The organism is Streptomyces sp. CNZ301, assembly GCF_004217425.1.
The window spans coordinates 2,063,455-2,121,125 of sequence record NZ_SHLG01000001.1; the positions used below are offsets into that span (position 1 = coordinate 2,063,455).

The 57,671-nt window shown below is 71.3% G+C and carries 47 protein-coding genes and 2 tRNA genes (2 of these 49 only partly in view); 27 read left to right on the top strand and 22 right to left on the bottom strand.

Features of this window, described 5'->3' with window-relative positions:
• From EV375_RS08890 to EV375_RS08900, 3 genes are all read right to left on the bottom strand, one after another.
• Positions 1–403, bottom strand: the 5' portion of a protein-coding gene (locus EV375_RS08890; RefSeq protein ID WP_130298972.1) for a cupin domain-containing protein. 341 nt of this gene lie to the left of the window's left edge; the window shows 403 of its 744 coding nt (coding positions 1–403); the start codon lies at positions 401–403; the stop codon falls past the left edge of the window.
• 124 nt (positions 404–527) lie between these two features.
• Positions 528–1,478, bottom strand: coding sequence for a DUF6807 domain-containing protein (locus EV375_RS08895; RefSeq protein WP_130298973.1), 951 nt, complete (start codon positions 1,476–1,478; stop codon positions 528–530).
• Positions 1,479–1,485: 7 nt separating this feature from the next.
• On the bottom strand, positions 1,486–2,673 hold the full coding sequence (locus EV375_RS08900; RefSeq protein WP_130298974.1) for a Gfo/Idh/MocA family protein: 1,188 nt from the start codon (positions 2,671–2,673) through the stop codon (positions 1,486–1,488).
• Between the two features lie 324 nt (positions 2,674–2,997).
• On the opposite strand from EV375_RS08900, the gene EV375_RS08905 reads away from it, so the two are divergent.
• Positions 2,998–4,167 carry a LacI family DNA-binding transcriptional regulator gene (locus EV375_RS08905; protein ID WP_130298975.1) on the top strand — a complete coding sequence of 390 codons (1,170 nt, stop codon included), beginning with the start codon at positions 2,998–3,000 and terminating at the stop codon, positions 4,165–4,167.
• Between the two features lie 98 nt (positions 4,168–4,265).
• On the top strand, positions 4,266–5,141 hold the full coding sequence (locus EV375_RS08910) for a sugar phosphate isomerase/epimerase family protein (protein ID WP_130298976.1): 876 nt from the start codon (positions 4,266–4,268) through the stop codon (positions 5,139–5,141).
• A 164-nt stretch (positions 5,142–5,305) separates the two neighbouring features.
• Here EV375_RS08910 and EV375_RS08915 read toward each other — a convergent pair whose 3' ends face one another.
• Complete coding sequence (locus tag EV375_RS08915; protein ID WP_130298977.1) at positions 5,306–6,715, bottom strand: S28 family serine protease; 1,410 nt, start codon at positions 6,713–6,715, stop codon at positions 5,306–5,308.
• A gap of 151 nt (positions 6,716–6,866) precedes the next feature.
• Here EV375_RS08915 and EV375_RS08920 point away from each other — a divergent pair, with 151 nt between their 5' ends.
• Complete coding sequence (locus tag EV375_RS08920) at positions 6,867–7,370, top strand: NUDIX domain-containing protein (RefSeq protein WP_130298978.1); 504 nt, start codon at positions 6,867–6,869, stop codon at positions 7,368–7,370.
• 214 nt (positions 7,371–7,584) lie between these two features.
• Here the strand turns inward: EV375_RS08920 and EV375_RS08925 are convergent, their stop codons facing one another.
• Entirely contained in the window at positions 7,585–11,520 is a 3,936-nt protein-coding gene (locus tag EV375_RS08925; protein WP_130301709.1) for an ABC transporter ATP-binding protein, read from the bottom strand.
• Positions 11,521–12,480: 960 nt separating this feature from the next.
• Here EV375_RS08925 and EV375_RS08930 point away from each other — a divergent pair.
• Complete coding sequence (locus EV375_RS08930) at positions 12,481–12,891, top strand: RidA family protein (RefSeq protein ID WP_130298979.1); 411 nt, start codon at positions 12,481–12,483, stop codon at positions 12,889–12,891.
• A 259-nt stretch (positions 12,892–13,150) separates the two neighbouring features.
• Here EV375_RS08930 and EV375_RS08935 read toward each other — a convergent pair whose 3' ends face one another.
• Together EV375_RS08935 and speB are read right to left on the bottom strand one after the other, a co-directional pair.
• Positions 13,151–14,692 carry an IS1182 family transposase gene (locus tag EV375_RS08935; RefSeq protein ID WP_130301611.1) on the bottom strand — a complete coding sequence of 514 codons (1,542 nt, stop codon included), beginning with the start codon at positions 14,690–14,692 and terminating at the stop codon, positions 13,151–13,153.
• Between the two features lie 106 nt (positions 14,693–14,798).
• The gene (speB, locus tag EV375_RS08940; RefSeq protein ID WP_486588371.1) at positions 14,799–15,827 is read right to left on the bottom strand and encodes an agmatinase; all 1,029 of its coding nucleotides are present in this window, start codon (positions 15,825–15,827) and stop codon (positions 14,799–14,801) included.
• A gap of 164 nt (positions 15,828–15,991) precedes the next feature.
• Here speB and EV375_RS08945 point away from each other — a divergent pair, with 164 nt between their 5' ends.
• The 3 genes from EV375_RS08945 to erm all read left to right on the top strand — a co-directional run bounded on the left by EV375_RS08945 (position 15,992) and on the right by erm (position 18,103).
• Entirely contained in the window at positions 15,992–16,795 is an 804-nt protein-coding gene (locus EV375_RS08945) for a phosphatase (protein WP_130298980.1), read from the top strand.
• Between the two features lie 63 nt (positions 16,796–16,858).
• Positions 16,859–17,020, top strand: coding sequence for a hypothetical protein (locus EV375_RS29075; protein WP_165434704.1), 162 nt, complete (start codon positions 16,859–16,861; stop codon positions 17,018–17,020).
• Between the two features lie 315 nt (positions 17,021–17,335).
• Positions 17,336–18,103 carry an ErmE/ErmH/ErmO/ErmR family 23S rRNA (adenine(2058)-N(6))-methyltransferase gene (gene erm, locus EV375_RS08950; protein ID WP_207228030.1) on the top strand — a complete coding sequence of 256 codons (768 nt, stop codon included), beginning with the start codon at positions 17,336–17,338 and terminating at the stop codon, positions 18,101–18,103.
• 88 nt (positions 18,104–18,191) lie between these two features.
• Here the strand turns inward: erm and tesB are convergent, their stop codons facing one another.
• The 3 genes from tesB to EV375_RS08965 form a co-directional block, all read right to left on the bottom strand.
• Entirely contained in the window at positions 18,192–19,082 is an 891-nt protein-coding gene (gene tesB / locus EV375_RS08955; protein WP_130298982.1) for an acyl-CoA thioesterase II, read from the bottom strand.
• Positions 19,083–19,191: 109 nt separating this feature from the next.
• Entirely contained in the window at positions 19,192–20,349 is a 1,158-nt protein-coding gene (locus EV375_RS08960; protein ID WP_130298983.1) for an acyl-CoA dehydrogenase family protein, read from the bottom strand.
• A gap of 142 nt (positions 20,350–20,491) precedes the next feature.
• Entirely contained in the window at positions 20,492–21,166 is a 675-nt protein-coding gene (locus EV375_RS08965; protein ID WP_130298984.1) for an SACE_7040 family transcriptional regulator, read from the bottom strand.
• A gap of 331 nt (positions 21,167–21,497) precedes the next feature.
• Between EV375_RS08965 and EV375_RS08970 the strand changes: the two genes are divergently transcribed.
• From EV375_RS08970 to EV375_RS08990, 5 genes are read left to right on the top strand one after another with little or no spacing between them, the layout of a single operon-like run.
• Complete coding sequence (locus tag EV375_RS08970) at positions 21,498–23,111, top strand: carboxyl transferase domain-containing protein (RefSeq protein WP_130301711.1); 1,614 nt, start codon at positions 21,498–21,500, stop codon at positions 23,109–23,111.
• A gap of 32 nt (positions 23,112–23,143) precedes the next feature.
• Positions 23,144–25,255: an ATP-binding protein gene (locus EV375_RS08975; protein WP_130301712.1), complete on the top strand. Its 2,112-nt coding sequence runs from the start codon at positions 23,144–23,146 to the stop codon at positions 25,253–25,255.
• Positions 25,256–25,269: 14 nt separating this feature from the next.
• The gene (locus EV375_RS08980; RefSeq protein ID WP_207228317.1) at positions 25,270–26,229 is read left to right on the top strand and encodes a hydroxymethylglutaryl-CoA lyase; all 960 of its coding nucleotides are present in this window, start codon (positions 25,270–25,272) and stop codon (positions 26,227–26,229) included.
• Between the two features lie 5 nt (positions 26,230–26,234).
• The gene (locus EV375_RS08985; protein WP_130298986.1) at positions 26,235–27,398 is read left to right on the top strand and encodes an acyl-CoA dehydrogenase family protein; all 1,164 of its coding nucleotides are present in this window, start codon (positions 26,235–26,237) and stop codon (positions 27,396–27,398) included.
• 7 nt (positions 27,399–27,405) lie between these two features.
• Positions 27,406–28,383 carry a DUF4429 domain-containing protein gene (locus EV375_RS08990; protein WP_130298987.1) on the top strand — a complete coding sequence of 326 codons (978 nt, stop codon included), beginning with the start codon at positions 27,406–27,408 and terminating at the stop codon, positions 28,381–28,383.
• A gap of 253 nt (positions 28,384–28,636) precedes the next feature.
• On the opposite strand, the gene EV375_RS08995 is transcribed toward EV375_RS08990, so the two are convergent.
• Positions 28,637–30,259 carry a beta-N-acetylhexosaminidase gene (locus EV375_RS08995; protein ID WP_130298988.1) on the bottom strand — a complete coding sequence of 541 codons (1,623 nt, stop codon included), beginning with the start codon at positions 30,257–30,259 and terminating at the stop codon, positions 28,637–28,639.
• A gap of 337 nt (positions 30,260–30,596) precedes the next feature.
• Between EV375_RS08995 and EV375_RS09000 the strand changes: the two genes are divergently transcribed.
• Both EV375_RS09000 and glmS read left to right on the top strand, forming a co-directional pair.
• A complete protein-coding gene (locus EV375_RS09000) occupies positions 30,597–30,875 on the top strand; it encodes a hypothetical protein (protein WP_028436244.1) in 279 nt (92 codons plus the stop codon).
• Between the two features lie 138 nt (positions 30,876–31,013).
• Positions 31,014–32,840 carry a glutamine--fructose-6-phosphate transaminase (isomerizing) gene (gene glmS, locus EV375_RS09005; RefSeq protein ID WP_130298989.1) on the top strand — a complete coding sequence of 609 codons (1,827 nt, stop codon included), beginning with the start codon at positions 31,014–31,016 and terminating at the stop codon, positions 32,838–32,840.
• 290 nt (positions 32,841–33,130) lie between these two features.
• Here the strand turns inward: glmS and EV375_RS09010 are convergent, their stop codons facing one another.
• Positions 33,131–33,652, bottom strand: coding sequence for a universal stress protein (locus EV375_RS09010; protein ID WP_055485117.1), 522 nt, complete (start codon positions 33,650–33,652; stop codon positions 33,131–33,133).
• A 342-nt stretch (positions 33,653–33,994) separates the two neighbouring features.
• Between EV375_RS09010 and EV375_RS09015 the strand changes: the two genes are divergently transcribed.
• From EV375_RS09015 to EV375_RS09030, 4 genes are all read left to right on the top strand, one after another.
• Positions 33,995–34,414, top strand: a complete 420-nt coding sequence (locus tag EV375_RS09015; RefSeq protein ID WP_207228032.1) for a hypothetical protein — start codon at positions 33,995–33,997, stop codon at positions 34,412–34,414.
• A 402-nt stretch (positions 34,415–34,816) separates the two neighbouring features.
• A complete protein-coding gene (locus EV375_RS09020; protein ID WP_130298990.1) occupies positions 34,817–36,160 on the top strand; it encodes a helix-turn-helix domain-containing protein in 1,344 nt (447 codons plus the stop codon).
• A 24-nt stretch (positions 36,161–36,184) separates the two neighbouring features.
• Positions 36,185–36,790, top strand: coding sequence for an oligoribonuclease (gene orn / locus EV375_RS09025; protein WP_130298991.1), 606 nt, complete (start codon positions 36,185–36,187; stop codon positions 36,788–36,790).
• 133 nt (positions 36,791–36,923) lie between these two features.
• A tRNA-His gene (locus EV375_RS09030) sits at positions 36,924–36,996 on the top strand.
• A gap of 334 nt (positions 36,997–37,330) precedes the next feature.
• Here EV375_RS09030 and EV375_RS09035 read toward each other — a convergent pair.
• Entirely contained in the window at positions 37,331–37,762 is a 432-nt protein-coding gene (locus tag EV375_RS09035) for an excalibur calcium-binding domain-containing protein (protein ID WP_130298992.1), read from the bottom strand.
• A gap of 543 nt (positions 37,763–38,305) precedes the next feature.
• Here EV375_RS09035 and EV375_RS29355 point away from each other — a divergent pair.
• Positions 38,306–39,094 (top strand): DUF6069 family protein, encoded by a 789-nt coding sequence (locus EV375_RS29355; RefSeq protein ID WP_207228034.1) that lies wholly within the window; start codon positions 38,306–38,308, stop codon positions 39,092–39,094.
• A gap of 118 nt (positions 39,095–39,212) precedes the next feature.
• Here EV375_RS29355 and EV375_RS09045 read toward each other — a convergent pair whose 3' ends face one another.
• From EV375_RS09045 to EV375_RS09065, 5 genes are all read right to left on the bottom strand, one after another.
• Positions 39,213–39,776 (bottom strand): M23 family metallopeptidase, encoded by a 564-nt coding sequence (locus EV375_RS09045; RefSeq protein ID WP_486588372.1) that lies wholly within the window; start codon positions 39,774–39,776, stop codon positions 39,213–39,215.
• Between the two features lie 316 nt (positions 39,777–40,092).
• Positions 40,093–41,295 (bottom strand): IS110 family RNA-guided transposase, encoded by a 1,203-nt coding sequence (locus EV375_RS09050; RefSeq protein WP_130298721.1) that lies wholly within the window; start codon positions 41,293–41,295, stop codon positions 40,093–40,095.
• Between the two features lie 329 nt (positions 41,296–41,624).
• A complete protein-coding gene (locus tag EV375_RS09055; RefSeq protein WP_130298994.1) occupies positions 41,625–42,680 on the bottom strand; it encodes a chitinase in 1,056 nt (351 codons plus the stop codon).
• A 494-nt stretch (positions 42,681–43,174) separates the two neighbouring features.
• Positions 43,175–44,653, bottom strand: coding sequence for a sensor histidine kinase (locus tag EV375_RS09060; protein WP_130298995.1), 1,479 nt, complete (start codon positions 44,651–44,653; stop codon positions 43,175–43,177).
• 16 nt (positions 44,654–44,669) lie between these two features.
• Positions 44,670–45,386 (bottom strand): response regulator transcription factor, encoded by a 717-nt coding sequence (locus tag EV375_RS09065; RefSeq protein ID WP_130298996.1) that lies wholly within the window; start codon positions 45,384–45,386, stop codon positions 44,670–44,672.
• Positions 45,387–45,445: 59 nt separating this feature from the next.
• Here EV375_RS09065 and EV375_RS09070 point away from each other — a divergent pair, with 59 nt between their 5' ends.
• On the top strand, positions 45,446–45,994 hold the full coding sequence (locus EV375_RS09070; RefSeq protein ID WP_130298997.1) for a hypothetical protein: 549 nt from the start codon (positions 45,446–45,448) through the stop codon (positions 45,992–45,994).
• Positions 45,995–46,138: 144 nt separating this feature from the next.
• Here the strand turns inward: EV375_RS09070 and EV375_RS09075 are convergent, their stop codons facing one another.
• Together EV375_RS09075 and EV375_RS09080 are read right to left on the bottom strand one after the other, a co-directional pair.
• Positions 46,139–47,128: a fused MFS/spermidine synthase gene (locus tag EV375_RS09075; RefSeq protein WP_130298998.1), complete on the bottom strand. Its 990-nt coding sequence runs from the start codon at positions 47,126–47,128 to the stop codon at positions 46,139–46,141.
• 48 nt (positions 47,129–47,176) lie between these two features.
• The gene (locus EV375_RS09080; RefSeq protein WP_130298999.1) at positions 47,177–47,563 is read right to left on the bottom strand and encodes a hypothetical protein; all 387 of its coding nucleotides are present in this window, start codon (positions 47,561–47,563) and stop codon (positions 47,177–47,179) included.
• A 179-nt stretch (positions 47,564–47,742) separates the two neighbouring features.
• On the opposite strand from EV375_RS09080, the gene EV375_RS09085 reads away from it, so the two are divergent.
• Positions 47,743–49,323 carry an NsdA family TPR-like regulatory protein gene (locus EV375_RS09085; protein ID WP_130299000.1) on the top strand — a complete coding sequence of 527 codons (1,581 nt, stop codon included), beginning with the start codon at positions 47,743–47,745 and terminating at the stop codon, positions 49,321–49,323.
• Between the two features lie 247 nt (positions 49,324–49,570).
• Here the strand turns inward: EV375_RS09085 and EV375_RS09090 are convergent, their stop codons facing one another.
• On the bottom strand, positions 49,571–50,167 hold the full coding sequence (locus tag EV375_RS09090; protein ID WP_130299001.1) for a histidine phosphatase family protein: 597 nt from the start codon (positions 50,165–50,167) through the stop codon (positions 49,571–49,573).
• A gap of 261 nt (positions 50,168–50,428) precedes the next feature.
• Here EV375_RS09090 and EV375_RS09095 point away from each other — a divergent pair, with 261 nt between their 5' ends.
• From EV375_RS09095 to EV375_RS09120, 6 genes are all read left to right on the top strand, one after another.
• Positions 50,429–51,718, top strand: coding sequence for a hypothetical protein (locus EV375_RS09095; protein ID WP_130299002.1), 1,290 nt, complete (start codon positions 50,429–50,431; stop codon positions 51,716–51,718).
• A 49-nt stretch (positions 51,719–51,767) separates the two neighbouring features.
• Positions 51,768–53,624, top strand: a complete 1,857-nt coding sequence (locus tag EV375_RS09100; protein WP_130299003.1) for a hypothetical protein — start codon at positions 51,768–51,770, stop codon at positions 53,622–53,624.
• A gap of 35 nt (positions 53,625–53,659) precedes the next feature.
• Positions 53,660–55,027, top strand: coding sequence for an AAA family ATPase (locus EV375_RS09105; protein ID WP_130301714.1), 1,368 nt, complete (start codon positions 53,660–53,662; stop codon positions 55,025–55,027).
• A 133-nt stretch (positions 55,028–55,160) separates the two neighbouring features.
• Entirely contained in the window at positions 55,161–55,523 is a 363-nt protein-coding gene (locus EV375_RS09110; RefSeq protein ID WP_130299004.1) for a hypothetical protein, read from the top strand.
• A 204-nt stretch (positions 55,524–55,727) separates the two neighbouring features.
• Positions 55,728–56,522, top strand: a complete 795-nt coding sequence (locus EV375_RS09115; protein ID WP_486588373.1) for a hypothetical protein — start codon at positions 55,728–55,730, stop codon at positions 56,520–56,522.
• Positions 56,513–56,586, top strand: a tRNA-Lys gene (locus EV375_RS09120). Before EV375_RS09115 ends, EV375_RS09120 begins: the two co-directional genes overlap by 10 nt.
• A gap of 439 nt (positions 56,587–57,025) precedes the next feature.
• Here EV375_RS09120 and EV375_RS09125 read toward each other — a convergent pair.
• Positions 57,026–57,671, bottom strand: partial view of a M6 family metalloprotease domain-containing protein gene (locus tag EV375_RS09125; RefSeq protein WP_130299005.1) — the 3' portion only. 575 nt of this gene lie beyond the right edge of the window; 646 of the gene's 1,221 nt are visible here — the last part of the coding sequence; the start codon falls outside the window, past its right edge; the stop codon is at positions 57,026–57,028.

The following is a 57,671-nucleotide window of genomic DNA, read 5'->3' on the forward strand; positions in this document are numbered from 1 at the left end:
CCCGGTCGGCCTCGGGGCCCTCCTTCGCGGGCAGCGCGGCCGCGGCGGCGTACGCCTCGGGATCGGCCAGCACGTCCTGCGGAAAGGTGAACACCGCGTCCCCCGACTCCGGCAGGCCGCTGTTCTGCATCAGCACGGTCACCCGCAGCCCGTCGCCGTTGACCATCCGGTGCACGGTTCCGGGCGTGAACCAGGCGATCACACCGGGCTCCAGCGGGGTCTCGGTGAAGCCGTCCTCGGGCGTGAGCGTCTGTACGGCGCCCTCTCCCCCGGTGACGACGTACGCCTCCGTGCAGGCGAGGTGGATGTGGGGGCTGCCGCCGCACACCCCGTCCGCGGCCTCCCAGTCGTAGGCGGTGATGTGCGACAGGCCGATCCCGCCGGGCAGCGGCGCGTCCAGCACGTTCTGTCTCCTTCAACTCGGCGTTCAGGGTGGGTGGTTCACGAGGTGGGTGGTTCACGGGGTGGGTGGTCAGGGGCGGTCATGGGGGGGGTTCACGGCCGGTGGTGCGGCGGCCCCTCGCCGGTCACCAGGGAATCGACTTCAGGTGGCGCTCGACGCCGTCCGCGTCCAGGGCGCCGTCGGCGACGAGCATCCGGTAGCGGTACGCGAAGCAGTCGCCCGGCGGCAGGACGAACTCCTCGAAGAAAGCCCAGGAGAAGGCCACGGTCGGAATGGGTTCGGAGCGTACGAACCAGTGCGAGGCCTGCACGGACTCCTCGTTGCCGGGCGCGTGCGCGAAGACCAGCGTCGAGCGCACGTCCACGTCGTCGTGTTCGCCGACGAATCCGATCCACGGGTGCTCGGCGGCCGGCTGCCCCATCATCTCCTCGTCGGTGCTCGGCCCGGCGGGTGAGAGGACCTGGCCGCCGGTGAAGTCCCGGGGCCCCCGCCACTGAAGTCCGGTGTAGCCAGCCATGTCGCGGCCGTGCGTCGTCGGCGAGCCGAACTCCAGTGGTTTGTCACGGGTGTTGGTCAGCTCGATGGCCCAGTCGATCGCGTAAGTGCCACTCCGCGCGTCCACCGAGTGCAGCGCGACACCGCGTCGTTCGTGTGCCCACTCCTCTCCGCCGTTCTCGACCCAGGTCAGCAGCTCGGTGAAGTCCAGTCTGTCGTCGGCCACTTCGAACGCGTCGAAGCCGTCGTGCCGCATGGAGCCGACGAGCTCGGGACGCGGCAGATAACCCTCCCCGTGCACGTAGCAGTTGCCGCCCCAGAAGTTCTGGCCCGACAGGTGGCTGGCCGTCATCTGGAGACCCTTGTGCCAGCGGTGGTCGTTGGGCCGGTAGCCCGTGACGGTGCTTCCGGCGAGGGTGCGCAGCGGATGCGCGTACGGCTTGCGCGATTCGAAGGCCACCGGATCGGGGGCGTAGACGTAGGACATCAGTTCCGTGCCGGCGGCCTCGACGCCTATGCGCTCGCCGTGGGTGTGCGTGACGGTGACGGGGAGGTGCTCGCGGGGGACATCTGCGCTCATGGTGCTGTCAGTGCTCCTTCGGTGCCCAGTCCGGGTGTTCGCCGTGCATGGCGCGGTAGAAGGGGTCCTGCGGTGTGATTTCACCTTGCTGCACGGGCTGTGCCGTGAACGCCGACTTGTAGAGCGCGGCCAGGAATTCGAGCGTGCGGCGGGCGTCGGACCCGCTGCCCGGGGGCCGTTCGCCCTTCTCCATTGCGTCGAGGAAGCCGCCGAGCTGGGCGGCGTGCGAACTGGGCACGTCGGCGGCGGGGGTGCGCCAGTGCGAGGTGCGTTCCGTCCGGCTGCGGGCGTGCGGGGCGGGGGTGTAGGCCCAGTCGTCGTTGCCGTACCCGTACAGGTGCGTCAACTCGACGGTGGCGTCCGCGCAGTCGATGCGTATCCGGCTGACCTCGTCCGGGCTCAGGACGCTGTTGACGACGGTCGCCATGGCGCCGTTCTCGAAGCGGACGAGGGCGGTCGAGACGTCCTCGCTCTCGACGTCGTGCACGAGGCGCCCCGCCATGGCGCGTATCTCACTCCACTCGCCGAGGAGATGCAGCAGCAGGTCCATCTGGTGGATGCCGTGGCCCATGGTCGGACCGCCGCCCTCCGTGGCCCAACGTCCGCGCCAGGGAACGGAGTAGTACTCCGCGTCGCGGTGCCAGGTGGTCTGGCAGTGGGCCACCAGCGGCGCCCCGAGCTCTCCGGAGCGCAGCAGGCCGCGGGCGTGCGCCGCTCCGGAGCCGTAGCGGTGCTGGAAGACGACGGAGGCGAACGGGCCCCCGCGACCCGCCGACTCGCCGGTTCCCGACGGGACTTCGGCCTCACCGGCACCCTCGGCCCCACCAGCCGGCGGCCCCTCCTCCGCCGCGATGGCGTCGTATTCGGCGAGCGAGAGGCACAGCGGCTTCTCGCACAGCACCCACGCCCCGGCGCGCAGCGCCGCACGGGCCTGCTCGGCGTGGAGGGAGGGCGGCGTCCCGATGAGCACCAGGTCCGGCTCCTCAGCCGCGAGCATCTCCGTCATGCCCGGGTATCCGCTCACGCCGTCCCCTGCCTCGCCGAGAAAGTCCGCGAGACGGCTTTCGTCGACGTCGACCGCGCCCACCAGACGCACACGGTCCGCGTGCGCCCGCAGCGCCGGAAGGTGAGCTCCGGTGATGATGCCGCCGGTGCCGACGACCGCGGCGCGTACGGGAGTCTTCTCGAACGCCATACAGCAGTGGCCTCCCAAAGAGTGCAAGCGCTTACTATGCGAGGACACTAAGGGTGCTTGATATGACAGGACAAGACCCCGTGCACGAGGGGGCCGGAATGACTCGGCCGGAACCGGCCGGGGATCCGGTTGCAGTCACCAAGGGACACGCGGAGTGAGAACATGGGCGCGCCCGGCCACCGACGAACCCGACTGTGCCGTGTGCGCTGCACCGATGCACATTCGCGCGTCGACCCGCCGCCGCGTCGGAGCACCAGTGCGGGGCCGCCCGGTGAGGGCGCTCCCCGAAGACATGTACGTGGACTGTGGACAACGGAGGACTGGATGGCAGTGACTCTGGCCGATGTGGCAACGCGAGCAGGGGTCTCGGCAGCGACCGTCTCGCGTGTGCTGAGCGGCAACTACCCCGTCGCGGGCGCCACCCGCACACGGGTCATGCGCGCGGTCGAGGAGCTCCAGTACGTCGTCAACGGTCCCGCCAGCGCGCTCGCCGCCTCCACATCCGACCTGGTCGGCGTCCTGGTCAACGACATCGCCGACCCGTTCTTCGGCATCATCGCCAGCGCCGTGCAGAGCGAGATGGGCACCGGCGGGCAGGGCGGTGCCGGCGGCCAGAAGCTCGCAGTCGTCTGCAACACCGGCGGTTCCACGGAGAGCGAGCTGAGCTATCTCACGCACCTTCAGCGCCAGCGCGCGGCCGCCGTCGTCCTGACCGGCAGCGGCGTGGAGGACGAGAAGCACGGCGCAGCGCTCGCCACCCGGCTGCGCCGCCTCGCCTCCGGAGGCACCCGCATCGTGCTGTGCGGCCGGCCCCCTCTCGCCCCCGAGCACCAGGAGCCGGAAGGCACGGAACGGGAGAAGGCACGGGCGCCGAAGGAGGACGGGCGGGGCGGGGAGTTCGGGGGCTCCGGCGCGGACAGCGGAGACGGCATAGTCACGATCGCCTTCGACAACCGCGGCGGCAGCCGAAGGCTCACCGAACACCTCCTCTCCCTCGGCCACCGCAGCATCGGTTACGTGACCGGGCCCTCCGACCGCACCACCACCCGCGACCGCCTGGAGGGCCACCGGCTCGCGCTCCGCGCCGCCGCCCCCGAACTCCTCGCCGACGCCGATCAGTTCACCGTGCACGGCGGCGCATACGACCGCTCCTCCGGCTACGACGGTGCCCTCGAACTGCTGCGCCGCGTGCCCGGTCTGACCGCCGTCCTCGCCGCGAACGACACCGTGGCCCTCGGCGTCTGCGCCGCGCTGCGCGACCAGGGGCTGCGCATCCCCGAGGACGTCTCCGTCGCGGGCTTCGACGACCTTCCCTTCAGCGCCGACGCCTCGCCGACGCTCACCACCGTCCGCATTCCGCTGCACGACGCGGGCGCGCGCGCAGGGCGGCTCGCCCTCGGCCGCGAGACTCCGCCACCCGGCGGTGTCGCCACCGTCCGCACCGAGCTGCTGGCGCGCGGCTCCACCGCGCCGCCACCCCGGCCCCGCGGCTGAGCTGGGACGCCGCCTCTCACACCGTGGTGCGGGGGCACACGCGATCAGTCGACGCCCGGAGCTTGTACGAGGCCATGGGCATCTGATCCGCTGTGCTCATGCGACTCGCCTTCTCCACCCTCGGCATTCCCTCCGTTCCCGTGCCCGAAGCCGTACGCCTCGCGGCCGACTCCGGCTTCGAGGGCCTGGAGCTGCGAGCACACCCGGAGGAGCCCGTCCATCCGGGTCTGACCCTGGCCGAACGTGTCGACGTGGTCGAGGAGTTCAAGCAGGCGGGAGTGGAGGTCCTCTCGCTCGCCGGATACGCCAAGGTCGCCGCCCCCGGCGACGACGACGCCGTACTGACGGACGTGCAGGAACTCATGGAGCTCGCAAGGGACTTGGGCGCTCCGTTCGTACGGGTCTTCCCCGGCGGCGGCGACAGCAGCCGCGAGGAGAGCGACGCGACTGCCGCCCGGCGGCTGGCGGCGCTGGCGCCGCTCGCCGCGGACCTCGGGGTGCGGCTGCTGCTGGAGACGCACGACTCCCACAGCACCGGCGAGGACGCCGCCCGCGTCCTCGCCGCCGTGGGTCACGCCTCGGCCGGAGCGCTGTGGGACGTCATGCACACCTGGCGCGCCGGCGAGGACCCGGGCGCCAGCCAGCGCCTCCTCGCGCCGTTCCTGGGCTATGTGCAGGTGAAGGACATCGCCTCCGCCGAGGACACCACGCCAGTGCCGCCCGGCCGGGGCGTGCTGCCGCTGCGCGAGGTGGTCGGGCTCCTCACGCACGCCGGTGACGCGAAGGACCCCATCGGCGCCGTCGGGACGGACGGAAGCGTGGCCACCGCGCCGCACTCCGACTCCGCCCGCGGCTGGCTGTGCTGGGAGTACGAGAAGCGCTGGTACCCGCAGGTGCCGGACCTTCCCGAGCTCCTGCCGTCGGTACGGGACCACCTGCGGAGCCTGATGACGGGGGACGACGCAGGGAAGTGACGCGGCGGCGACGCGGGGGCCCCGCGTGCCGTCGCCCTGCCCCTGCCCCTGCCTCACGGACGCGGACATGCCGGTGCCCGGCCGGGCCGAACAGGCCCCGGCCGGGCACCGGTTGGTCGTGCGTGAACGGAACGGCCGGCAGGAACCGGCAACTGCCGGAAGCCTTACGGCCGCAGCATCCGCTCCTGCTTGACGGGACGGTCCAGGTCCGCGTCGTACTTCGTCAGACGCTTCGGCGTCGCACCGTTCGCGGGCTCCACACCGGCCCACTCCAGCAGCGCGGCCGTCGCCGTCTCCTTGTCCTTCTCACTCAGCTTCGCGATGTTCGCACCGTGGTTGGCTCCGGGCGCCTCGAGGACGTACGAGTCCTCGGTGCCCTTGCCGACGCTGAACGCCTCCGCGCTCCACGGGTCGTTCTCACCGTTGACGAAGAGCATCCGGGACGCCTTCGTGCGCACCCACTTGTCGATGTCCTTCATCGCGTTGCGGTCGAACTTCATCGGGATGTCACGCGGCACGTACGTGCGGGGCTTGTTGAGCCCCGGGTACTTGCGCACGTCGTCCAGGAGCGGCGACTCGTAGTCGGGCGAGCCCAGCTGCGTACCGGCCTGGTAGTAGTACGGCGTGTAGTACTCGATGCCCTGGTCGGCGCCGGCCGCCCAGCCGCCGATCTCGTTGCCCCAGTCCCACAGTTCGTCGCTCGTGGCCTTGGTGGAGGGCACGGCGTCGCACTCCTCCTCCTCGAGGTGGTACTGCCAGAAGCCCCACACGATGTCCTGCGCGACGAGTTCGAAGGCCTTGTCCGCGCTGCCGGCCAGCTTGAAGGTGTAGCCCTGCTCCTTGGCGAGCGTCTTCAGCCGCTTCACCATCTCGCCGCGGCGGTCGAAGATCTCGTGCTGCGCGGCGTTGAGCCGGTCCCGGCACTCCTTGGAGCCGACCTTCTCGAAGAAGCTGTAGTAGGCCGAGTCCTCGTCGTTGTTCACGTCGTTGGGCGCGACGTAGGCGACGGTGCCGTCCATGTCCTTGGGGTAGAAGCGGCGGTAGTACGTCGCCGTCATTCCGCCCTTGCTGCCGCCGGTGGAGATCCAGCGCTCGCCGTAGATCTTGTTCAGCGCCTTGAAGATGCGGTGCTGGTCGCTGGCCGCCTGCCAGATGTCCAGCTTCGACCAGTCGGCGGGGTCGGGCCGGGACGGCGTGAAGAACCGGTACTCCATGGAGACCTGGTTGCCGTCGGTCATCTGCGTCGGCTCGCTGCGCCGGGGCTCCTCGTTCAGCCCGTAGCCGGAGGTGAAGTAGACGGTGGGCCGGTCCTCGCTCTTGTGCAGCAGCGAGATCCGCTGCTTGAAGGTCCCCTTCCCGGGGTGCCTGTGGTCCACCGGCTGTTCGTAGTTGAGGAGGAAGAAGCGGTAGCCGTCGACCTTCTTCTCCTCGATGAAGCTCATCCCCTTGATCGCGAGGATGCGGTCCTTGATGTCGTTGTCGGCCGCTGTGGCGGCCGGCGCCGACGCTCCCCCGGCGCCGGCGGTGCCTATGAGCACCGCAAGCGACAGCGTCCATCTGAGCGTTCTTCGCATGCGCTCTCCCCTGGATCCCGTCAAAGTTCGCAGTGAACTTACCGGCACGGATGACGTACCGCCAGATCTGTCGCGCCTGCACGAGATGTCGCATGAGTAACAGCTGCCCGGCGGGCGGGCCCCGGCGAGGGGACGCTCTAGCATGCGGGGCATGACCGACCACCCGCGCCAGCCGCAGCCTCTGGTCACCGGGCCGCGCAACATGGCTCTGCTCGCCTTCCACGACGCGCGGGAACAGCCGGAGGACGCCGGCTTCGACGACGCGCCCATGGGCTACGCGCTGGTCGTGCTCTGGCACGAGGGGAAAGTGCTGATGGTGTACGAGCGGGAGCGCGAGTGCTGGGAGCTGCCGGGCGGCGGGATCGAGCCCGGGGAGTCCCCGAGGGCGGCGGCCGTACGGGAGTTGCGGGAGGAGACGGGTCAGCTGCTGGAGCCCGGCGAGCTGCGGTTCGTCGGTCACACGCGTACGGCGCTGGGTGCGAGCGGACGCGTCCTGTACGGCGGGGTCTTCACGGCGCGCACCGAGCGGCCGCGCAGGTTCGTCCCCAACGACGAGGTGTCGGCGGTGCACTGGCGCGCGGAAGGCCAAGCGCTGCCGGGCGGCGGCATGGTGCAGACGGTGGACGAGTACATCGTGGAGCTGTGCAGGGACTGAGCGGTCTCCGGCACACGAGGCCCGGGGAGGCACCGGGAACGCCCGGGAACGACACGGGCTACGACCACGGGCGGCGCGTTCCCGTGAACGCGCCGCCCGTCGTCTCCGTACCGCGGTCGGCAGACCGCCGGACCGCCTCCTCCGTCAGGTTCCGCCAGACCCTGTCAGCCCTGACAGGCGCCGTCGGACGCCGTCAGGTTCGGCCGGGCCCCGTTCAGACCTGGGACCGCGAGGGCTCCACCGCCGGCATGCCGGCCGGTTCCGTGCCCCCGACGAAGGTGCGCCACAGCCTCGCGTACTTGCCGTCCCGCTCCAGCAGTTCGCCGTGCGTGCCGTCCTCCACGACCCTCCCGTGGTCGAGGACCACGACCCGGTCGGCGCGCGCGGCCGTCGTCAGACGGTGGGCGACGACGAGAGTGGTGCGCCGCCCGGCGAGACGGTCCGTCGCCTGGTTCACCAGCGACTCCGTCGCCAGGTCCAGCGCGGCGGTCGCCTCGTCGAGCAGCAGGATGTCGGGGTCGACCAGCTCGGCCCGCGCCAGCGCGATCAGCTGCCGCTGCCCGGCGGAGAGGTTGCGTCCGCGTTCGGAGACCGGGTGCAGATAGCCGCCGGTCAGGGTGGCGATCATGTCGTGGGCCCCCACCGCCCTTGCCGCCGCCTCGACTTGGGCGTCGTCGGCGTCACTGCGCCCGTACGCGATCGCGTCGCGCACCGTCCCCGGGAAGAGGTACGGCTCCTGCGGAACGACGCCGAGACGGTGCCGGTAGGCAGGCAGGTCGAGCGTGCGCAGGTCCTTGCCGTCGACCAGCACGGCACCCGTCGTCGGGTCGTAGAACCGGGCGACCAGCTTGACGAGGGTCGACTTGCCGGCGCCCGTCTCACCGACGAACGCGACGGTCTGTCCTGCCGGAACGGTCAGTTCGACACCGGAGAGCGCCTCCTCCTCGTGCTTGCCGCCCTCGGCCGTCGCGTAGCGGAAGTGCACGTTCTCGAAAGTGATCTCGCCGCGCAGCGCGCCCGGGTCGACCGGCTCCGGGTGGGCCGGAGTGGTGGTCTCCTCACGCAGCAGCTGCTGGATGCGGCCGAGCGCGACCGACGCCTGCTGGTAGCCGTCGAAGACCTGGGAGAGCTGCTGCACCGGCGAGAAGAACAGCTCGATGTACAGCAGGTATGCGACGAGGGCGCCCGCGGTGAGCGTCCCTTCCGCGACGCGTCCGGCACCGACGATGAGAACTCCGGCCGTGGCGAACGAGGCCAGCAGCTGCACGAACGGGAAGTAGACCGAGATCAGCCACTGCCCCCGCACCCGCGCCCGCCGGTAGCCGTCGCTGCGCTCGGTGAAGCGGGCCGTGCCGCGCCGCTCGCGGCGGAACGCCTGCACCATGCGCAGCCCCGCGACGGACTCCTGGAGGTCGGCGTTGACGACGCTGACGCGCTCACGCGCCAGTTCGTACGCCTTGACGCTGTGGCGGCGGAAGTAGACCGTCCCGACGATCAGGAACGGCAGCGTCGCGAAGACCACCAGCGCCAGCTGCATGTCGAGCACGAACAGCGCGACGAGGATGCCGAGGAAGGTGAAGACGGAGACGACGGCGGTGACGAGGCCGGTCTGGAGGAACGTCGAGAGCGCGTCCACGTCGGTGGTCATGCGGGTCATGACCGCGCCGGCGAGATGGCGCTCGTAGTAGTCGAGCCCGAGACGCTGAAGCTGCGCGAAGATCTTCACCCGCAGCGCGTACAGGACGCGTTCACCGGTACGGCCCGTCAGCCGCATCGCGGCGTACTGCGCCACCCACTGCCCGGCCACGACCGCCAGCGCCAGCGCGGAGGCCGTCCAGACCGCGCCGAGCGCCGCCTTCTGGACTCCGTCGTCGATGCCGTTGCGGATCAGCACCGGCAGCGCCAGGCCGAACCCGGCGTCGAAGGCCGCGAAGAGCAGCGCCACCGCGAGCGCCGCGCCGAAGCCGCGCAGCAGACGGCGCAGTCCGTAGGACTCCTCGGCCCGTTCCGCGTCGGCCTCGTCGACGTCGGGCATGTCCTCGGCGGGCGGCAACGCGGCCACGCGGGCGAGGAGTTCGGGACTGCCGGGTGAGGCGGCCAGCTCGGAGGCGAAGCCTCCGGGGCGGCCGGCCTGGGCTCCGCTCACGTCGGTGCGGCCCGAGCCGGAGTCGCCGTCGGGCGACGAGCCGCCGGCGCGCACCCACAGCTCCGGCGTGATGCCGACCTCCGCCGGGACGGCGTCCGTGCCGGCCGGTGCGGCACCGGCCGGCACCGCGCCGGAGCCCGCCAGGCCCGCGGGGTCGCGCTCGACCTCGCCCAGCTCGTCGGGGTCGGTCAGCAGCCTGCGGTAGAGCGCGCAGCGCTCCGTCAGCTCCTCGTGCGTTCCGACGTCGGCGAGGCGTCCGCGGTCCAGTACGGCGATCCTGTCGGCGAGGGCGAGCGTGGACTGCCGGTGTGCGATGAGCAGCGTCGTACGGCCCGCCATCACGCTCCGGAGCGCTTCGTGGATCTCGTACTCGACGTGCGCGTCGACGGCGGACGTCGCGTCGTCGAGGAGCAGCAGCCGGGGGTCGGTCAGCACGGCCCGGGCGAGTGCGATGCGCTGGCGCTGACCGCCGGAGAGGGTCAGCCCCTGCTCGCCGACGGTTGTGTCGTAGCCGTCGGGCAGTTCGGCGATGAAGCCGTCGGCCTGTGCGATGCGGGCAGCGGCGTGGATCTCCTCGTCTGTCGCGTCGGGAGCGCCGTAGGCGATGTTCTCGCGAATGGAGTCGGAGAAGAGAAAGCTGTTCTCCGGGACGAGCCCGATCGCGGAGCGCAGCGAGCCGATCGTCAGGTCGCGCACGTCGTGCCCGCCGACCCGTACGGCACCGCTCGTCACGTCGTAGTAGCGGGGCAGCAGCATGGCCAGGGTCGACTTGCCGCTGCCGCTGGAGCCGACGACGGCGACGGTCTCGCCGGGCTCCACGCGCAGCCGGAAGCCGTCCAGGACGCGCCCGCGCGGGGCGGGGCCGTTCCCGGCCCCCGCTTCGTGGCCGCCGTCGACACCGGTGCCGTCGGCCCCGTCGGCACCGTCGGCACCGTCGGCATTGTCCTGCGCAGCTCCGTCCTGGCGCTCGTATCCGAAGCCGACGTCGTCGAACTCCACGGACGCCTCGGCATCGGCGGGCAGCTCGTGCGCGCCGGGCCGCTCGGTCATCTGGGGCTCCGTGTCGATGAGTTCGTAGACCCGCTCGACACCGGCACGTGCCTGCTGCCCGACGGTCAGCATCATCGCGAGCATCCTCACGGGCCCGACGAGCTGCGCGAGATAGGTGGAGAAGGCGACGAACGTGCCGAGGGTGATCTCTCCCCGCGTGGCCATCCACCCGCCCAGCGCCAGCATGCCGACCTGCCCCAGCGAGGGCACGCTCTGCAGGGCGGGCGTGTAGCGGGAGTTGAGGCGCACCGTCCGCAGCCGCGCTGCGAACAGTTCGCGGCTGATGCGGCGCAGCTTGCCCTTCTCCTGCTCCTCCTGACCGAACCCCTTCACCACCCGCACGCCCGTGACGGCCCCTTCGACGACGGACGCCACGGCACCGGCCTGCTGCTGCGCGTACCAGGTGGCCGGGAAGAGCCGCGTGCGGCTGAGGTTGGCGATCCACCACAGCGCCGGGAAGACGGCGAGCGAGACGAGCGTGAGCACCGGTGAGAGCACGATCATGACGACGAGCGCGACCGCGAAGAGCAGCACGTTCCCGATCATCATCGGCAGCATGAACAGCAGGCTCTGCACGAGCTGCAGATCGCTCGTGCCGCGCCCGACGACCTGGCCGGTCGACAGTTCGTCCTGGCTGCGACCGTCGAGGCGGATGATCGCGCGGTACATCTCGGTCCGCAGATCGTGCTGGACGTCGAGGGCGAGCCGACCGCCGTAGTAGCGGCGCGCGTAGGTGAGGACGTAGACGGCACCGGCCGCGAGCAGCAGCAGCCCGATCCACAGGGCGAGGCCGCCCTCGTGCCCGACGACCACGTCGTCGATGATCACCTTGGTGAGCAGCGGGACGAGCGCCATGACGCCCATGCCGGCGAGCGAGGCACCGACGGCCAGCACGACGGCGCGCCGGTAGCGCCAGCAGTACCCGGCGAGCCGCTTCGCCCAGCCCTGCTGCACCGGCGGCCGTGCGTGCGCCGCCTTCCCGGCCTTCTCCGCCTGCCCGGGTTCACGGCTGCCGGGCTCGTCCGCCCGGCTCCGCGGGCCCCGGCCCTGCCCGTTCTGCTTCTCGTCGGCCGGTTCCGTCCCCGTCGTCACCCTGTGCCTCGCTTTCCCGTTCCCCGCGTTGTGCCTCGCGCGTGGGAGTGGTCCCACGCGCTGTCGCCGAAGGCTGCAACGTCCCGGGGCAGGGGATTCATCCCGCGGCGACGGCCGGCGGCGAAGTCCCGACTTTCGGCTTAGGTCCTGCCCGGTACCCGAGGACCAGGGAGAACCGGCCGGACCGGAAGGCGAACCGGGCCCGGACGCAAACCGGGGCGGTCCGGAGAGCGAGGGGCTCTCCGGACCGCCCCGGCGGGGACGTCCATGGAATGCTGACAGGTGGCACCCCCCACAGGGCCGACGCTGTCGCCGTCATGTGTCGTCCCCATCCCGCGGGACCGCAGTGGGAAGTCTGTCGGGAACTTTCACGAGATGCACCACCGACCGACCAGATTCAGTAACGTTTTGCGTTGAACCACGTTCGCACAGTTACCGCTTACTGTCTGTGAGCACAATCACACGCACCGCTTCCACCAGCCATGTTCCGCCGGCCCATGACACCCCTGGAATGCACGGTGTGCGAGCAAGCGCATACAGTCCGTCCCCAAGACGGCTGGAAACCGCCCCATGTGCGTCTCTCGAACCACTTGTCGAACCGGATTCGCACGGCGGAACCGGATTCGCACGGCGGAACCGGATTCGCACGGACCCCGGCAGGCGCTCGTGCCGCTGGGCGGTGCCTCTTCGATCACGTGAGATCCGTTGTGCGGCTGACGGCAGCGGCCATCACCGGAGTCGACAGCCAGAAAAGTGTGTCGAACGCGGAGTCGACCTTTGCAAAGATCCTGAGTGCCCTGGAACTGCTGCGAAAGGAATCCCGTGCCGCGTGCCGTCACATTGATCCGCTCTGCCTCCCTGTCCGATGTTGCGGAGTACGCCTACGCGGCCACGGCCCCGGCCGAGTCGCGGCTGATCTTCCTGGCCGGAGCATGTCCTCTGAATGAGGATGGCTCCACTGCGGCGATAGGGGACTTCGCGGGGCAGGCGGCCAGGGCTGTCGAGAACATGCGGACCGCTCTGACGGACTCCGGCGCGTCACTGCACGATGTGATCAGCACCCGCGTTCTCGTTGCCTCCCACCGGCAGGAGGACCTGGTGACGGCGTGGGAGGTTGTCCGGGACGCGTTCGGCGACCACGACGTGCCCAGCACATTGATGGGTGTCACCGTGCTCGGCTATGACGGCCAGCTCGTAGAGATCGAAGCCATTGCCGCCGTGCTTGATTCCTGAGCCGACGGGCCGATCCCTGCCGGGGGGCCGACCGCTGCGCCTGGGTTCTGGCTCCGGTCACGATCGGAGCCGAACGAGGAGGGCGGCAGCGTTGACGGTGCCGAGATGGACGTACCCGCGCTTGTCGTAGCGGTTCCAGTACCGCCCACTCGCCGTCGGTCAGCTCCCCCTGCTGAGCATGCCCAGGACAACGAACTACCTGATCGGAGACACGGCCTAAAAGACTGCTGAAGATCTTGGTTGATCCGGGTTGCCACCGTCAGGTGGTGGCCTGGATCTGCCAGGTGGTGCCGTTGTGATGGAGTCCGAGGTTGATGAGTCGGCGGAGATTGAGGGCGGCGGCTCGGGTGTGGATCCAGGTGTCGTTCTTGATGGTGCCGCGGTAGCGGAGTTTGCGGTTGCCGTGGTGGACGAGCCAGGCGACGGCGCGTTCGACGGGTGGTCTCCAGCGTCGGTAGTCGGCTTGCCAGTCCGTGTCAGCGGCGGCCTGGTGGCGGGCTTGAACGAGTAGATCGTGGTGCGGCCGGATGGTCAGGATGCGTCCGGTCTTGGCTTTGGTGCATCGCTGACGCAGAGGACATCCGGTGCACTCCTTGGCGAAGGTGGCCTTGCGCTGACGGTGCCGTCCGCTGGGATCGGTGAGGGGGACGGTGTGTCCCTGGGGGCAGGTCACCGTGCCCGCGAGGGTGTCGATGGCGAAGTCGTCGAGGGTGAAACCGCCCGGGACAGCAGGCCGCAGTGGCGCGGGCTTGAAGAACAGCCGGTGCCCCGATTGTTGGAGACTTTGACAGGCGGAACCGGTGGAGTAGGCAGTGTCGCCGAAGGCGTCCACCGGATCGTTTTCCTGGGCGAGCAGGTCGAGGCCGACAGCAGCTTCGTGGTGTTCGCTGCCGGTCGCGGGCCGGAGGGCGACTGCGGTGAATAAGCCGGTCTCGGGCTCGATGGCCAGATGGGCCTTGAAGCCGTCCTGCTGCTGGTGGCGGGTCTTGTGCGCGTGGCGGGACTCCGGGTCGACGGTGGAGATCATCCGGTCGTAAGCGGTGCCCTGGGTGATGCGCCAGCGCCCGTCACGCCCGTCGCTGTCATCGGCGGGTTCGACGTCCTGGCCGGCGACCAAGGCCAGGATGCCGACCGCATTCGCGGCCTTTTCACCGAGTTCCTGCTCGGGCAGATGACCCAGCAGCCGCAGTGCGTCACCGACCAGGGCGTCCACCAGCTCAGCTCGTGCCGCCTGGTCGTTCCAGGCGATACGGGGCTTGCCGGGATCGCTGTAGTCGTGAGCCCGACACTGCTGGTCGGCGACTGCCGGGGCGCCGGGGACCTCACGGATCACCGTCCGGATCGCGGCGACGATCTGGGTAACGGTGTCCTGGGTGGCCACCGCATCATCCAGCACCGTGGAGTCCAGTGCCCGACGGTGCTTGCCCTTGAGCACGCCGGTGGTCTTGATGACCTCGCGGACGGTCTCGAATACCCGGTTCGGCCGGGCCGAGCGGGCCAGCCTGCGGCGAAAGTAGGACAGCAACGACGGGTCGAAGGCCGTGTCGTGCAGGCCGAGTCCGCAGGCAGCCTTCCACCGCAGGTCACAGCGCAGTTCCTGAACCGTCTCGAAGTCCGACAGGCCATGAAGAGCCTGCAGCGTGACGGCCGCGGCCAGGATCTGCGGCGGCATGCTCGGCCGCCCGTTTGCCGAGGGGTACATGTCCGCGAACATTCCTGCCGGGAACAACCGTCCACGGTGCTCGGCCAGGAAAGCGAACACACTCCCAGCCGGGATCAACTCCCGGCAGGTCTCCCACACATCCGGACCGACCGTCTCCCCGACCCACTCCCCTTGAACCACACCAACGAGTCTGGCCCCACCGCTCAAACGACGAGGCCAGAACCCCAAGATCTTCAGCAGTCTTCTAACGCCCCGTCCGTGCGTCGGCGATCTGCCGTGCCATGACCGTCGTCAGCTCGTAGGCCGTGTGCGAGGCGGCGACCGACGTGATCTCCGCGTGGTCGTAGGCGGGGGCGACCTCCACCAGGTCCGCGGAGACCAGGTGGCAGCCGGCGAGACCGCGGATGATCTCCAGCAGCTCGCGTGAGGTCAGGCCACCGGCCTCGGGGGTGCCGGTGCCCGGCGCGTGTGCAGGGTCGAGCACGTCGATGTCCACCGAGATGTAGAGGGGCCGCCCGCCGATGCGCTGCCTCAGCTGGTCCGTCACCTCGTCCACGCCGCGGCGCATCACGTCCGCCGAGGTGACGATGCCGAATCCCATCCTCGCGTCCTCGTCCAGGTCCTTGCGGCCGTAGAGCGGACCGCGGGTGCCGACGTGGGAGAGGGCCGAGGTGTCCAGCAACCCCTCCTCGAAGGCCCGGCGGAACGGAGTGCCGTGCGTGTACGCCGCCCCGAAGTAGGTGTCCCAGGTGTCGAGATGGGCGTCGAAGTGGAGGAGGGCGACCGGTCCGTGCTTCCGCACCACCGAACGCAGCAGCGGCAGAGCGATGGTGTGGTCGCCACCGAGCGTCATCAGCCGGGCTCCGCTGTCGAGCAGACCGTCGGCCGCCTCCTGCACGGTCTCCACAGCCTCGCCGATGTCGAACGGGTTCGCCGGGATGTCACCGGCGTCCGCCACCTGCGCGAGGGCGAACGGCGCGGCCTCCTGCGCCGGGTTGTACGGGCGCAGCAACCGGGAGGCCTCGCGGATCGCGTTGCCGCCGAAGCGTGCGCCGGGCCGGTAGGAGACCCCGGTGTCGAAGGGGACGCCGACGACGGCCACGTCCGCGCTGCCGCCGACCTCGTCCAGACGGGGCAGCCGCGCGAACGTCGCGGGACCCGCGTAACGGGGCACGCGGGAGCTGTCCACCGGCCCGACGGGTTCCGGCTGCGGCGCGTGCGCGGGCCGCCCGCCGCGCGGCTGGGACTGTCCGTGCTGCTCAGGTTTGCTCATGGGCGCGAGCGTAGACGCCGGGGAAGCGGCCGCTCGTTGGACGTAACCGGGAGCAGGGAGCGCCGACTTGTCCGCCGCGTACATGTGCGCCGGGAACCGGGGGCGCACGGCAGATCCCGGGATGCGCGGGACGCGACCCGCACCGCAAGGGTGACAATGGCCGCATGCCCATATTCGCGCCCGCCGTCGCACCGTCCAGGTCCGAGCTCATCGACCACCTCGTACGCACCCGCATCGCCGGCGACGTGGCCACCCCCCGCGAGAACAACCTCACCCACTACCGCAAGCTCGCCAACGGCGACCGGTACTACTGGCTCGGCCTTGAACTCGGCGACCGCTGGAGCGACGAACAGGACGTGCTGGCGGTGATGGCGGAGCGCTGCGGCGTCGTCGACGACCCGGACCACCGCGGCGGCCAGGACACCATCGACCCGGAGATGACCGTGGGCGCCCTCGACCGGGCGGCGGCGGAGCTGCGCAAGGCCGCCGAGGGCCGTATGCGTGTGCTCTTCGCGACGGGACACCCCGGCGCGCTGCTCGACATGCACGGGACGCTGGCGCAGTGGCTGCACGGAGAGGGCTGCGAGATCGTCCGCGTACCGCTGGGCACGTACACGGACGACGGTGTGGTGGTGCAGTTCGGCGGCGTCGCGGTGCACGAGCGGGGCGCGTCCCTGTGGCACACCCACTCCCCCGCCCCGATGGCCGCCGTGCTGGACCAGCTCTGGCGGGCCGGGGAAGCTCCGCCGGACCTCGTCGTCGCCGACCACGGCTGGGCGGGATACGCCGGGCAGCAAGGCATCGAGACGGTCGGCTTCGCGGACTGCAACGACCCGGCGCTCTTCCTCGGCGAGGCGGAGAACACCCTCGCGGTCACCGTGCCGCTGGACGACCACGTCACCGATCCGCGCTTCTACGAGCCCCTCACCTCCTACCTGCTGGCGGGTGCGCAGCCCGGTACGGACTGACCCCGGGAGGGCGCGGAGAAAACCGTTTGCACCGCTCCGCCGGGCCCGGTTAGCGTCCTGACCATGTCCGCAGCGACTCAGGCGATCATCAACGGCGCGAGCGCCGCCGCGCTGTGGACCTCCCCCATCCCCGCAGGGCCTTGTGGGACCGGCTGGGCCTGCCCCCAGCTCGTCGTCCGCCCGCGCGGCCGGCGCCCGGCCCTGGCCATCCGCCAGGACGCCTGAGGCGCACCCGGCTTCCCGCGCTGCCTGCGCGCGTGGCCCCGGTCTCTTCCGCCCGTGGCCCCGCCTGCCGCAGCCGCCGCTGCCGCACCACCGCTTCCACCCATGCGTCCCGGCCTGTGCCCAGGGCCTCCGGTGTCCCCATCGACCGGACAGGCCCGGCGGAGCCGTGCCGTACGAGCGCCGTACGGAACTCGGAACTCCGCGCGCATCGCGACCGCGCACACGCACGCCCTCTCAACGTGCACACATGCGCGTCCGCACACGCGCGCACCGGCACGCTGCCGCGCCTGTCCTCACACACCCGAGGACTTCGCCGTGGCACGCCGCCGCAAGACGCTCTCCCAGAACTTCCTCCACGACACCGCCGCCGTACGGCGCGTCATCCGCGCCGGCGCGCTGCGCCCGAACGCCCTCGTCGTCGAACCCGGCGCGGGGCAAGGGGCGTTGACGCGCCATCTCGCCACCGGTGACCGCCGCGTCATCGCCTACGAGATCGACCCCCGACTGGCCGCACAGCTCTCCCGCCGCCTCGGCGACCGGCCCGGTCTGCGCCTGGTCCAGGGGGACTTCCTCCGCTCCCGGGCACCGCGCGAGCCGTTCGCCGTGGTGGGCAACATCCCCTACTCCCGCACGACCGACATCGTCCGCTGGTGCCTCGCCGCGCCGCAGCTGACCTCCGCGACGCTCCTCACGCAGTTCGAGTACGCCGCCAGATCGACCGGCGGCTGGGGACGCTGGCCGCTGCTGACCGTGAGCACATGGCCGCAGTTCCGGTGGCGGCGGCTGGGACGCGTCGGCCGCGAGTCGTTCACTCCCGTGCCGCGCACGGACTCGGCGGTGCTGCGGATCGAACGGCGCGGCGGACCGCTGCTGCCGCCCGGACTCATGCCCGGCTACCGCGACTTCGTCGCACACGGCTTCACCGGGGTCGGCGGTTCGCTCGCGGCGACGCTGACGCGGCGGCACCGCACGGCACGTGTCCGAGCGGCCTTCGCCCGCGCGGGCGCAGACCCGTCGGCCCCGGTCGGGCTGGTGACCCCGCAGCAGTGGCTGACGCTCTTCACGGAGCTGGAGGCCGGCTGAACTCCCGGTCCGAGCCCCTCGGCTGAACTCCCTTGCGGCGCACGGCACATGCCGTGCGCCGCGCGCGGTCGGCCCTGACCGCCGACGGTCAGTCCCGGCCGCGCGGCACCCGGACGACACCCTCCTGGATCACCGACACCGCGAGCCGGCCGTCGCGGGTGAAGATCCGCCCGCTGCCGAGGCCGCGTCCGCCCTGGGAGGTCGGACTGGCCTGGTCGTACAGAAGCCACTCGTCCGCGCGGAAGGGACGGTGGAACCACATCGCGTGGTCCAGGCTCGCCCCGACGACGTCGCCGACCGCCCAGCCACCGCGGCCGTGCGCCAGCAGCACCGAATCCAGCAGCGTCATGTCGGAGACGTAGGTGGCGAGGCAGATGTGCAGCGTCGGGTCGTCGAGCGGGCCGTCCAGCTTCCCGTTCGTACGGAACCAGACCTGCGAGCGCGGCTCCCGCGGCTGTCCCGCACTGGCGAACGGGGGCTCGCGCACGTAGCGCAGATCGACGGCGGCGCGCGCCTTCATCAGCCGCTGCGGCACGTCCGAGCCGCGGAAGAGCTCGGCGTACCGGGGCATCATGTCCTCGGCGGTCGGCAGCGTTTCGGGATCGGGAGCCTCCGGCATCGGCTCCTGGTGCTCGAGCCCTTCCTCGTACGTCTGGAAGGAACTCGACAGGTGGAAGATCGGCTGCCCGTGCTGGACGGCCACGACCCGGCGGGTGGTGAAGGAGCGTCCGTCCCGGATGCGGTCGACGGTGTAGACGATCGGCGCGCCCGGGTCTCCGGGGCGGAGGAAGTAGGAGTGCAGGGAGTGCGGGAGACGCCCTTCGGGCACGGTCCGGCACGCGGCGACGAGTGCCTGCGCGGCGACCTGCCCGCCGAACACCCGAGGGACGACGGCCGTCCGGCTGTCACCCCGGTAGATGTCCTGTTCGACCCGCTCCAGATCGAGCAGGTCGACCAGTGACGTCAGTTCATTGCTCATGCCGGCGATTGTGCCCGTCGTGAACTACCTGCGGTTACGGCGCAGATCACAATCCGGAGTGAAGCGTTCCGGATCACATCCGCCGGAGCCGCGGACACCGGGCGCACCGTCACAGCCCCATCGACTTCGCCACGATCGAGCGCATGACCTCGCTCGTGCCGCCGTAGATGCGCGAGACGCGGGTGTCCGCGTACAGGCTGGCGATCGGGTACTCGAGCATGTAGCCGTAACCGCCGTGCAGTTGCAGGCACTTGTCGATGACGCGGGCGGCCAGCTCCGTGGTGAACAGCTTCGCCGAAGCGGCATCCGCCGCCGTCAACTCGTCGGCGTCCAGCGCCTCCAGAGCGCGGTCGCACACGGCCTGCATGGCGTCGACGTCGGCCTTGCAGTCGGCCAGCACGAACTTGGTGTTCTGGAACGAGGCAACCTCACGTCCGAAAACGGTCCGCTCCTTGACGTACTCGTGCGCGAACCGCACCGCGGCCGCGGACATGGCGTACGCGCCGATGGCGATGCCCAGCCGCTCCTGCGGCAGGTTGTGCGTGAGGTAGGTGAAGGCCTTGCCCGGCTCGCCGAGCATGTCCTCGACGGGCACCTTGACGTCGGTGAAGGAGAGTTCGGCGGTGTCCGAAGCCCGCAGACCGAGCTTGTCGAGCTTCCTGCCGACGGCGTAGCCCTCGCTCTTGGCGTCCACGACGAGGATGGAGATGCCGCCGCGCCTGTCCTCGGGGTCGGGAGGCGACGTACGGCAGCACACCAGGACGCGGTCGGCCTGGACCCCGCCGGTGATGAAGGTCTTGGCACCGTTGAGCACGTAGTGCTTGCCGTCCCCCGAGAGCCGGGCCGTGGTCTTCATACCCGCCAGGTCGGAGCCGGTGCCGGGCTCGGTCATGGCGATCGCGGTCATCATGTCGCCGGAGACGAAGGAGGGCAGCCAGCGCCGCTTCTGCTCCTCGGAGCCGTACTTGAGTATGTAGGGCAGACACAGCGCGGTGTGGACGCTGGACCCGCCGAAGCTGACGCCGGCCCGCGCGCACTCCTCGGTGACCACCGCGTTGAACTTGAAGCTCCGCTCGCCCGCGCCCCCGTACTCCTCCGGCACCTCAATGCCGAAGACGCCCAGCTCACCGAGCTTCTTGTAGAAGCTCCGCGGGACATAGCCCTGTTCGGCCCATTCCGGATAGTGGGGTACGACCTCGGCCTGGATGAAGTCCCGGATGGTCTGACGGAATGCCTCGTGGTCCTCGCCGAAAACCGTGCGTCGCAATGGCACGCCTCCTCATGTCCCGCTCTCTCGCGCACCGCGCCGAAAAGAGACCGCACGGGCAGAAGGCAACGGCAGGATGCGTGCGCGTACGGACCGACTCAGCATGGCTAAGCGCTTGCTCAGCCAACAAGCTACCGGCGGGTCAGCTGCGCTGTCCAGAGGTGGTACCAGCGGTGGTGCCCGCGGAGCCGGCACGCATGCGCCCCGGCTCCGCTTCGGCCGGGGCGGCGGCGAGAGCACCCCGCGCGAGCCGGTGCAGCAGGGCGGCAGTGGTCTCGCGGTCGGGCAGGGCCGACGAACCGCTCAGGTGCGGGGTGGAGTTGAGCAGGCCGAAGACGGTGTGCACCGCGACGCGGGCCTCGAGCGACGTCAGCTCCGGGTAGATGGCCCGCACGGCCTCCACCCACAGCTCGACGTACTGCCGCTGGAGCTTGCGCACCTGCTTCCGGTCGCTCTCGCGAAGCCTGTCCAGCTCACGGTCGTGGAGCGTGATCAGCGACCGGTCGTCGAGCGCGAAGTCGATGTGCCCGGCGATCAGCGCGTCCAGAGCCGCCTCCGGGGCGAGACCCGCGGCGGCCGACTCCTCCACCCGCATGCGGCCGCCCTCGTGCAGCCGCTCGCTGATACCGACGAGGAGCTCGGCGAGCATGGCGTCCTTGCCCGCGAAATGACGGTAGAGACCGGGACCGCTGATCCCGACCGCCGCTCCTATCTCGTCGACGCCGACACCGTGGAAGCCGCGCTCGGCGAAGAGACGGGCAGCCTCCCGCAGGATCTGCTCGCGGCGGGTGGGGGTGGCCCCCGTCTGCGTGCTCATGAATCCATTCTAGACAGGAGGGTTAGCGGGCGTTAACCTGGAGCGCAGTGGTTAATGGACGTTAACCGCCGACCGGGTTCGGTTCGGGGACGGGCCCTGGCACTGGGCACCGGTATCGGGCACAGCAAGCACACGGGACCCGGGCACCGAGGCCGGGCACAGCCGTGGTGACCGTGGACGAGGCGCGGTGACCGGGCTCCCCGAAAGCAGACCGAAGGCGAGCAGCCGCAGTCATGAGCAGAGGGCGAGGGGGCGCGAGGTGAGGTACGAGCAGCCGCAGCCGGCACCGGGACGCGCAGCCGTCCCGTCGGGCGGAGAGCCGGGTCCGGCGCTGGTCAGCAGCATCGACCCGGCTTCGGAGGCCTGCCGGACGAACGAGGCCGCGCACCGCGAGCTGAACTCGCAGCTGCGGGAGAAGCTGGCCGCGGCCAGGCTGGGCGGCGGCGAGCGCGCCCGCGCACGGCACACGGAGCGGGGCAAGCTCCTCCCGCGCGACCGGGTGGACTCGCTGCTCGACCCCGGCTCCCCCTTCCTCGAGATCGCTCCCCTCGCGGCGGAGGGGATGTACGGCGGTGCGGCTCCGGCGGCCGGCGTGATCGCCGGCATCGGAAGGGTCTCGGGGCGCGAGGTGGTCGTGGTCGCCAACGACGCCACCGTCAAGGGCGGCACCTACTACCCGATGACGGTGAAGAAGCACCTGCGCGCCCAGGAGATCGCCCTGGAGAACAGGCTGCCGTGCGTCTACCTCGTCGACTCCGGGGGCGCCTTTCTCCCGATGCAGGACGACGTCTTCCCCGACCGCGAGCACTTCGGCCGGATCTTCTACAACCAGGCGCGCATGTCGGGTGCGGGCATCCCGCAGATCGCGGCGGTGCTCGGCTCGTGCACGGCGGGCGGCGCCTACGTCCCGGCCATGAGCGACGAGGCGGTCATCGTGCGCGGCCAGGGGACGATCTTCCTCGGCGGCCCGCCGCTGGTGAAGGCGGCCACCGGAGAGGTCGTCACCGCGGAGGAGCTGGGCGGCGGCGAGGTGCACAGCCGGGTCTCCGGCGTCACGGACCACCTCGCCGAGGACGACGCCCATGCGCTGCGCATCGTGCGGCGCATCGCGGACACCCTGCCCGAGCGAGGCCCGCTGCCCTGGTCCGTGCGTGCGCCGGAGCCGCCCTCCGTCGACCCTTCGGGGCTCTACAGCGCGGTGCCCGTCGACTCGCGCACGCCCTACGACGTGCGCGAGGTCATCGCGCGTGTGGTCGACGGCTCCCGGTTCCAGGAGTTCAAGGCCGAGTTCGGGACGACGCTGGTCACCGGGTTCGCCCGGATCCACGGCCACCCGGTCGGCATCGTCGCCAACAACGGCATCCTCTTCTCCGAATCGGCCCAGAAGGGCGCCCACTTCATCGAGTTGTGCGACCAGCGCGGCATCCCCCTCCTCTTCCTGCAGAACATCTCCGGCTTCATGGTCGGGCGCGACTACGAGGCGGGCGGCATCGCCAAGCACGGCGCGAAGATGGTGACGGCCGTGGCGTGCACGAGGGTGCCGAAGCTGACGGTGGTCATCGGTGGTTCGTACGGCGCGGGCAACTACTCGATGTGCGGGAGGGCCTACAGCCCCCGCTTCCTGTGGATGTGGCCGAACGCGAAGATCTCCGTGATGGGCGGCGAGCAGGCGGCGGCCGTCCTCGCGACCGTCAAGCGGGACCAGATGGAGGCTCGCGGCGAGGAGTGGAGCGCCGAGGAGGAGGCGGACTTCCGCGCCCCCGTGCGCGCCCAGTACGAGGAGCAGGGCAACGCCTACTACGCGACGGCCCGGCTCTGGGACGACGGGGTGATCGACCCGCTGGAGACACGGACCGTACTGGGTCTCGCGCTCACCGCGTGCGCCAACGCACCTCTGCCGGCGAAGGGGTCCGGGGAGCGGGGCTTCGGCGTCTTCCGTATGTGAGGGGCTGCATTGTGAGGAATGGGACTGTGACCATGTTCGACACCGTGCTGGTTGCCAACCGCGGGGAGATCGCGGTGCGGGTGATCCGCACTCTGCGGCAGCTGGGCATCACCTCCGTCGCCGTCTGCAGCGACGCGGACGCCGGGGCCCGCCATGTGCGGGAGGCGGACAAGGCGGTGCGCATCGGGCCCGCGCAGGCGTCCGCCAGCTATCTGTCGGCGGAGCGGCTGCTGGACGCGGCGAAGCGCAGCGGCGCGCAGGCGGTCCACCCCGGCTACGGCTTCCTCGCGGAGAACGCGCCGTTCGCGCAGGCCTGTTCGGAGGCCGGGCTGGTCTTCGTCGGCCCGCCGGCGACGGCCATCGACCTGATGGGCGACAAGATCCGCGCCAAGGAGACGGTGAGGGCGGCGGGTGTCCCCGTCGTGCCGGGGTCGTCCGGTTCGGGTCTCGACGACGCCGAACTGGCCGCGGCCGCACGGGAGATCGGCATGCCGGTGCTGCTGAAGCCGTCCGCGGGCGGCGGCGGCAAGGGCATGCGGCTGGTCCGGGAGGAGGCGGCGCTGGCGGAGGAGATCGCGGCGGCACGGCGTGAGGCCCTCGGTTCCTTCGGTGACGACACGCTGCTCGTGGAGCGCTGGATCGACTCGCCGCGCCACATCGAGATCCAGGTCCTCGCCGACGGGCACGGCAACGTGGTGCACCTCGGCGAGCGCGAATGCTCCCTTCAGCGCCGCCACCAGAAAATCATCGAGGAGGCGCCGAGTCCGCTGCTGGACGAGGCGACGCGCACCGCGATGGGCAAGGCCGCGGTGGAGGCCGCACGCTCCTGCGGTTACCGGGGCGCCGGCACGGTGGAGTTCATCGTCCCGGGCGGCGAGCAGACCCAGACCGACGGCGGCACCCCGCGCCCCTACTACTTCATGGAGATGAACACACGCCTCCAGGTCGAGCACCCCGTGACGGAAATGATCACGGGTGTGGACCTCGTCGAGTGGCAGTTGCGCGTCGCGGCGGGCGAGCAACTGCCCTTCGGCCAGGCCGGCATCGGCCTCAGCGGTCACGCGGTCGAGGCGCGCATCTGCGCCGAGACGGCCCTTCTCCGCCCCGCCTCCGGCTCGGAGGGCGGCAGGGTCGACTTCCTGCCCTCGGCCGGCACGGTGCTGCTGCTCCACGAAGCGGAAGGCCGGGACGTACGCACGGACTCCGGCCTGCTCCCCGGCACCGAGGTCGGCACGACGTACGACCCGATGCTGGCCAAGGTCATCGCCCACGGCCCGGACCGGCCCACCGCGCTGCGTCGGCTGCGCGCCGCGCTCGCGGAGACCACCGTGCTCGGCGTGGAGACCAACACCGGCTTCCTGCGGCGCCTGCTGGGGCACGCCGACGTCGCGGCGGGCAACCTCGACACCGGTCTGGTGGACCGTGCCGCGGCGTCGCTCGTGCCCCGGCGGATTCCCGAAGAGGTCTACGCAGCGGCGGCGTTGCTGCGGCAGGCGGCGCTCGAACCGCGGGCCGCGGAATCCGGCTGGACCGACCCGTTCTCGACGCCCTCGGGCTGGCGCCTCGGCGGTGAACCGGCCTGGACCGCACACCACTTGAAGGTACCCGGGCACGACCCCGTCGCCGTCCGCGTGGCGGGCCACTCCCCCGCGGACGGCACCGGCCACGTGCGGGTCCGTGTCGGGGACGGCGAGGCCCGCACGGCCCGGCTGCGCGAAGGGGCCGGGGCACACGGTCTGCTCGTGGAGTGGGACGGGACCACCTTCCAACTGGCCCACGCCACCTCGGAGTCGGGCCACTGGCTGGGCCGCGACGGCGACAGCTGGCACGTACAGGACCACGACCCGGTGGCGGCCGCCCTCCGCGGCGCTGCGGGCGCCCACGGCGCCGACGCCCTGACGGCGCCCATGCCGGGCACGGTCACGGTGGTGAAGGCCGCCGAGGGCGACAAGGTAACCGCGGGCCAGAGCCTGCTCGTCGTCGAGGCGATGAAGATGGAGCACGTCATCACCGCCCCCTACGACGGCACGGTCACCGAGCTGGACGTCACGGCGGGCAGCACCGTCGCCATGGATCAGGTACTCGCCGTCGTGGAGCCGCACCCCGCGGCGGACGACCCCGAGGAGAAGGAGGCGGAGGCGTGATCGAGGGCCTGCCCATGCGCTTCGGCGACGACGGGCTTCCGGCGAAGGTGCGGATCCACGAGGTGGGCCCGCGGGACGGGTTGCAGAACGAGCAGGCGACGGTCCCCGTCGAGGTGAAGTCCGAGTTCATCCACCGGCTGCGCGAGGCGGGGCTGGAGACCGTCGAGGCGACGAGCTTCGTGCACCCCAAGTGGGTGCCCCAACTCGCGGACGCCGAGGAGCTGATGCCCCTGCTCGCCGACATCCCGGACGACGTACGGCTCCCGGTGCTGGTGCCCAACGCGCGCGGCCTGGACCGTGCCGTCGCGCACGGCTGCCGCCACATCGCTGTCTTCGCGAGCGCCACCGAGTCCTTCGCCAGGGCCAACCTCAACCGGTCCCTGGAGGAGTCGCTGGCGATGTTCGAGCCGGTGGTCACCCGTGCCAAGGCGGAGGATCAGTGGGTCCGCGGCTATGTCTCCATGTGCTTCGGCGACCCGTGGGAGGGCCCCGTACCGCCTGCTCAGGTGGTCAAGGTCTGCCGCGCGCTGCTCGGCATGGGCTGCGACGAGCTGAGCCTGGGCGACACCATCGGCGTCGCCACACCGGGTCATGTCACGGCGCTGCTCGGCGAGTTGGCAACCGCTGGAGTGTCCGCGGACCGCGTCGCCGTCCACTTCCACGACACCTACGGGCAGGCGCTGTCCAACACGCTCACCGCGCTCCGGCACGGGGTGACCACCGTCGACGCCTCCGCAGGCGGTCTCGGCGGCTGCCCGTACGCCAAGAGCGCCACCGGCAATCTCGCCACCGAGGACCTCGTCTGGATGCTTCACGGCCTGGGCATCCAGACCGGGGTCGATCTCGCCCGCCTGACGGCCACGAGCGGCTGGATGGCGGACCGCCTGGGCCGCCCCAGCCCCTCACGCACCGTGCGAGCGCTCACCGGCGCGGACACCAGCGGCTCCCACCCGAACTCCCACAAGGAGCAGTGACCATCATGTCTCTCGACCACCGCCTCTCCTCCGAGCACGAGGAACTCCGCCGCACCGTCGAGGAGTTCGCCCAGAAGGTTGTCGCCCCCAAGATCGGCGAGTTCTACGAGCGGCACGAGTTCCCGTACGAAATCGTGCGCCAGATGGGCGAGATGGGCCTGTTCGGGCTGCCCTTCCCCGAGGAGTACGGCGGCATGGGCGGCGACTATCTCGCGCTCTGTCTCGCCCTCGAGGAGCTGGCCAGAGTCGACTCCTCGGTGGCCATCACCCTGGAGGCAGCCGTCTCCCTCGGCGCCATGCCCATCTTCCGCTTCGGCTCCGAGGAGCAGAAGCGCGAGTGGCTGCCGCGTCTGTGCTCCGGGGAGATCCTCGGCGCCTTCGGCCTGACAGAACCGGACTTCGGCTCGGACGCCGGCGGAACGCGCACCACCGCCGAGCGGGACGAGAAGACGGGAAACTGGGTGATCAACGGCACGAAGTGCTTCATCACCAACTCCGGTACGGACATCACCGGGCTGGTCACCGTCACCGCCGTCACGGGCCGCAAGGACAACGGGGCGCCTCTCATCTCGAGCTTCATCGTGCCGTCCGGCACTCCCGGGTTCACGGTCGCCGCCCCGTACTCGAAGGTCGGCTGGAACGCCTCGGACACCCGTGAACTCTCCTTCTCCGACGTACGCGTCCCCGCGGCGAACCTGGTCGGCGAAGAGGGCCGCGGCTACGCCCAGTTCCTGCGGATCCTCGACGAGGGACGCATCGCCATCTCCGCTCTGGCCACCGGCCTCGCGCAGGGCTGCGTCGACGAATCCGTCGCGTACGCCAACAGCCGGCACGCCTTCGGCAAGCCGATCGGCGCCAACCAGGCCATCCAGTTCAAGCTGGCCGACATGGAGATGCGCGCGCACACGGCCCGCGTCGCCTGGCGCGACGCCGCGTCCCGGCTGCTTGTCGGTGAACCGTTCAAGAAGCAGGCGGCGCTGGCGAAGCTCTACTCCTCGGAGATCGCGGTCACCAATGCCCGCGAGGCCACGCAGATCCACGGCGGCTACGGGTTCATGAACGAATACCCGGTGGCCCGCATGTGGCGCGACTCGAAGATCCTCGAGATCGGCGAGGGCACCAGCGAAGTCCAGCGCATGCTGGTGGCCAGGGAGCTCGGCGTCGGATAATCACCGCATGGCGGAGATCATCCAGCGAAGCGGTACCTGGACGTTCGACGGCGAGGCCGTCCGCATCGTCCCTGCGATGGGGAAGCAGGTCTCTCCCCTGCGCAGGTCACTGGGTGAGGTGGTGGTGCCCCTCGTGGCTGTCGCCGGTATCGCATACGAACCGGGGAAGAGGGGCGGCCGGCTCAGGCTGCGGCTGCGCGAAGGCGCGGACCCGCTCGCCCAGGTGGCGAGCGGGAGACTGCCGGACGCCTCGGATCCCTACCAGCTCACGGTGGAGCGGGACGGAGGCCGCCAGCCACGCGGGGAGCAGCATGTCGTGGGGGATGGGGTCGCGGAGTATTTCGTGGAGGAAGTCCGTCGCGCCCTGCTGCTGGACGAGGTCCCGGACACGCCCTGCGACCGCTATCTGCTGCCGGGGCCCGCGGTTCCGCTGACGGCGGGCGGTACGGACGGGACGGCCTCATTCGACGGCGAACGCGTCCAGCTGGAATGGAACTGGATGGCCAACGAGGCCAAGTCTCACGCGGGTTCGCGCATCCTGCCCCTCAAGGAGCTGGAGCGGGTCGAGTGGACACCGGCGATCGGCTGGGAGAACGGCTCGCTGCGCTTCCACCCGAAGGGCGAGCACGCTCTTCTCAAGCCGGAGCACGACCCCAACTGCCTGCTGCTGTGGGGCATTCGTCAGGCCCGTGAGACGGGCGGCTCCGTGCTGCTGGCAGCCGCGGTCACCGCGCGGCTGCCGCATCCGGCCTCACAGCGGCCGGCGGCAGCGGGCGACGAGGCCCGTACCCCGTCGCTGACCAAGGGCGGGCACGACGCCTCCGAGGGGGCGGCCGGGTCCGTGGGGGCGGCCGGGTCCGCGAGCGCCGAAGACCACGACGGCCTGCTGCGGCGCCTTCGCGAACTCGGCGAGCTGCACCGCGAAGGGGTCCTCACCGACGAGGAGTTCGCTTCGGCCAAGAAGGCGGTCCTCGACCGCTTCTGACGGGGCCGCGCCGGCGCGGCCCTCCCGAAAGGCCCTTCCGACAGGCCTTCCGAGACAGCCCTTCCGACGGACGCTTGCGGCGCGGCCCTCCCGACCCGACAGGCAGTCCGGACACGGCAGTCCGGACACAGCCGCCGGGATCGGCCCGGTCGCCAGGCGCCGCGACCAGGAGCCGTCGTCCGGCGCCACCCCCGGCACCGTGCCCGGCGCCACACCCAGCACCGTCACCCGGCCCAGCAGCCGGCTTCGACGCTCAGCGGGCGGGCCACGGCACCTGCGGCGAGCGCCAGTACTCCATGCCCAACTGGTCCCAGCGCGGCCCTTGTTGCGCAAGCCGTACCCGGTAGTCGTCCCAGTCGTGCGCGGAGGCGGGCGACCAGCCCAGCTCGGCGATCCCCGGAAGCCGGGGGAATGCCATGAACTCGATGTGCTCGCTCTTCTCCAGCGTCTCCGACCACAGGGGCGCCTCGACCCCCATCACGGCGCCGGCGGGCGCGCCCTTGATGTAGCTGCCGGGCTCCCAGTCGTAGGACTGCTCCGTCTCCACGTAGCCGGCCCAGTGCAGTCCCAGCGGGGTGTCCTCGTTGTACTGCATGTCGAGGTAGGCGTGGTCGGCCGGGGAGAGGATCAGCCGCGTCCCCTTTTTCGCGGCCTCCACCACTTCGGGCTCGTCGGCAGCTCCGCTCGTCCCCCAGTACTGCGCCACCGCGCCCGCGGCGGGCTTCGCGCCGGTGAGCTGGTGCCAGCCGATCACGGTCTTTCCGTACTTCGCCACGGTCCTCTGTGCACGATCCATGAAGGCGACGTAGTCCTCGTGGCTGGTCGAGTGCGCTTCGTCCCCGCCGATGTGCAGATACGGCCCGGGCGTCATCGCGGCCAGCTCACGCACCACGTCGTCGACGAAGTCGTACGTCACTCCGAGCGGTACGCACAGCGAGCTGAAGCCGACTTCGGTGCCGGTGTAGCGGGGTGGCGCGACGCCGTCGCAGTTGAGTTCGGCGTACGAAGCGAGCGCCGCGTTGGTGTGCCCGGGCATGTCGATCTCGGGTACGACGGTCATCTCGTGCTCGCCGGCGTACCGCAGGATCTCCCGGTAGGCGGCCTTCGTGTAGTAGCCGCCGGGGCCGCCGCCGACCTCGCTCCCGCCGCCGTAGGACGCCAGCCGCGGCCAGGAGTCGATGGCTATGCGCCACCCCTGGTCGTCGGAGAGATGCAGATGCAGCTTGTTGATCTTGTACATGGCGAGCTGGTCGATGTAGCGCTTGACCTTGTCGACACCGAAGAAGTGCCGGGAGACGTCGAGCATCGCCCCTCGGTACGCGTAGCGCGGCCTGTCGGTGACGGTGCCGCCGGCCACCTGCCACGGGCCGGGCTGCCGGGTGCGCGATTCGATCTGCGGGGGCAGCAGTTGACGCAACGTCTGCATGCCGTGGAAGAGTCCCGCGCCGGTGGATGCCGTGATCGAAGCAGCCTGCGGCGAGACCCGCAGCCGGTAACCCTCGGACCCCAACTGCGACTTGGCCGAATCACCGTCCCCGAGGCGCAGTCGGATGCCGTCGCCGCCGGGCCTGGTGGTGACCGGCAGGGGGTAGCCGGTGGACGGACGCAGCAGCGCGGCGAGTTGCTCCCCGACCCGGCGCGCTTCGCGGGAGGAAGCGGTCACTCGGATCACGGTCCGCTCGGTGACGGTGAAGGGACCGCCGTCCTCCCGTACCGACTCGGGCGCGGGCACCACCTGGTTCAGCGGCGTGGGCTGCCGGGGGTGACGCCCTGAGTCGTACTCGTCGTCGGCGGCCGCGGCGGTGCCGGTGAGGGAGGCGGGCAGGACGGTGGCGAGGAGTGCGGCGCACAGCAGCAGCGTCCGGATTCGTCTCACGAGCGGTCCCTTCGGTGGGCGTCGTGCATGGGGGCGCGCGCAGCGTCACTGCGCGGCCATGGCTTGTGCGTGGAGCAGACGAACGGACACACGTGTATCGCGCCCCTCACTCCGGGTCAAGGTGTAGACCACTCGGCGTGCACCCCGTCGGTCCCGTCGCCGGCTCGCCGATTCCGTCCGCCCCTCCGCTTCCGCCACGGCCGGGGCCCCTGCCCTGCAGACCGCCACAGCCCGCTCGAAGCGTGACCGGCGAAGCACACACAGCCATATCGCCGACACGTGCCCGATATCGGGCAGGTTTCTTGCGTTCCTCTCGCCGAGCCCGCAGTATCAGAGGGTGCTGGAAGTGCGTACGCCGGTCCACGACGACCTCATCGACCATCTGGTCCGCACGACACCGCTCCACCGCGGTGAGGCGGCCCGGATCGTCATGGACGTCCTGGCGTACTTCGACGAGTCGACCGAGGAGTTCGTACGCCGACGCCACCGCGAACTGCAGTCCAGAGGTCAGAACAACACGCAGATCTTCGCCCGCATCTCGTCCGAGCTGCCGCACCGCGCGGTGGCACCCCCGGATCTCTCACTGCGGCAGCTGCGCCGCATCGTCTACGGATGACGTACGAAGAGGGCCTTCGCCGCACACCGGCGACGACCGGCGGCTGACGGACGCGACCGGCGCCCGGCACACGTCACGCAGCGAACGACGACCAGCCCACCACAAAGTGGAAACCGACGAGGAGAGGCAACAGCCAATATGTGCGGAATCGTGGGATATATCGGCCAGCGCGAGGTTGCCCCGCTCCTGCTGGAGGGTCTGCAGAGGCTGGAGTACCGGGGATACGACTCCGCCGGCATCGCCATCCACAGCAGCGGCACGGGCAAGAACGCGGGCCTGAAGACGGCCAAGACGAAGGGCCGCGTCCGGGACCTGGAGGAGCGCGTACCGGCCCGATTCGCCGGCACCACCGGTATCGCGCACACCCGCTGGGCCACGCACGGCGCTCCCAACGACGTCAATGCCCACCCGCACCTCGACGCGGACGAGAAGGTCGCCGTCGTCCACAACGGCATCATCGACAACGCCTCGGAGCTGCGCGCCAAACTCACCGCCGACGGCGTCACATTCGTCTCCGAGACCGACACCGAGGTCCTCTCCCACCTGATCGCCCGCGCACAGGCCGAACGCCTCGAGGCCAAGGTCCAGGAAGCCCTGCGCCTGGTCGAGGGCACCTACGGCATCGCGGTGCTGCACGCCGACTTCCCCGACCGCATCGTGGTGGCGCGCAACGGATCGCCCGTAGTACTGGGCATCGGCGAGCACGAGATGTTCGTCGCCTCCGACGTCGCCGCGCTCGTCTCCCACACCCGCCAGGTCGTCACCCTGGACGACGGGGAGATGGCCACGATCAAGGCCGACGACTACCGCACGTACACCACCGAGGGCTCCCGCACCTCGACCTCGCCCGAGACCGTGGAGTGGGCCGCGGAGTCCTACGACATGGGCGGCCACGACACCTACATGCACAAGGAGATCGCCGAGCAGGCCGACGCGGTCGACCGGGTGCTGCGCGGCCGCATCGACGAGCGCTTCGCGACGGTCCACCTCGGCGGCCTCAATCTCGACGCCCGCGAGGCGCGGAGCATGCGCCGGGTGAAGATCCTCGGCTGCGGCTCCGCTTACCACGCGGGCATGATCGGCGCCCAGATGATCGAGGAGCTGGCGCGCGTACCCGCGGACGCGGAGCCCGCCAGCGAGTTCCGCTACCGCAACGCGGTCGTCGACCCGGACACCCTCTACATCGCGGTCAGCCAGTCCGGCGAGACCTACGACACACTCGCCGCCGTACAGGAGCTCAAGCGCAAGGGCGCCCGGGTGCTGGGCGTGGTCAACGTCGTGGGGTCCGCGATCGCGCGCGAGACGGACGGCGGCGTGTACGTGCACGCCGGGCCGGAGGTCTGCGTCGTGTCGACCAAGTGCTTCACCAACACCGCCGTCGCGTTCGCGCTGCTCGCGCTGCACCTCGGCCGCATCCGCGACCTGTCCGTGGCGGACGGCAAGCGGATCATCGAGGGCCTGCGCCGTCTGCCCGGGCAGATCGAGGAGATCATGCGTGGGGAGGACGACATCAAGAAGCTGGCGGAGGACTACGCACAGGCGAAGAGCATGATGTTCGTCGGCCGCGTGCGGGGTTATCCCGTGGCCCGCGAGGCGTCCCTGAAGCTGAAGGAGGTCTCGTACATCCACGCCGAGGCCTACCCGGCCTCCGAGCTCAAGCACGGTCCGCTCGCGTTGATCGAACCCGCCGTGCCGACGGTGGCGATCCTTCCCAACGACGAACTCCTCGACAAGAACCGGGCGACGCTGGAGGAGATCAAGGCCCGCAGCGGCAAGATCCTCGCTGTGGCGCACCAGGAGCAGGAGAAGGCGGACCACACGATCGTCGTGCCGCGCAACGAGGTCGAGCTGGACCCGGTGCTGATGGGCATTCCGCTGCAACTTCTCGCGTATTACACGGCGTTGGCGCTCGGCCGTGACATCGACAAGCCGCGGAACCTGGCGAAGTCCGTCACTGTCGAGTAACGGCGGCGCACGCGCACGACAGCGGTGGGCGGAATCCCGCGCGGGCCACCAACCACGCGGGATTCCGCCTCCCCTTGCCGGCGTCGCCCATAACGCCGGCAGGTTGCCGTCCCACGGGACCGTCACCTCCCGTGCGACAGCACGCTGTTGACGCTTGAAGTGGCTCGTGCCCCGTATATGCCCCTCACAAGCGCACAATCCACATGCCGAGTTGAGGAGATTCAGCGCCGGACAAAAAACCAACTCGGCGCGCACAGTGGACGATTGGGGACCCGCGGGCAGCGGAGTCGTTACGGAATCACCACGACGGGTCGTTCCGCCCGCCGCGCCAGGCGCCCGGCCACCGAGCCGAAGATCCGCCCAGCGAGGCCGTGCGTCGAACCGACGACGATGGCGTCGGCCTCGTACTCGTGCCCGACCTCTTCCAGTTCGTGGCAGATGTCGCCGCCCCGCTCGACGAGGATCCAGGGAACCTCGGAAAGGTGTTCCGCACAGGCGAGTTCGAGGCCGAGCACCTCCGTGCGGTGGTCCGGCACATCCACGAAGACGGGCGGCTCGCAGCCCGCCCAGACCGTCGTCGGCAGCCTGTTGGCCACATGGACGATGATCAGCCCGGAGCCGGACCGGTAGGCCATCCCGATCGCGTAGGCCAGGGCACGTTCGCTCGACATGGACCCGTCGAAGCCCACAACGACCCCGTGCTGGAACGCCGGATCGCACGAGTGGCGTGCTTCTTCCGCCGCTTCATCGGTCGCACTGTGATCGGCGACCTGCTTGCGGTCCGCTGGTTCGGGGATCTCGTGTCCGGCCATCTGTGTCTCGGCGAAGGGAGTCCTCTGTGCGGAGGGAGCGGCGGTTGACTGTGGGCTTCCGTACGGAAAAGGGATGCTGAGGGGCGCTGAGCACCGGAAAGGATCCGGCCAATGATTCGCCCGAAGACCCTATCTCCAGCCTCCTACCCGTAAGGGTACGACCAGACTCCCCCCTTGCCCAGGGGCGCTGGGAGGCACAGGCCGTAACAGGCTGACCCCGGAGCATGCCTGAGGGAGCAGCATCACGCAACGCCCGGTTCCGGCGCTTACGCACAACAAGCATCCGGACACGTTGAGTCACATGCTCCAGTTACGTCCGCCCGGACTCCGCGTTATCCCTGCGTGCCCACTCAGAACCACCGGCAGGGCGGCAGCCGCCGGCTTCCGCCGGCCCCGCTCCGCCTCGACCTCCCCGCCTGGCGGCACGACGACGGACGCGACCCCGAGGCGGAGCCGGCGGCACGCGCCTCCGCCTCCACCTCGGGGCTCGTCCGCTGGGGGGCCTTCACCTGCGCTGTGGTTCCGCTGACACTGCTGGCCTGCGGTGTCCGGTTCTCCACGGTCCTGGGGACGGCCGCCGGACTCACCGTCGTCACGGCAGCGTGCGGGGTGCTGCTGCGGCTGTCCGAGTACGCGCACGCACAGCAGGGGCCCGAACGGTTCGCCGCCGGCGGTCCGGGGTCCCACCGGGGCCGCCACAGCCGCACCGGCACGGGGCTGCACAGGGGCGGACGCTACTGGGGCACTCCCGGTCAGCCATAACGACGAATTCGCACCGGCGTACGCCGGTGCATGACGGCGCACGTTTGGGGTGTGTCCGGATCCCACGCGCGGCCCCCGTATTTTTCGGCCAATTTTGTTACTGGCCACGGCAGTTGAGACGACAACTTCACCACCCCTCGCCACCTGCGAGGAAAGGACCGACGGGCACGTGTGGCTCCTACGGCGGCGGGGCAGGGACGGCATGCGCACTTCCCAGTGGCGTCACCAAATGAAACGCTTCGTGATCGAATGCTTCACGCCAAGTTGCCATGTCGACATAGCGTCGAGTGTCGAACTTGTCCCACCGGCAACGTCCGACACAGTAGATTCGATCTTGGCTTTCGCCGCGGGGGAAATGTGCAGGACCGAGAGGACGCGACGATTGAGGGGGGCTGACTTCCGGTGAGCGTTCCAAAGAGCCATCAGGACTCGACGAACGGCCCGGCGACGACCCGCAAGCTGGCCGCACGGCGGCGCCGAGAGATCGTTTCGGTGCTGCTGTTCAGCGGAGGTCCCATCTTCGAGAGCTCCATACCGCTCTCCGTCTTCGGCATCGACCGCCAGGACGCCGGGGTACCCCGCTATCGGCTTCTGGTGTGTGCGGGGGAGGACGGGCCGCTGCGTACGACCGGCGGGCTCCAACTGAGCGCTCCCTACGGGCTGGACGCACTCTCACGCGCCGGCACCGTCGTCGTCCCCGCGTGGCGGTCGATCACCCAGCCGCCGCCCGCCGCCGCCCTGGACGCCCTGCGCAGGGCGCACGAGGAAGGAGCACGCCTGGTCGGGCTGTGCACCGGGGCCTTCGTACTCGCCGCCGCAGGGCTGCTGGACGGACGTCCCGCCACGACCCACTGGATGTACGCGCCGACGCTCGCCAAGCGTTACCCGTCCGTCCACGTCGACCCGCGCGAACTCTTCGTCGACGACGGCGACATCCTCACCTCCGCGGGCACCGCCGCCGGCATCGACCTGTGCCTGCACGTCGTACGCACCGACCACGGCTCGGAAGCGGCCGGTGCCCTCGCCCGGCGGCTCGTGGTGCCGCCGCGTCGCGGCAACGGCGGCGAGAGCGGAGCCCATTCACGGCATCTGGACCGGTCTTTACCCGAGGAGATGGGTGCCGACCCGCTCGCCGAGGTCGTCGCGTGGGCGCTGGAGCACCTTCACGAGCAGTTCGACGTGGAGACGCTGGCCGCGCGTGCCTACATGTCCCGGCGAACTTTCGACCGGCGCTTCCGATCCCTGACGGGCAGCGCACCCCTGCAGTGGCTGATCACTCAGCGCGTGCTCCAGGCGCAGCGGCTGCTGGAGACCTCCGACTACTCGGTCGACGAGGTCGCCGGACGCTGCGGCTTCCGCTCCCCCGTGGCACTGCGCGGCCACTTCCGGCGGCAGCTGGGCTCGTCGCCGGCCGCGTACCGGGCGGCCTACCGCATCCGGCGGCCCGAGAGCGGCAACGGGGGCAGCGGCCACGGCGGCGACGAAGGAGGACCGGGCGGCGGAGAAGGGGGCGGGCGCGGCGCTGCCCCGGCGCATCAGAACGACACGGCGGTCCCGGGCGGCGTGGGCAACGCGGCGGGCGGCGGCCATCACGGCATGCTCCATGCGGCGAACCCCTATGCGGCACGCGATCTGCGCGACGCCCCCCGTGTTCACCGCGACTCCCCGCAGGAGGGCTCGGAGCCTGGCAAGCCCGAATCGGACGCCTGGGCCCCCAGAGTGCCCGGACAGCGGGGCCGTGGCTGACGGCGGGGACGTAGGGTGAAACGCATGAATGACCGCATGGTGTGGATCGACTGCGAGATGACGGGCCTCTCGCTGTCCGACGACGCGCTCGTGGAGGTGGCCGCTCTGGTCACCGACTCCGAGCTGAACGTGCTCGGTGAGGGTGTGGACGTCGTCATCCGCCCTCCGGCACAGGCGCTGGCCTCGATGCCGGAGATCGTCCGTGAGATGCACACCGCCTCGGGCCTGCTCGACGAGCTGGACGACGGCACGACCCTTGCCGACGCCGAGGCGCAGGTCCTGGAGTACGTGCGGAAGTACGCGCCGGAGGCGGGCAGGGCCCCGCTGTGCGGCAACTCGGTCGCCACCGACCGCGGCTTCCTCGCCCGCGACATGGCCGACCTGGAGGCCCACCTCCACTACCGCATCGTCGACGTGTCCTCCATAAAGGAGCTGGCACGCCGCTGGTACCCGCGGGCGTACTTCAACAGCCCGCCCAAGAACGGCAACCACCGCGCCCTCGCGGACATCCGCGAGTCCATCGCGGAGCTGCGCTACTACCGGGAGGCGGTCTTCGTACCCCCGCCCGGCCCGGACGCGGACAGCGCGAAGAAGATCGCGGCCAAGTACGTGGTGCCGCCCGCCTCCTGAGGCCGTCGGCACGTCGGCGGCAGGGCGCCGCGCGGTCTCACGGGACGGTCGCACCGCCCGGAACCCGTACGCGAGCACCCCGGCGCACCCTGTACACTCTTTCTCGGCCGGACGGAAGAGCGAGCCGGTCGTGGTGGATGTAGCTCAGCTGGTAGAGCACCTGGTTGTGGTCCAGGATGTCGCGGGTTCAAGTCCCGTCATTCACCCTTCAGGATCAAGCCCCTGACCTGGGGAAACTCGGGTCAGGGGCTTTCTCTTTGCCGAGTTCGGGAACACCACGGGAACCGATCACGGGAGCTTCGCCCTCTTCCGCCGCGGCGGGCGGCGGGCGGCGGGCGGCGAGCGGCGAGCGGCGAGCGGCGAGCGGACGCGAGCAGGGGTGGACGTGCGGGCTCCGTCGGTGCCCGGCGGCCGGGGATGTGACGAATGCGGCGAGGCCCCGTCGGCTTCCTGCGACGGGGCCTCGCCCGTGCCTGTGTCGCCGTCAGCCGGCGTACCGGGTCACGTCGGTGACCTTACGAAGGCCCCGGAGGCCTGCGGTCAGCTTTCGGTGCGGCGCCTGCGCGCGGCGACGAGCACCACCGCACCCGCCGCGAGCACCAGCCCGCCCCCGGCGGCGATGTACGGAGTGGCACTGCTGCCGCCGGTCTCCGCCAGGTCCCCGCCGGTCCTGGCGGGCGCCTCGCCCGCCGCATCCTCGGCGCCCGTGCCGGACTCGTCGCCCTTGTCGCGGTCCTCGGCAGGCACGAAGCCGGCCGGCGGCTTGTCGCAGCCGATGCCGTCGCCGTCGCGGTCGAGGTGCTTACCGTAGTGCTCGTCGCCCTTGGCGATGTTCGAGTACCCGGCCTCGTAGGCGGCGGTGCAGTTCTTGAAGGGGTGCCCGCCGTCATGTGCGAGAGCGGCGGTCGGGGCGAGCGCCATCCCCAGGGCGGCGGCCGTGACGATCACGGTGGCCGATGTGCGGATCTTCATGATTCTCCGTGTGTGGTTCGTGTGTACGGGGGGTGGCGATGATGTGACTCATCGCCCTGGTGACTGGTTGTACGGCATCCCGGATGTGTTGCGAGATGTCAGCAATTGGTGAGGTCTGTTCAACTCCCTGACAGCTGCGGACGTTTCGGCATCCACGACCGTCGGCGCCTTCCCGCCCGCAGCGCTTCTCGAGGGCGCGCCACGCGGCAGGTCACCCCCTCGTTGATCAAGGTCCTCACCTGGGAGCCCGGGCGGGAGCCTGTTTCGTGCGCCGGGCGGAACCGGAGTCCGCGCGACGGCGCCGAGAGCTCCGTCCCGGCGGATGTCCGGCGGAGACGGGCCGTGCGAGGAGAGCCGCGCGCGCTCGCACGTGCCGTGAGCAGCGGCCGGCGGTGCGGGCCGGATTCGCGCGTGCGGGACGCGCCGGGTACGGCCGCCTGGGTGAGCGGTGCTGCCGCTGGGGATGCGGTGGCCGCGGGGCGGACCGAGCCTGGTGGGAACGGACTGCGGTCCGGTGCGGCCCAGGGAGAGGACTCGATATCCATGGCAGGTCCACACGACCCGAACGGCCCTCAGGACCCTCGCAGCCCGCACGGCCGGCGCCGCCGGGACGGGCAGTCCGGCCCGTCGGGGCAGCCCGACGAGCCCGGACCCTCCGGCCGGCCCGACCACTCCGGGCAGCCCGGGCAGTCCGCGCAGCCCGGCCGCGAAGGCCAGGATCCGGAGCCCGGACCGTACACCGGCCGCGGACAGGACCCCCCTTTCGAGACCTTCGATCCCACCGGGGGTTACTACGGTCCTGCAGCCCGCTATCCCGACCCGTACCGAGACCCCGGCACGTACGTACCGGAGAAACAGACCAACGGCTTCGACCACGACCGTCCTCCCGGCGGCCGCCGTCACGTCAGCTTTGTGCGGCTGTGGGCGGGAGGCGTCCTCGTCGCGCTGGTGGCCGCCCTCGCGTCGGCCGTCGCGCTGCTGCTCGTACGTGGCGTGCTGGACATCCCCGTCTTCGCGCCCGAGCAGGAAAGCACGATGGAGCTGACCTCCACGGGACAGCTCGCGCTGGGTGCGGCGCTCGCCGCGCTCGCGGCCACCGCCGTGCTCAATCTGCTGGTGCTCGCGACGCCGCAGCCGGGGCGCTTCTTCGGGTGGATCATCGCGCTGGCCACCGCGGCCGTGATGCTGCTGCCCTTCACTTCCGATGCGAGCTGGGCCGCGAAGGCGGGCACGGCGGGCGTCTATCTCGTGATCGGTGTCGTCATCGGAACGCTGCTCTCGACGGTCACGCGAACCGCCATGGCCAACGGCACCCCCCACACGCGCCCGTGAGGGAGTGACCGGGCCGACGAGTGGCCGGGGCAGCGAGCCATCGGGGGCGTGGCAAGGCCCTCACCGGGACGCTTCTCCGGTGAGGGCCTCATGCTGGTCCGACGGGACGCCTCGCCGACTACGCGATACGGACTCCGTGCCGGGCCAGGTAGTTGACGGGGTCCACCTCGGTCCCGTAGCCCCGTTCCTGGCGTACCTCGAAGTGCAGATGAGGGCCGGTCGAGCGGCCGCTGTTGCCGGATTCACCGAGCACGGTGTTCGCGCGGACGACGCGCCCCGGCCGGACGGTGATCTTCGAGAGGTGTGCGAAGAGGACGTGCTTCCCGTCCTTCATGTGAACGATCACGGCTGTGCCGTATGCGCCGGCCTCCCCGGCGAGTTCCACCCTGCCGCTGCCGACGGACCGCACGGGGGTGCCTACGGGGGCTGCGAAGTCGACGCCTGTGTGGTGGCCCGCCGCCCACCCTCCGGGGACTCCCCACCGTGCGGATATGCGGGCGGCCCTCGTTATGGGACGCGCGTAGGAGTGTGCCGCCCGGCTGAGCTCATGGCGCTTGTGTCCCGGGTCCTCCTTGCGCCCGACGCCGTCGGACGCCGGTGCCAGGTCGTGGGGCCGGCTGTTCACCGACGCCGAACCGGCGAAGCCGCATATGGATACGGCTGCTGCGAGCCCGCCGGTCACTATTCTCCGGACGATTCCTGACTCACGCCGCGTATCAGGTGTCATACCTGGCAGCAAAGGTCACCGGCTGTGCGCCCGCACGCGGGAGTTGTCCGGAGGGGTGACGATCTCGCCTCTCCGTCACCCTTTGGGGCGAGGTCGGGTGGGGCGGCGGGGAGCTGCCCGCGCCGCGGCGGGCGCCTGAGCGCCGGCTCGCCCGCATCCCGTGACGGAAGGGCTCGGTGCTCGGCGGCGGGCGAAGGGCCGGGAGAGGCCGGGCCGGGGGAAGAAAGGGTGGGGCGCAGCGGGGTGTGGGGGGGTGCCTCTATGTCTTTCGTCAAGCGGTGGCTGGGGTGCGGGGTTCGTAGAAGGTGCTGTCGCGGAGCATGGCGAAGATGACGCTGGTGCGGTGGCGGGCGAGGCGGAGGAGGGCTTGGGTGTGGGTTTTGCCCCGGGCTCGGCATCTGTCGTAGTAGCTGCGGGAGGCCGGGTCGTGGAGGGCGGCGAACGCGGAGAGGAACATGGCGCGCTTCAGCTGCCGGTTGCCGGCTCTGGGGGCGTGTTCGCCGTGGATCGAGGTCCCCGACGACTTTGTCGCCGGTGCGAGACCGGCGTAGGAAGCCAGGTGGGCGGCGGTGGGAAACGAGCTGCCGTCGCCGATGGTGACCAGGAGAACTGCGGCGGTCCTGACGCCGACGCCGGGCATCGACGTCAGGACCGTGGAAAGAGGGTGGGCCTCCAGCAGGGCCTCGATCTGGGCTTCCAGGGCCCCGCGTTGCTCGTGGACGGCTGCGAGGGACTTGGCCAGCGAGGGCACGATCACATCCAGGGTGCCGGTCCCGGGGACGACGACGGTCTGTTCGTCGAGTGCGGCGAAGACGTCGTCGATGAGCCGTTCGGCCATGCGCGGAGCTCTGGGTCGGATGACCTCAATGAGCCTGCGGCGGCCCGCCTTTCGCAGGGCTGCCGGGGAGCCGTAGCGCTCCAGGAGCCAGGTGACCGCTGGGTGGTCCAGGCGTGGGCCCAGGACCCGTTCCAGGCTGGGGTGGAACTGGGTGAGCAGGCCGCGGATGCGGTTGGAGGTGCGGGTGGCCTCGGCGGCCAGGTCCTGGTCGAAGCCGACGAGCACGGTCAGCTCGGCAGTGATCTCGTCCGTCAGCTCCAGGGTGCGGAGGGTGTGGGGCATGGTGCGGGCGGCATCGGCGATGACCGTGGCGTCTTTCGCGTCGGTTTTGGCCTCGCCCGGGTAGAGGTCGGCGATCCGGCGCATCGCCAGTCCGGGCAAGTAGGCAACTTCGCAGCCGGCGTCCCGGGCGACTGCCAAGGGCAGGGCGCCGATCGAGGCGGGCTGGTCCACGACTACCAAGACGGTGCCGAACTTCTCGCGGAGTTTGTCGAAGACGGCCCGCAGTTTCGGTTCGCTGTTCGGAAGCAGTTTGTCGAAGACCTTCTTCCCGGTCGGGGTCAGCCCGTGGCCGTGGTGGGCGCTCTTGCCGACGTCCAGGCCGAGGAAGACGTCCACGTTGCTGATGTCGGTCACTGTGCCCCCACGTGTGTCGATGGCATGCCGGCCTCGGCGTTGGGGCCGCACGCGCGCATCCACGTTATGCAGACCTGCCGCCCGAAGGTTGGCCGGGCATTGCGCTCGGCCGGGCGGTGGTCGGACCTCTTATCAGCGTCTCCGACGGCACCCCTCGGGCCCGGTGACACCACCCCCCAGGTCATGGAATCGACAGGGGGCAACAGTCATGCCGGGCCCGGAGGCCAACGGCCCTCTTGCAGGACCGCGAAGAAGATAACGGGGGGGAAGGAGCTGCGCCCCACCCTGGTCCGGGGGCCGGCCACCGGGGGCGACCGGCGTCTGGGACGTCAGCCGGTGAAGGCCTCGGCAAAGGCGTCCGCGCCCTGCTCGATGCTCGAACAGGTCGGGTCCGCCTGGTCCTTGGGGCCTCCGGGGCATGCCTTGTCCCTGGTGGCCGACCACATCGACAGCCAGCCCAGGTTCTTCTCGTCCGCGAACTTCTTCACTTCGGCCGCGTCGTCCGGCTTGAAGATCTCGACGTTGACGTCGTTGACGCCGATCATCGGTGTGACGGCGACGGTCTTCCACGCCTCGGCGTCGTCGTCGATGCCCAGCGCCGACTTGATCTGCTTCTGCGTGGCGGTGGCGGCGTCGATGGCGTACTTGCCCATGTCGCCGTCGTAGGACGGCCCGTAGTCCATGGCCATGATGTTGACCGCCGAGACCTTCACGCCGTTCTTCTTGGCGTTCTCGAGCAGGCCGGTGCCGTCCTGCGTCAGCCCTTCGGGGAGCACGGGCAGAGTGAAGGAGACGTCCAAGTCCTTGTGCTTTTTCTGGAGTTGGGCGATCGCCTGGGCGCGCCGGGTGTTGGCCCCGGTGTCGGGGAGCGCCGCCCCCTCGATGTCGAAGTCGGCCTTCTTCAGGGCGAACGCCTCGATGACCTTGCCGTACGCGTCGGCCAGTTCATCTGCGGAGCCGCACACAAGGCCCAGTTCGGAACCGGCCGCACCGCCGAAGGAGACCCGCACGTCTCCGCCCTTGGCACGGAAGTCCTCGATCTGCTTCGCCACGGCGTTGGAACCGATGTCCTCGGTGCCGCCCCACTTGGGGGTGCAGCCGCCGCCGGAGGTGATGAAGGCCAGGTTGAACTCCTTCACACCCGTCTTCTCCGAGCTCTTGACGAGGTCGAAGGAGGGCTGGAGCGAGGTGTCGACGTACGGCGCGAAACCACCGGCCGCCGAGGGCTTCGCCTTGTTTCCGCCGGCCTGGTGCTCCTCGCCGGCGCTCGCGTTCCCGGCGAACGCGAAGGCCGAGCCGGCGACGGCGGCAGCGGCTGCGACGGCCGCGGCGAGCTTCACTTTCCGGCTGGTGCGAGGGGTCTGTGCCTCAGGGTTGTTCGTCATCGTGGGGGTGCCTCGTCAGGGTGGGGGGTGGTGGTGCCGACGAGTAGCAAGCTAGCCGTGCCGAGTCGGACAATTCCCTTGTTACGGACGGGAGTTGAATAACTTAGGCCGCGCTTAAGGGGCGGGAATGGTCCGGTTAGGGAAAGGCCCGGCGGCCCTCACGCGGCGGTGAGTCTGCGGGCACGAGCGGGCACGAGACACCCTGCGGAAGGCCGCGCCCAGGGGCCGCCGCGCACGAGGACGTCGTGCCGCGCACAGCGAATCGGGCGTCCCCGGACATCAGCCGGGATGAACAGGGGGGATGAAAGGCGGTGGCGAAGGCGGGGACGAACAGGTGGTGGCGGCCACCACCGGGCAGCGCGGTCAACGGAGGGCCACCGGCGCCGAGTTCGCATGCGGTGCGACGGGCCCGTGCGCCGCGCACCGTGCGGCGCCAAGCACCGCGCACCGTGCGGCAGCAAGCAACGCGCACCGTCGAGCGCGCCGTGGGGCCCTCAGGCTCGGCGCAACGGAAGGCGTGAGCGGCGCTCACGTTCGGAGCGCCGGCGACCGCGCCCGCGGCGCTCCGCCTCGCCGCCGTCCAGCGTCAGCCAGACCCGTATCTCGGTGCCGCCGAGCACGGACGGGCCGATGCGCACATCGCCGCCCGTCGACTCCGCGACCCTCCGCACGATGTCCAGGCCGAGCCCTGTCGACCCGGGCTTGCCGTCGCCGTGGCCACGCCGGAGCGCGGCGTGCGGGTCGGCTATGCCGGGGCCGGCGTCGGAGACGAGCACGATCACCGAGTTGCTCGCGGGGCCACCGTGGTGAACGTCAACGGAGAACGACGTGCCCACCGGCGTGTGCCGGAAGACGTTGCCGAGCATCGCGTCGAGCGCCGCGGCGAGTTCGGCCCGGGCGACGGGCACACGGACCGGACGGTCGACGCCCGCCAGCCTTGCCTCGCGGCCCTCGTCCTCGGCGAGGGCCGACCAGAACGACATGCGCTCACGTATCACTTCCGCCGCGTCGCAGGCCGAGGCCTCCATGTTGCCCGTCGTCTGCGCCCGCTGCTCGCGCTGTTCGCGAGCCGTGCTGATGATGTGGTCGACCTCGCTCTCCAGCTTGGCGACGGCTTCACGCGTGTGTTCGGCGGCGTCGCCGTCGCCGAGGGAGGCGGCGTTGAGGCGCAGCACGGTCAGCGGCGTGCGCAGCCGGTGCGACAGGTCGGCCGCCAGCTCCCTCTCGTTGGCGAGGAGTTGTACGACCTGGTCCGCCATGGCGTTGAACGCGACGGCTGCGGAACGCAGTTCGCTCGGCCCGTCCTCCGGTACCCGCACGCCCAGCTTGCCCTCCCCCAGGGAGTGCGCCGCGGCCGCCAGGCGCCCCGCCGGCCGCACCATCAGCGTCCCGAGCCGGTCGGCGACGGCCACCGAGCCGAGGATGAGCGCGATGCCGACGCCCGCGAGGATGAGCCAGGAGGTGGTGACGTTGTGGGTCACCTCGTCGTTCGGGATGAACACCTCGACGACGGCGAACTCGCCGCTGGCGACGGCCGTGGGCCGCAGCAGCGTGTAGCCGCCCGCCACCTTGACCGTGGAGGCGCGGCCCTGGCGGCGGGCGGTCGCCAGCTGCTCGTTCGTGGCGCGCTGCCGGCCCACCTCGACGGCCGCTTCGGCCCCGGACCCGCGCCCGGCCCGAGAGCTCGCGGACCCCGACGGCCCGGATGACGCCGACGACGAGCCGGAGGCCTGCGGCACATGCACGGCGAGACGGCCTTCACCGCCGGCTTCCGTGCTGACGACTGCCTTCTCCAGCTGCTGCCGGTCGGTCGTGATCGCCAGTACCGGGCCGACCGTGGCGGCCTGCCGCTCCGCGTTGGAGAATGCCCGGTCCCGCGCGGTCTCCTTCACCACGAGCCCCAGGGGCACGGCGAAGGCGATCACCACCATGACTGTCACGGCGAGGCACACCTTCACAAGTGCCCATCTCATGCCCGTATTTCCCTTCTCATGGCCGCGCCTGCTGCGGCGCCTCCAGCTTCACGCCGACGCCGCGGATGGTGTGCAGATAGCGGGGCCGGGCGGCAGTCTCGCCCAACTTGCGGCGCAGCCAGGAGAGGTGGACGTCGATGGTCTGGTCGTCCCCGTATGCCTGCTGCCACACCTCGGCGAGCAGCTCCTTGCGGGCGACGACCACGCCCGGCCTGCCCGCGAGGAAGGCCAGCAGGTCGAACTCCCGCCGCGTCAGGTCCAGCAGCGCCCCGTCCAGCTCCGCCTGCCGCCGCAGGGGATCTATGGCGAGGCCGCCCACCCTCAACACCCGCTCCGTGACGGTGCCTTGGCCTCCTCCCCCGTTGGCGCCGCCCCGCGAGCGGCGCAGCACAGCGGCCATGCGGGCCGAAAGATGCTCCACGGAGAAGGGTTTGACCAGGTAGTCGTCGGCTCCGTCGTTGAGCAGCCGGACGATCTCGCTCTCGTTGTCGCGGGCCGTGGCGATGATCACCGGCACGTCCGTGATGCCTCGCAGCATCTTCAGCGCCTCAGCGCCGTCCAGGTCCGGGAGGCCCAAGTCCAGTATCACGACGTCGAATCCGTACTGGGCGACTTCGCGCAGCGCCTCCAGCGCCGTACCGACGCTGCGCACCACGTGCGAGGCGTGCTTTAGGTGCCGGATGAGGGCGGAGCGTACGAACTGGTCGTCCTCGACCACGAGCACACGGGCCATGGGCGCACGTTAGTCCATACCGGGACCCGGGTGAGCGGGTTGCAGCTATGGTGACAGGGATGGGACGACGAGGACTTGTGCACGCGGCAGCCTGGGCCCTGGCCACGAGCGCGGCAGTGACCCTTTCCTGGTTCGGAGTGCACACGGTCCTGGCCGGCACGGAATACGATCCGCCGCGGTCGCTGCCCATCGCTGACGGTTCGGCGTCCACCACCGGCCCCGGGCCCTCTCCGCACGAACCCGAACCGACGCCCACGCCCTCGAAGTCCAGGCCGTCACCGCCGAAGACGCAGCGACCGAGCGCTTCGGAGCCCGCTCCCGGCGGCGGCGAGCGTACGACGAGGCCGCCCTCCGAACCCTCCAGCCCCGCCCCCTCGTACTCGGGGAGGGTGGGGGGTGCCAGCGTCGCGGGCGGCCGGGCCGTCTTCGACATGCGTGAGGACTACGCGACGCTGGTCTCGGCGACTCCCAACGACGGCTGGGACACGCAGGTCTGGAAGGACACCACCTGGATCCGGGTGACCTTCACGAAGGACGGGCAGTCCTCCTCGGTCTTCTGCCGGTGGGACGGCGGGCCGCCCCGCATCGAGTCGTACGACAACGGCTGACCCGCGCACAGCGGACGGGCCGACGGACGGGACCGAGCACGCGGAACAGGCGGCGGACCGACCGCGGACCAGCCAGCCCGCGGACCTGCCGGGGAACCGACAGGCAGACACCGCCGCGCGCCGGTCGGGGCCGCCCCGCTCCCGTCACCGGAACACGTCGTCCGGCGGGACAGGCGAGGGCGCCGCGGTCGCGTCCGTGACGGGGGCGGCGCCGCCGGCGAACAGGGCCAGGGCGTCCCCGGACTGCACACGCCCCGGATGCGGGTCACCCGCGGAGCGCCGCGTCAGTTCGGCGACGGGCAACTCCCGGTCGCCGGCGAGGAGTACGGCGTTGCCGAAGCGTTTCCCGCGGAGCACCGAGGGGTCGGCGGTGAGGGCCGCACAGGCGAACACCTCGCGCACGGTGGCGACTTGGGAACGCAGGTGCTCCAGCGGGCGGCGCTTCCGTCCGGGCGCCGGGCCGCCGTCGCCGCCTCCCGGCCCGTCCGCGATGTTCGCGGCGTACAGCCCGCCGCCACTCAGCACGCGCCGCACCTCGTACAGGAACTCGGTGCTCGTGAGATGCGCGGGCGTGCGTGCGCCGGCGAAGACGTCGGCGATGACGAGGTCGGCCCAGTGCTCGGGGAATCTGCCCAGCGCCTCGCGGGCGTCCCCGCCGCGTATGCGTATGCGCCACCCGCGCTCCAGGGGCAGCGCGGTGCGAATCCAGTCGACCAGCGCCGTGTCGCTCTCGACGACCTGCTGCGTGGACCGGGGCCGGGTGGCCGCGACGTAGCGGGCGAGGGTGAGGGCGCCGCCTCCCAGGTGGAGGACCTGCATCGGACGCCCGGGAGGTGCGGCGAGGTCGATGACGTGACCCAGGCGGCGCTGGTACTCGAAATCGAGGTGTGCGGGGTCGTCCAGGTCTACGTAGGACTGCGGTGCGCCCTCGATCAACAGCGACCAGCCGTGCGCGCGTTCGGGGTCCGGAACGAGTTCCGCGGTGCCGCCGCCGACCCGCGCGGTCTGTGTCTCGCGCGCCCGGCGGCCTCTGCCACGCCCGCCGCCGGCACCCGCGCCGCTTCCGGCGCTGCCGCCGCCTCGTCCGCGGTCGCTCTTCGCGCCGCCGCTCCGTCGCTGTCCGCCCTTGCCCACACGTCCAGTATCGCCGGATCGTCACCGCAGCTCAGCGGGGACCGTGCCTCACTGCTCGCAGCGGTCGACGGCCTCGATGGTGCGGGCGGCCTCTCCCAGCGCCGCCCGCAGCAGCGACGCGTCGGTGGCCACTCCGAACGCCCACTCAGGGGGCACCAGCCAGCCCGTTCCGGCGAGTTGCGGTTCGTGCGCGACCGTTCGCGGCCGCCCGGGGGTCTGGGTGCAGGAGCTGCCCGGCAGATCCCAGCAGGCGGCGGTGCCCGGCGGCACGAGGAACCCGACGGTGGCCCCCTCCCCGTCGCACAGCAGAACCGGGCCGAGACCGTCCCGCAGCCGCAGGATGTCCACGGCCTCCAGGCCCTGACGGGCGGGGACTGTCACCAGGTCGCAGGGCACACCGCAGGAAACGGTGCCGGCTCCCGGGCCGGTGTCCATAGGGACCCCTCCTCCGAGCTCCTCCGCAATGGTCATGCAGAGTTCAACGCCCGCGGCCGTCAACGGCTACGGCAGACCGTGCCACAAAGGATGGCACTTCATGGCAGATGATGGGTGAGATATCCGTTTTGTAGCGGAACCCTGTGTGCCGACGCTGTCACAGCCGGTACCTTCCGGCCATGGCGTCGTCCTCTTCCGCGTCGCAGGGTCCGCACCGCGCGCCCAACACCGCCTTCCGGCAGTTGCGCGGCACACTGTCGCCTGCCGAGTTCGCGGCTGCCGTACGACGGGCCGCGCGCGAGATCGGTGAGCACGTCGCCTGCGACGCCCGCTACATCGGACGAGTGGAGGCCGGCGAGATCCGATGCCCCAACTATGCCTACGAGCGGGTCTTCCTGCACATGTTCCCGGGCCGCTCGCTCACCGACATGGGCTTCTCCGCCCGCGAGGCCGTACGGGGCCGCGCCGCCCGGGCCCCCCAACAGGCTTACGGAGGTGACAAATCGCCGCCGTACCTGACGTCGCGTCACACGGAATCCCGTACGCTCATCGGTCATCACAGCAGCCCCAGAGAGCTCAGCAATCACATAAACCCCAATGACCTCATCAATCCCAGCAGTAACGGTCAGGCGGGTGACGATTCCGACGCCTGGACCGCACCGGGCCTCAACTCCCTGACCTGCACGATCTGTTCAGACTGTTCCGAGATCCACGAGGAGAGCGACGTGCTACGTCGCGCGTTCATGATCGGCGGCCCGGCAGCCGCCCTGACCGCCATGCCGCCGCTGGGCGCCGTGGCCACGGCAGCGGAGGGCCGCGCCCAGTCCGCACACGCCCACCGGCGCATCGGCGAGACCGAGGCGGAAGCGCTGGAACAAGCGGTACGGCGCATCCGGCTGCTGGACGACCGGCACGGCGCCGACGCCCTCTACCAGCGAGCCGGCGACTCTCTGCGCAGCGCGTACGAACTCCTCGACTCGGGCACCCCCAGCCGCCAGTCCGTCACCGACCGCCTGCACAACGGTGCGGGTGAACTCGCCATCTCCGTGGGCTGGCTCGCCCACGACTCCGAGCGCTTCGGCGACGCCCGTTCGCACTACGCCGAGGCGCTCGCCACGGCCCGGGTCGCCGGCGACCCGGCGCTGGAGGCCCACGCCTTCTGCAACACCGCCTTCCTCGCCCGCGACTCCGACCGCCCGCGTGAAGCCGTACGGGCGGCACAGGCGGGGCAGCAGGCGGCCAAACACCTCGGATCCGCACGGCTGTTGTCACTGCTCAGCCTGCGCGAGGCGGGCGGCTGGGCCGGACTCGGCGACCGGACCGCCTGTCAGGAGGCGCTGGCCAGGGCGCACGCCCTCTTCGATCGCGGCCCTTCCGACCCCGACCCGGCGTGGATGAGCTTCTTCGGCGAGGCCGAACTGGCGGGCCTGGAGGCGCAGTGCTGGTCGGCGCTGCACGACTGGGAGCGCGCCGCCGCGCACGCCGGACGCGCAGTGGCGCTCCAGGACCCGCACTTCATGCGCAACAGGGCCCTCTTCACCGCCGAACTGGCGAGCGACCTGGCCGCGTTGAGGCGTCCCGACGAGGCAGCGGAGGCCGGCGGGAAGGCGCTCGCCCTGCTCGGCGACGTTCAGTCCTCACGCATCCGCGGGATGCTCGGCACAGCCGCCCGGAGGCTGCGCCCGTACGCGGGGAACAGCGCCGTCGACGCGTTCCTGGCACAGCAGAGCCGGTCGGTGCCCCGGCCCCGTACGGCATGACAGCAACGTGCCGACATGGCAGGGCTGTCAGTCACTGTCAGGCCCGCACTCGCATGTCAGGTGGGGGCGCCCCGTCCGGCATCGCATGGCGGGAGCGGCTGGCAGGGCCTGGCGAGCTCTGACAGCAGCAGCGGGCGCGGAGGGCCCGCACGCGTGCTCCACATGACGCGTGCCCCACATGACACGTGCTTCACATGACACGTGCTTCACATGACACGCGTATTCCGCAACACGGGCCGGCCGAACCTCAGTCCAGATGCCCGGTGTCGTTCCAGCGGCTGACGGCCGGCTTCCCGTACGCCCAGCCGAGCACCGACAAGGAAGCCGGGGAAAGGGAGAGACACGCACCGAAAGGCACCTCCTGCCCCAGCCAGCGCGCCCCCAGAACACGCAGGATGTGGCCGTGCCCGAAGACCAGCACGTCGCGGTCGGCCGACCGTGCCCACTCCACGACCCCGTCGGCGCGTGCGGCCACCTCGCGCATCGTCTCGCCGCCGGCGGCGCCGTCACGCCAGACGTACCAGTCGCTGCCCGTCTCCTCGCGGATCTGCTCCGTCGTGAGGCCTTCGTACGCGCCGTAGTCCCACTCCCGCAGGGCGTCCCACTCGGTGGCACGCTCGCCGAAGCCCGCGATGTCGCACGTCTCGCGGGCGCGGGAGAGCGGGCTGGTGCGCACCTCGGCGCCGGAAAGCCCGTTCCACGGCTCGCTGCCGAGCCGTTCGCCCAGGAGCCGGGCGTCGCGGCGGCCCGAATCGAGCAGCGGGACGTCGGTGCGGCTGGTGTGCCGTCCGGTCGTGGACCACTCGGTCCGGCCGTGCCGTACGAGCAGGATGCGCGCTGCCATGAAAACCTCTTCCGCCTTCGGAGGGGCAGACCATGACCGCGTGCGCGCACGGCGGCAACCGTCCGGCAGCTGTCTGTCTGCTGCCACCTGCCACCTGCCACCTGCCACCTGCCCGCACTCGGCCATCTCCGCCGTTCCCGCCCCATGTTCGCCCGTAAGGTCGCCGCAGGAGGTGACAGGCGCGCGGGCACCGGTGCGGCGCTTGTCGGTCGCGGATGCCACACTTCGGCGGGTAATGCAGTCTTCCGCGAGGCCACGCCGATGACCCACCCAGACGGCAGCGCCGGCGCGCTGCGACGGCGGCTCGCCGAGCTGCGCGGCGGCCCCGACGTCCCGCCACGGCCGCTGGACGCCCGCGCCCTGGCCGCCCTCGCCGCGAATCCCGGCTGCCGGCGGCGCGCCCTGCTGGACGGTGCGGGCGTCGACAAGGCCGCCGTGGCCCGCACGTTGGGGGCGCCCGCGCCCTTCGGCCAGTCCCAGTTCGCCTTCGCCCGCGGCAATTCCTTCGAGGCGAAGGTGAAGTCGGACGGCGGCGCCGAGCTGATCCGGCTGCTGTGCGCCAGTACCGGTGAGACGCCGCCCGAGCCGGGCACGGTCGCCCTCCCGGACCTGTCCGCGGACGGCCCGGCGGGCCGTACCGCCCGTACCCGCCTGGCACTTGAGCGGCCGCGGGCCGAGGAGACCGGCGGGCCGGCCGACGCCGTGGAAGGCGGGTGGGCCCTGCTCTTCCATCCGATGCTGGCGCTGGAGGTCGCCGGTTCGACCGCCTACCTGGAGCCGGACGCGATCGCCGTCCACCCGGACGGCGGCCGCACCGTGGTCGAGATCAAGTCGTTCCCGATCCTGGACGGTTCGGCGGACGCGGCGAAGGTCGGAGCCGCTGCCCGCCAGGCCGCGGTATACGCCCTCGCCCTCGATGAGCCCGGCGTGGCGGGGTCGGTGCGCGAGAACGCCCTGCTGGTGTGCCCGAAGGACTTCTCCAACCTCCCCACGGCGCACGGCGTCGACATCCGCAAGCAGGTCGCCACCACGCGGCGCCAACTCACCCGTCTCACAAGGCTCGAGGAGATCGCCGCGGCTCTTCCCGCGGACACGGTCTTCGACCCTTCCCGGCCCGCGCCCGAGCTGACCGCCGCCGTCGAGTCGGTCCCCGCGGCCTACGCTCCCGAATGTCTCTCCATGTGCGAGCTGGCCTTCCACTGCCGCGACCGCGCGCGGGCAGCCGGCGCTGTGGAGTCGCTGGGCCGGTCGGTGCGGGGTGAGCTGGGCGGCTTCACGACGATCGACTCGGTACTGGCGGCGGCCGGCGAACTGCCGTCCGGGGGCCCGGGGGCCGAGTCCTGCGGAGGCGGGAGAGCCGAGTTGCGCGGCGCGGAGTCCCGAGGCGGCGCGGAGTCCCGAGGCGGCGCGGGGACCCGAGCCGGCGCGGGGTCCCTGAGCGGTCCCGGCTCCGGGGCGGCCGGCGGTCCGGGAGCGGAAGAGCCCGCGGCGGCGGCGCTGCGCCGGGCGGCGAGGCTGCGCGCCGAGGCGCTGGGAGGCGCACCGTGCTGACAGCCGCATCCGCCCCCGTCACCGGGCGGCCCGACTGCGGGGAGTCACCGTGTCGTTGATGTCGGCGCTCGCCCGCATGGAGGCCGCAGCTGCCGGACGGGCACAGCCCCGTGCGACCGTGCGCCACCGGCATCTGGCTGAACAGCCCCTGGTCTTCGTCCCGTTGACCACTGCGGGCGAGGCCGGGGCGCCGCTCGGGGCCATGGTCGGCACCGACCGTGAGGCCCCCGAACTGCTGGTCGTGCCGCAGCCCCGGGACCGGGATCTGCGCTTCGCCTTCCTGGCAGGTCTCGCCGCCGTCGTGCTGCCGCATCTGGAGGCGGCGCAGGACGACATCGAGTGGGAGGAGCGCAAGGAGACCGACCCGGAGACCGGCAAGAAGGTGCCGGTCCAGGTCGAACTGTGCGCGGACGCACCGCAGTTGATCGTCCCGAACGGCCCCGGCGCCGACTTCGTACGGCTGCTCGGCCGCTCCATGCGCTTCCGGCGCACCGCCGAAGAGGACCCGGAAGCAGGGCAGGGGCACCCGGGCCTCCAGCCGGTGTCCCGGCGCGAAGGGCCCCCTCAGCCCCGGAAGCAGGCCCGGGAGCCGGAAACGGAACAGGAACAGGAACGGGAGAAGACCCGGGAGCAGGCTGAGGCCCGGGACCAAGCCGAAGCTCCGGGCCGGGACCGCGCCCCGCTCCAGGACGGGGCCCCGCTCCAGGACGGGGCCCCGGTCCAGGAGGGGGCCCAACCCCGGGACGAGGCCCGGTACTTCGTGCCCCCGCGCGTGCCGCTGCTCGGCCGCTGGCTGACCCTGTACGGCGAACGCGCCCGCGTGCCCGGCTCCTCGCTGCTGCTGTCCATGACCGAGCTGCTGGCGCGGCACTGGGCCACCGGCCAGAGCGCACTGGAGGACCAGCACCTGGGTGCGCTGCTTGCGTGGATCGACCCGCCGGACGGTCTGAGCGGCGGCGAAGCGGCACTCCGCGCCGAGGTGCAGCGGGACGCGTCGGGCCAGTTGCTGTGCCCACCCGCCGGGCCGGCCACCGATCCCGCCTTCGACAACAGACTTCTGTCGCCCGCGATCGACCGCTTCGACGCGGGCGTCCCCGGTGCCGAGGACGAGGTACGCGAGCTGATCGCCTCCCAGCTGCGCCCCGCCTGGGAAGCCGTGTGGCGCGGCATCGATCTGCTGCGGTCGCTCCCGGAGGGCGAGCACGTGCCGGAGCGCTTCAAGCGCGACCGCTGGTCCTACACCGCGCACCGCGACCGCGTGCGCGGCGGGGAACCGCCGCAGCCGCGGCGCGACGACGCCGTGACCGCCGCCGCCAAGCTCGCACAGCGCGAACGCGAACAGGCCCGGCTGGAGGCGCAGGAGGCTCTCGACGACCCTCTCGTCATGGCCGAACGGCGGTTCGCGGGCGAGGCGTTCGCGGGCGAGGTCGTCGCGGTGGAGATGGCGTACTCGGAGGGCAAGCGGGCCATGCCCCGTCCCCTTGTCACGCTGCGCACGCTTGACCGTCCGCATCTGGGCGAGGGCGTCAAGGCGCACCGTGTGATGGACGAAGGCGCCCGGCAGAGCGCCGAGTTCGTACGTCATGACGAGCACGAGCCGGGCCTGGTGACGCTGCGGCTGACCGGAGGGATGGGACGTGGCAAGGAACCCGCTCCCGGCACCGTGCCGGAGAGGGGCGAGCGGCTGTGCTGGACGCTCTTCGAGCACGCGCCGCGCGGCGGCCCGGACCTGCCGGAGGCGGAGGAGACACCGTGGACGCACGGCGGGCCGCCCGCCGAGGCCGTCTCGGCGGGGCCTGCGGGCGGCACCGCATCGGCAGCACCAGCAGGCGGGTCCGTCCCGCAGCCGCGGCGGTCCGGCCCCGCCCCCGAACCCGACCCCGTCACCAGTGAGGACCTGCTTTGACCGCGCCGCCTCGGCCGCACGGCCTCACCACGGACATGACGCCTTCCGGTGAGAGGCCGCCCGGCGACGCCGCGTCCCTCGCCACCGCGGCGATCCTCCACGACACCCTGCACGGCTCCCACCGCGGCGTCGTCGTGGACTCTCCTCCCGGCGCGGGCAAGTCGACGCTCGTCGTCCGTGCCGCGCGCGAACTCGCCGCGGCAGGGCGGCCGTTGATCGTGATCGCACAGACCAACGCCCAGGTCGACGACCTCACCGGCCGGCTGGCCGCCGCCGACCCGGAACTCCCCCTGGGACGGCTGCACAGCAGCGATGCCCGCCCGTACGATCCCGCGCTGGACGAGCATCCGAACCTCGTCACCTCCGCGAAGATCGGCGATCTCTCCTCGCTGCCCGTCGTCCTGTCGACCGCCGCCAAGTGGGCCTGGGTGAAGCGGGGCGAGGGCCAAGAGCCATGGGCCCACGCGATCGTGGACGAGGCGTACCAGATGCGCTCCGACGCGCTGCTGGCCGTGGCCGGGCTCTTCGAGAGGGCACTCTTCGTCGGCGATCCGGGGCAGCTCGACCCGTTCAGCCAGGTCGGCGCCGAGCAGTGGGCGGGCCTCACCCACGACCCGTCGGCCAGCGCCGTGACCACTCTGCTGTCCCACAATCCGGAGCTGCCGCAGCACCGTCTGCCCGTCTCGTGGCGGCTGCCCGCCTCGGCGGCGCCGCTGGTCTCGGGCGCCTTCTACCCGTACACGCCCTTCCGCAGCGGCAGCGGTCCCGGGGACAGGCGCCTGGTCTTCGAGGCCCCTCCCGGCGACTGCGCGGCGGACAGGGTGATCGACGAGGCGGCCGGGTCCGGCTGGGGTCTGCTGGAGCTGCCCGCGCGGATGACGCCGCGGACGGACCCGGAGGCGGTGGCCGCCGTCGCCCACGTCGTCGGCCGCCTGCTCGCACGCGGCGGCAGCACCTGCGACGAACGCTCGTCCGGGCCGGTCCCGCTCAGCGCCGGCCGCATCGCCGTCGGCACGGCGCACCGCGACCAGGCCGCGGCTGTGCGTTCCGCGCTGGCCGGGCTCGCGCTCTCCGCGGACCTGCACGTCGAAGACGTCACCGTCGACACGGCGAACCGGCTTCAAGGCCGGGAGTTCGACGTGACGGTGGTGCTCCATCCCCTCTCGGGCCGCCCCGACGCGACGGCCTTCCATCTGGAGACGGGGCGGCTGTGCGTGCTGACCTCGCGGCACCGGCACGCGTGCGTCGTCGTCTGCCGTGCGGGCGTCCCGGAACTGCTCGACGACCATCCCGGCACGGAGCCCGTCCAGCTCGGGGTGTCGGTGAAGTTTCCAGACGGCTGGGAGGCCAACCACGCCGTGCTCGCCCACCTGTCGGCGCACACGGTGCCCTGGCGTGAGTGAGCCCGTGACGCGCCGCGCGTGCGCCCGAGCCCGTGCGGCGACGGCATGCTCCAGAGCCGTGCGGCCGCCGACCTGCACAGCGAGCGGCCGAAGCGGGACAATGGCCGAGGCCACGACACATGGAGGTAGGCACATGCCCGAGCCGCATTCGGCTCCGGACCCGCGCGGCGGCGCTCCGCGCTTCCGCCGGCCCGCGCCCCTGCTCTTCGAGCCCTCGGACAACAAGGAGGACTCCGAGCAGTTCTTCGACCTGGACACGATCACGGACCCCCGTGAGCTGCTGGAGCGGTCGACCGAGCTGGCACTGGCCTTCCGTGCCGCGGCCGACCGCGCCGTGGAGTTCCAGGCGATGGCGGCGGCGCAGCTCGCCGACCCCAAGCGCTTCGACCGCCTCTCCGACGCCGCCGTCGCGGAACGCGGCGAGTGGTCGGAGGACTACGCGCGGAAGATGATCGAGTTCGGCCGGGAGCTCCTGGAGGACCGCGGGCCGCAGTAGTACGCGGCCCCTGCGCGGCGGATTTCCCGGCGCCCGCGCGACCGCGTGAGGACGGCCTGAAATCTGCTTGCATCCCAATGGCTGCGACTGCGCCAAGTCATCGGGCATATGCAGCGCGTGCACGATACGCCCCTCCACCCCCGCTTGTCCGGTTTTCTGTCCGAAGTGCACAACGGAACCCCGTGTCCGGTACATCTGTTCTTCATGAATGACTGGCCGCGGGGAACCACCAAGACCCCGCACCCCCACCCCGTCGGCATCCCCGACATCTTCGAGCTCGCTTCGCAGGCGGCACCGCACCGCACGACCTGCGCCGCCACGCCGGGCGCCTCCTGCGTCACGGCGGCCGGTGCCGACTGGCTCGCCTCCGCCTGCACGCTCCCCGCCAGCGTCCACGCGCTGTGGCGGCACCGTCCCGGCTCCCCCAGCGTCCTCCCGTGCGGCACGGCCTTCGACGTCGTGAGCGCGGCACCGCTGACCGGTCGGCTGATCCTGGAGCGCCTGTGGTCCAGCGGCCCCGGGAGCGGACCCGTGGCCGTCCACCGTGGCCGCGTTCTCCTCTTCGCCGCTCCGGGCACGGCTCAGCGGCTGCCGGCTCTGCTCAGCTGGGGAGAGTGGAAGGCGTGCCACCGGCCGGCTGATGGGGTGCCTGCGGAAACGTTCCCTTCGCTGCTCTGCCTCGGCCCCGGCGACTCCGTGACCGTCCCCGCCCTGCACTGCGAACACCGGCTCGGACGGCACGGGGAAAACACATCCCCGGATGTTCTGGCTCGGAAGTCCGGCTCGTCCCGCTGGCTGGTGGCGCCGGACGTCCGACGCCCCTGGCTGCCCGGCCCGGAAGTCCTGCTGCGCGCCTGCGTCCGGCCCCGCCGCGACCGCACCGGCGCGCGTCCCCAGACCTCAGTACGTGCAGGTCGGGGGCCCGGGAGTGCCGAACAACCGATTTCCGGAACAGCGGACCGTGATGCTAAGGTCTACGACGTCACCAGGCGCCGCTAGCTCAGTTGGTTAGAGCAGCTGACTCTTAATCAGCGGGTCCGGGGTTCGAGTCCCTGGCGGCGCACGACTGCGAGGGCGAGCTGTGTCCGCGGAAAGCGCGAACCGGGTCGCCCTCGTTGTTTTGCTCGGCTCCGCCTCGCGAGGCGGGGGCTCCGCCACCCGCACCCCTCGAGGTTCACGGGTGATCGAGGGCTCCGTCAGGCGCACCGACAGCAAGGGCCTCTCACGCCGAGAGGGAAGACCTTCGGCGCGACGCGGGCCCCCAGGCGGCCGGCGCCCTCGTTGCTCTGCCCGGCTCCGCCTCGCGAGGCGGGGGCTCCGCCACCCGCACCCCTCGAGGTTCACGGGTGATCGCGGGCTCCGTCAGGCGCACCGACAGCAAGGGCCCCCACACCGAGAGGGAAGACCCTCGGCGCGACGCGGGCCCCCAGGCGGGCCGCCGCGCCCGCCGGGCGCTTCCCACCTTGAGAGCCCGCCGGGGCCCCTCCCCCGCCACGTCCCCGCTACGCGACGTCCTTGCGCGTCACCTTCACCCGCCAGCCGCCGTCCGCCGTCCGTCCGGTGACCTCCACGCGCACCCCGCCGCCGTGGTCGGTCTTGTAGCCCTCGCCCTCGCCCAGCGGGGCGTCCGCGAGAGACGGATAGACCGAGCCGTCGGAGCAGCCATGGGTGCCCGGGTGCCCGTCCACGACCTTCACCGGTCCGTAGGTCGACGCGCGGTCGCTGCGCACCCAGTACAGCAGCACGCCCTCCGCGCACAGCCCCCTGTCGTTGCCCTCGGAGTCGCGGGCCTCTATCGCCAGCGCCTCGTACCGGCCCGTGCGTACGACGGCCAGCCTCCGGTCCCCCCGGCTGCCCAGCGGGTTCGCGCCGAGGGAGCGCAGGGTGTGCGTGGAGGCTCCGGCTGAGGACGGTACGCAGCTGACGTTGCGCCGGGTGAGCCAGCCGAGCTTCCACTTCTCCCAGGCGAAGAGATCCGGTGCGAGCCCGAACTGGCTGCCCATGAGGTCCCAGTCCCCGACGTACGTGTCCCAGTCGGCGAGCCCGGAGGAGGGACGCTGGTAGAGGTCCGGCAGGTCGAAGGCGTGGCCGGTCTCGTGTGCGAGGACGTGCCGGTCCGGCGGGCTCTGCTCGAAGACCGTGACGAGG

Coding starts and splice junctions, on each gene's coding strand:
- EV375_RS08895 (WP_130298973.1), bottom strand. CDS start 1,478: ATGAGCGCAGATGTCCCCCGCGAGCACCTCCCCGTCACCGTCACGCAC.
- EV375_RS08900 (WP_130298974.1), bottom strand. CDS start 2,673: ATGGCGTTCGAGAAGACTCCCGTACGCGCCGCGGTCGTCGGCACCGGC.
- EV375_RS08905 (WP_130298975.1), top strand. CDS start 2,998: ATGGCAGTGACTCTGGCCGATGTGGCAACGCGAGCAGGGGTCTCGGCA.
- EV375_RS08910 (WP_130298976.1), top strand. CDS start 4,266: ATGCGACTCGCCTTCTCCACCCTCGGCATTCCCTCCGTTCCCGTGCCC.
- EV375_RS08915 (WP_130298977.1), bottom strand. CDS start 6,715: ATGCGAAGAACGCTCAGATGGACGCTGTCGCTTGCGGTGCTCATAGGC.
- EV375_RS08920 (WP_130298978.1), top strand. CDS start 6,867: ATGACCGACCACCCGCGCCAGCCGCAGCCTCTGGTCACCGGGCCGCGC.
- speB (WP_486588371.1), bottom strand. CDS start 15,827: ATGAGCAAACCTGAGCAGCACGGACAGTCCCAGCCGCGCGGCGGGCGG.
- EV375_RS08945 (WP_130298980.1), top strand. CDS start 15,992: ATGCCCATATTCGCGCCCGCCGTCGCACCGTCCAGGTCCGAGCTCATC.
- EV375_RS29075 (WP_165434704.1), top strand. CDS start 16,859: ATGTCCGCAGCGACTCAGGCGATCATCAACGGCGCGAGCGCCGCCGCG.
- tesB (WP_130298982.1), bottom strand. CDS start 19,082: ATGAGCAATGAACTGACGTCACTGGTCGACCTGCTCGATCTGGAGCGG.
- EV375_RS08965 (WP_130298984.1), bottom strand. CDS start 21,166: ATGAGCACGCAGACGGGGGCCACCCCCACCCGCCGCGAGCAGATCCTG.
- EV375_RS08975 (WP_130301712.1), top strand. CDS start 23,144: ATGTTCGACACCGTGCTGGTTGCCAACCGCGGGGAGATCGCGGTGCGG.
- EV375_RS08980 (WP_207228317.1), top strand. CDS start 25,270: ATGCGCTTCGGCGACGACGGGCTTCCGGCGAAGGTGCGGATCCACGAG.
- EV375_RS08985 (WP_130298986.1), top strand. CDS start 26,235: ATGTCTCTCGACCACCGCCTCTCCTCCGAGCACGAGGAACTCCGCCGC.
- EV375_RS08990 (WP_130298987.1), top strand. CDS start 27,406: ATGGCGGAGATCATCCAGCGAAGCGGTACCTGGACGTTCGACGGCGAG.
- glmS (WP_130298989.1), top strand. CDS start 31,014: ATGTGCGGAATCGTGGGATATATCGGCCAGCGCGAGGTTGCCCCGCTC.
- EV375_RS09010 (WP_055485117.1), bottom strand. CDS start 33,652: ATGGCCGGACACGAGATCCCCGAACCAGCGGACCGCAAGCAGGTCGCC.
- orn (WP_130298991.1), top strand. CDS start 36,185: ATGAATGACCGCATGGTGTGGATCGACTGCGAGATGACGGGCCTCTCG.
- EV375_RS09035 (WP_130298992.1), bottom strand. CDS start 37,762: ATGAAGATCCGCACATCGGCCACCGTGATCGTCACGGCCGCCGCCCTG.
- EV375_RS29355 (WP_207228034.1), top strand. CDS start 38,306: ATGGCAGGTCCACACGACCCGAACGGCCCTCAGGACCCTCGCAGCCCG.
- EV375_RS09055 (WP_130298994.1), bottom strand. CDS start 42,680: ATGACGAACAACCCTGAGGCACAGACCCCTCGCACCAGCCGGAAAGTG.
- EV375_RS09060 (WP_130298995.1), bottom strand. CDS start 44,653: ATGAGATGGGCACTTGTGAAGGTGTGCCTCGCCGTGACAGTCATGGTG.
- EV375_RS09065 (WP_130298996.1), bottom strand. CDS start 45,386: ATGGCCCGTGTGCTCGTGGTCGAGGACGACCAGTTCGTACGCTCCGCC.
- EV375_RS09070 (WP_130298997.1), top strand. CDS start 45,446: ATGGGACGACGAGGACTTGTGCACGCGGCAGCCTGGGCCCTGGCCACG.
- EV375_RS09080 (WP_130298999.1), bottom strand. CDS start 47,563: ATGGACACCGGCCCGGGAGCCGGCACCGTTTCCTGCGGTGTGCCCTGC.
- EV375_RS09085 (WP_130299000.1), top strand. CDS start 47,743: ATGGCGTCGTCCTCTTCCGCGTCGCAGGGTCCGCACCGCGCGCCCAAC.
- EV375_RS09090 (WP_130299001.1), bottom strand. CDS start 50,167: ATGGCAGCGCGCATCCTGCTCGTACGGCACGGCCGGACCGAGTGGTCC.
- EV375_RS09095 (WP_130299002.1), top strand. CDS start 50,429: ATGACCCACCCAGACGGCAGCGCCGGCGCGCTGCGACGGCGGCTCGCC.
- EV375_RS09105 (WP_130301714.1), top strand. CDS start 53,660: ATGACGCCTTCCGGTGAGAGGCCGCCCGGCGACGCCGCGTCCCTCGCC.
- EV375_RS09110 (WP_130299004.1), top strand. CDS start 55,161: ATGCCCGAGCCGCATTCGGCTCCGGACCCGCGCGGCGGCGCTCCGCGC.
- EV375_RS09115 (WP_486588373.1), top strand. CDS start 55,728: ATGAATGACTGGCCGCGGGGAACCACCAAGACCCCGCACCCCCACCCC.